We start from the raw sequence: 57,671 nt of genomic DNA, 5'->3' as shown, positions 1-57,671 counted from the left end.
AATCTAACGCAACTGCAACTTTCTTAGCAACGAGAAATACGAACAAAATACACTTTTTTTAGTAAGGACAAGACCATTTTTCTGTTTTAATCTAAACTGACAAACTCAAAAAACCAAAACACAACTGGGATACAGAAAGGATTACCCCAATGCCCATCTCCCCAAATAACATTCCGACTATTCTTATTGTTGACGATGAGCCGTTCAATCTGGAATTCCTTGAAATTGTCTTACGCCAGCAGGGTTACAACATTCTCACTGCAACCAACGGACGGTCCGGGCGGGAACTGGCAGAACAAGAGCAGCCCGACCTCATCCTGCTGGACATCATGATGCCGGGTGAAACCGGCTTTGAATGCGCAACAGTACTCAGGCTCTCGCCTGAAACAGCGGAAATACCCTTAATCTTCCTTAGCGCGCTGGATGATGAGGGCAACACAACCAAGGGTTACGATACAGGTGCTGTTGATTTTATTGTAAAGCCGTTTGTCTACAAAGACGTGATCAACCGCATCAGACTGCACCTGAAGCTCAATATCTGCGATAAATTTTTAAACAACAGGCAAATCAGGCCCGAAGTACCGCCACCTGCACAAATACCTTTTCCGGAAAAAGGCGCGCGGACCATATCCCATTCCCGCCCGACTCCCTGCGGCTCTGCCGTACATCAGGCAATAGTAATGGGAACAGAGGATGAAGGACACCTGCTTATAAACTGCCCCGAATCCTGCACAAATGAGATACAAAACCACATCCGTTCTGTTCTGGCGGCCAACAGCGGCCCACTGTTCAAACCGTCTGAAACCTTGCGCAACATCGGGCTGCAACTGAAGTCGCTAAACATGAGCAAAGAGGTCTTTTCCGCAAGCTATCTGCATATCAACCGCGAGCATGGAATCCTGACTGTGGTCAATGCCGGAGCCTTACCGCTTATTTTCATGAACAAGAACAGGACACATTTCCTGATTGAACGGCAAAGCGGCGACCTCGGAACCCTCGGGCTGGGCCTGCTGCCCTGCTCCAGCTATACGCTGGAACCGGGCGACCGCGTTTTCATGACCAGCCGGGGTATGCTTGACTCTTTCCTTATGGAAGGCGAAGGAATTCGTGAACTTCTGGAATCATGCCGCCGCCATGCCGGGGAAAATCTGGAAACAGCATGCCGCATGTCCATGGAAGATCTCCTGCGTTTCGGGGAAGCGGACGGAATTCTGGTGGGGGTTGAAGGATAAGAAAAACCCCGGCGCACAATGCACCGGGGGGGAGAGAGAACCGAGTTATCCGGTCCTTATTACTTAACTGAACCGACGGGGTATTTAGCACCTTTCCATGCGAAAATGCCACCGGGGTATCTCTTAACGTTGGTGTAGCCGAGTTTTTTGGCCCATGCAGCACCGTTGTGGCTGCGGGTACATTTTACAAATCCGCAGTAGATTACGATAAGCTTGTCTTTGTCAGGACCGAGCATTTCAATGAACTGCTCTTTGGTCTTGCCGTCGGTTTCCTTCACGTCCCACTCAACCATGTCGGGAATGGGGAAAAGAAACTGCTTTGCGCCGGGAACGTGCTCTTTCTTGTAGCTTGCTTCATACGGCATGGTATCGATAATGACCATATCCTCTTTCTTGTCCTGCAGAGCTTTCAGTTCAGGGGTAGTGATAATGTCATATCCACCACGCTGTACTTCTTTAAGCAGTTTAACTGCGCCTTTTTCTTTTTCAACTTCCTGCGCAAACTTGTCAGCGCCGAGACAGCCGGTCATAGCCAGCATCAGCGCACACAGAGCAGCGACCAGAGAAATATTCTTAAACATCTTCATTCCATCATCCTCCAAATTTCAAATTGAGTTCTACCGGGTAGCAAACATTGGAATTGGGACCGACCGGGCACGATACCCTTTCACCCGGCGCAGCAAATACAGATATCCACATCCGGCAAGGAGAAAAGCATCACGCAGCAAGGCTTCGCGCAGAGAGTGATAGGCCTCGCCTTCCGGGTCACCGGGCGCGAAACAACCGCAATCAACATCAAGCCCCATGTTGATGCCATGAGCCAGAACTGCCATAAAAACCAGCAACAGGATTGAATAAGACGAAAGAGAACCTTTTACGTCCCAGACCAAACCTGCGGCAATTAAAATCTCCGCCAGCGGCAGTACCAGTGCCGCGACGTAGTTTAATTGCGCGGGCAGCAGTCCATAGCCGCTGATGACCGTGGCAAAGCCCTGCACATCCAACAACTTTCCAGCGCCCGCATACACAAATACGGCAGCCAGAATGCATCGGATTATGAAATAGACTTGTTTGGACATCAATTTCTCAAGCATAGCAACACCCGTTTATAAAGTTTAATGGGTCAGGATTACATGCAATTTAATCACAAGATCAAATAGTTAAAGCCAATCGCAACACAATCATCTTATCTGCTTTTTCGATACCAACAATTAGCGGACAAAATACCCTTTGCAAAATCCAATACTTATAGCGTAGTGTTTTACGGATATTTCAAGTTTTAATAGGAAAAACATTTATGACCAATTCAAAAGACGACCAAAGTCAGCATGCAATGCATAATAAAAGCGTTCACGATCAACCGGATAAAGTAGTGGAACCAGAAGAAGCACTCCCGGAGATCAATAAAGAAGAACTCCCCCCATCCATACTGAACGCCCTTGATAAAGCGGGCTGGGAAACACTTACCCCGGTCCAATCCAAATCTCTCCCCTACCAGCTTTCAAACCGAGACCTCATGGTGCAGGCCAAGACAGGAAGCGGCAAAACAGGTGCCTTTGTCCTGCCCCTTCTGGAAAAGCTCGACCCAAATATCAACTACACTCAGGCATTAATCCTTGTACCCACCCGCGAACTTGCCCGACAGGTTGAGCGCGAAGCTGAAAGAATTTTCGAAGGTTCCGGCCTGCGAGTTCTATCTGTCTACGGCGGTGTCGGCTACGGTCACCAGCGCGAAGAGCTGGAAAAAGGAGCGCACATGGTTGTTGGTACACCGGGCAGGATTCTCGACCACCTGCTGAAGCGTACCTTCGATCTTGAAGACCTTGAAACCCTGATCTTCGACGAAGCAGACCGCATGCTTTCCATCGGATTCTATCCGGACATGCGTGAGGTCAAATCCTACCTGCCGCGCAGACCTATTTCCACCTACATGTTCTCGGCAACTTTCCCCGAGCATGTCATCCGCCTTTCCAAAGAATTCATGTACAAACCGCAGTTGCTCAGCCTGAGCAGCAAGCAGGTGCATGTTACCGAGATCGACCACGCATACTACGAAGTTCCCTCCATGGGTAAGGAACGCCAGCTCATGCGTATCCTTGAGACGGAAAACCCCACCTCAGCTATTATTTTCTGTAACACCAAGGCCAACGTTGAATTCGTGGCCGCCGTGCTCAACAACTTCGGCTTCAATGCCGCAGACCTGACCTCGGATCTTTCCCAGTCCAGGCGCGAACGGGTGCTGGCCCAGCTGCGCAGCGGTGAAATACGCTTCCTCGTTGCCACCGACATTGCCGCCCGCGGCATCGACGTTCCGGACCTCTCCCACGTGCTTATGTACGAACCTCCGGAAGACAAGGAATCCTACATCCACCGCGCCGGACGTACCGGACGTGCAGGTTCCTCCGGTGTGGCAATCTCTCTCGTTGACGTTATCCAGAAAATCGAACTGCAGCGCATCGCCACGGCCTACAACATCAACTTTGAAGTCCGTGAACTTCCTGATGACAAGCAGGTACTCGAAACCATCAATGAAAGACTGACCACTATTCTTGAAGGCCGTTTCCGCGCCAAAACCATCCTTGAAAGGGAACGCATCAGACGCTATAAAGATCTGGTCCGCCAACTGGCTGAGGATGACGAACAATGCATCCTCGTCGGCATGCTTCTGGACGAACTGTACCAGAAATCCCTGCACGCCCGAGCAGAGCAGCCCCCGGCTCCCAGACCAAGACCTCAGCAAAAACCCCGCCCCCGTAAAAACAATTATCGTGGCAAGCCGAAAGGCGGACGTCCTCAGAATAAGGGCCGCAGCGGGAATTCCAATAAAAACCGAAGATAGAAAAGTGGAGAATTAAAATGAAACTTCTTTCAACTCAAGTGGAAGGATACATTGAACGTTCATCCTGGATTCGCAAAATGTTCGAAACAGGCATAGAACTTAAGAAAAAATACGGTGAAGACGCTGTATGCGACTTTTCACTGGGCAACCCAGACGTTCCTGCCCCCGCTGCTGTAGGTGAAGGACTCAGAGAGCTGGCCGAGACAGCGGACAAGCCCTTCGCTTTCGGCTACATGCCCAACTTCGGCTACCCCTCCCTGCGCGAAAAGCTGGCCAAGACTGTTTCCGAGGAGCAGGGCGTAAAAGTTGCCGGTTCCGACCTGATAATCACCTGTGGTGCAGCCGGGGCAATCAACGCTCTCTACCGTGCAATCCTCGAACCTGGCGACCAGATCCTCTGCCCCGCTCCCTTCTTCGTAGAATACGGCTTCTACGCCCAGAACTCCGGCGGCGAACTGGTAACCGTACCTTCCAAACCGCTGACTTTTGAACTGGACCTCAACGCCATTGAAGCTGCGATCAATGAGAAGACCCGCGTGCTGCTCATCAACTCTCCCAACAACCCCACCGGGGCTGTCTACACCAAGGAAGAGCTTGAAGGACTGGCCGCAATTCTCAATAAAGCAAATGAAGGCCGCGAACGCCCCATCTTCCTCGTTGCTGACGAACCTTACAGGTTCCTCGCATTCGACGGTGTAGATGTGCCTTCCATCCTTCCGCTCTACCCCTACAGCATCGTGGTCAGCTCCTTTTCCAAGAACCTTTCCCTTGCCGGAGAGCGTATCGGCTACGCACTGCTCAACCCGGAAATGCCGGGCAAGGAACAGCTCCTCTCCGGACTGGTGCTCACCAACCGTATCCTCGGTTTTGTTAACGCACCCGCAGTAGGCCAGAAGCTGCTCGAAAAGGCCCTCGGCTCTCAGGTAGACAAAAACATCTACCTTGAACGCCGTAACGCAATGGATTCCGTACTCAAAGATGCCGGATATTCATATACCATGCCCAAAGGGGCCTTCTACTTCTTCCCTGAAGCTCCCGGTGGCGATGATGTAAAATTCTGCGCAGCACTGCAGGAAGAAAGAATCCTCGCCGTACCCGGCACAGGATTCGGGTTCCCCGGCTACTTCCGCCTCGCCTTCTGCGTCGGAACCGAAGTCATCGAACGCTCTCGCGAAGGCTTTAAAAAAGCTCTCGAGCCTTTTAAATAGAGGCTGCGCTCCTATAGTCTTCAACGACACCCTGCTTTTTAAAAGCAGGGTGTTTTTTTTGGCATTTGACTTTTTATAAGCAACATGTCACCAGTGGTGACATGAAGAACACAAAAGATCGGGAACAAACTGCAAACCGTATTATTGAAGCAGTGGGAGAAGTACTTGCCCGTGACGGGTCAAAAGGCTTGGGCATCAACAATATCGCCAAACAAGCCGGGGTGGATAAGGTATTGATCTACCGTTACTTCGGAAACCTGCCAGAACTGGTGAGAGCATTCGGAACAACGGGAAAATACTGGCCCTCTCCAGAGGAATTGATGGAAAGCACTGAGCAGTGGGAAGGGTTGGATGCTCATGAAGCATTGCATCAATTTTTCAAAAATTATGTACGAGCCATGCGTTCTCGCCCACTTACACTGGAAATTATGGCTTGGGAGCATGTTTCTACAACGGACGAAGTCAGCTGTCTTGAAGACATTCGAATCAGGACAGCCTTGGAATGCTTTGAACGCATGTCTCTTGAAACAAATGAAGAATGCGATCTGACAACAGTAGTCGTCATGATATTTTCCGCAATAAACTCCCTGCTGGTTAAATCCATGAAGCCGGGAAGTTATGGCGGTTTGAACTTATCCCAAGACATTACATGGCAACGCATCGATTCAGTAATCGCGGGAATGCTGCGGGGTGCTGTCCCCGTAAATCAATAAGGAGAGCTAGAGATGAAAACCCATGAACAGGCAGTTAGGGCATTAATGGGCGGGTCTTCATGCGCACAGGCCGTCCTTGAGGCTTTGGGCGAACAATATGGCATTGGTTCAGACTTAGCAAAAAAACTAACTGCCGGATTTGGAGGAGGATTTGCTTCCGGGCTTACCTGCGGAGCCGTTTCAGGAGGATGCATAGCACTGGGGCTGGCCCTAGGCTCCAGCGACACTTCAGACAGCTTCTCGCGAGACCGGACATATTGTGCCGTACAGGAATTACTTGCCCGCTTCGCGGAAAAAAACCATTCCCATCAATGCTCAGAGCTGCTGCGTCTAAATGGTCAGGAGATAAAAACACTCGAAGGTAAAAAGAAATTACGTGAAAGCCGGCTATGTCTCAAATTTGTTACTGACACCATCGAGTGCATTGAACAAATCATAAAAGAAGAAAAGGCCAGCTGAAACAAATTCAAACTGACCTTTGACTATCACGCAACGAGCAATAGTTTATTAAAACTTATATCTCAAATTGAAAAATGCGCCGAAAGCTGCTTCCTGATCTTCTGATCCGAACTTGTCTCCGCTCTTGTCGAAGAACTTGGTCTCACGTGAAAAAACGTATTCAGGCCCGATGGAGATTGAGCAATTTTTGGTTGCTTTGTAATCATAGTAGAGACCTGCTTTCATGCTGCTGGTTTCAACATATCCGGCACCGGACACTGCACTGTCATCTTTCAAACGGTAGGTTTTACCGTCAAAGTTGAACGCTGCACGCAGTGTGGAAGCTTCATCAAAGGAGTAGCCGACTTCAGTAGCGGGCATACCGACATTCATGAAATATCCGGAACCGTCTTCAGCGTAGTCAGTGAAGTTGATACCGAAGTACGGCATGGCAGAATAGCGGATGCTGTTGGCAAAGCCGCGTACACCGATGAGCGCCTTCCAATTTTCATTGAAAACATAACCGATGTGTCCACGTACAGCTCCACCAAAAGAGTCTTCCATTTCTTCTTCGAAAGCGGAAGTTCCGGTGATGCCTGCACCATAAAACCAGTCCTTATTAATCATGCCGTTCAGAGAATATCCCAAGCTCAGACGATGCAGGGCATTCCAGGGATCATCCTTTTTATTACCGAAGCTGAGCTGGTCAACGTTATCCCATGAGTAGTACTGCCCTTCATAGCTCAGAGAAAAATCACCGGCTCTTAAGCGGACCTGTCCCCCGGCAACGCTGGAAGAACCGTCACTGTCTTTGTAGTCAGCATCAGAAATATATTTTCCGGTAGCGCGTATGGACACGGGTTCGAACATTGAACGCTCTCCTGCAAAGGCAGTGCTAGCGAAACAGATCAACAACAAGGTCAGATATGTATAGGTAAACTTTTTAGACAAAGTCACACTCCTTATAGAGTTAGCAACACAATAAGACAAAAGACTCTTAGCAGATCATCCCCAGTCTTGGAAAGGGAATATAATATTTTTACGCACTCGTGGGTCAATAAATATTAAAAACCACTATATATTTATTAAATACTGCCAATAACAGCAAGCACTCTTTCTCCCGCTGCCGCAGTACTCGCGCAGCACACAAGCAGTACTGCAAGTATTGCGTTGGTAATTCGATTCATCATAAAACTGCTCCTCCCAATAAATTAATTTTAATTGATAAGCAGAAATAACGCAGACTGCGTGAACAAATTGTAATAGCTTTGTGAATTATCTGTGAACGACCCGCGTGGAACTGAAATCAATAGATACCAGAGTGCCACCCCCGGTGCGTCTGCTGATGGATAAAAGCCAACCGAAGCGGTCACACAGCCTTTGAACGATGGACAGCCCCAGCCCGAAACCACTGCTATTATCACCCTTTGTGTAAGGGATTGAAAGGCTTTCCATCATTTCTTCGGAAATCCCCACCCCGGTATCCCAGACCGTGACCACCGAATCCTTAAGACTGACACCGACAGTACCGTTTGCGGTAAAATTAAACGCATTATTAAGCAGATTGGTAAGGACTATGGAAAAAGCCCGTTCCGGCGCGTTGTTGCTATCGCCATCTTCCAACTCAAGCTGCAGGGTAATTTTTTTGCTCTCGGCAAGCGGCGATAGACTTTGCACCACTTTTTCCACGGCCATCTCAATACTGAACGGAGTTCCTGCAACCTGCCTGTTCTTCTCTCTTGCGATCCAAAGCAGGGTTTCAATGGTCTCTTCCATATCTGCCACGGAACGTTCAATACGGCTGAGCGGCTTATTCATTTCCGACTGGGCTGATTCAGGAGACAAACGGATAAGCTCCAGTGCACCTTTGATAACACTAAGGGGAGTGCGCAATTCATGGCTGGCATCTCTGGAAAATTCCTTCTCCCTTTTGATAAATAATCGTACTCTTTTAAATGAATTTTGAATGCTGGAAGCCAGCAGACCTATTTCATCTTTACGCTTTGATTCATCAAAAGTCCGCTCCAAATCATCCGGCCCGTAGGACTGAAGCTTTGCACTGAGAGAATCAAGAGGCCGGAATACAACCTTACCAACAACAACTACCAGCAACACCCCTAACAACGATGTTAACAGAAAGAACATGAACTGAATGCTTTTAAAGAGGATAGAGCTGTTTCCCTCGGTAATAACAAAAGAACTATCGAAAATGAGATATAATCTTCTGTTACCCTCAGGGTAAGTCTGCAATAATATATTGTGTGAATCCGGTCCCGGAATAGCTCCCGGTCCGCAGGTCTCATAACTACCGTCTTGCAGTGCAGAGAGAGTCTCCCTGAACACATCCGGAATTTGAGCAGGATCATTTACTGCTGTTAAATAACGCATGCTCGGCAGGCAGGCTTCTTGATCCTGCGCATAGCGATTGAAATAAGCTTCTGCCTCATAACGCAATATATTGTTTATAACATCATCTTCAGTGACCCGGGCCGCCCCTGATTGGGATAGCCAGTATAAAGCCAGCATGATCACCAGCGAAATGCTGTAAAACAAGATTGCTTTAAAGCGCAGGCTGTTAAGCTTCATCCTGAACCGCCAGCCTGAAACCCACGCCATGCACTGTTTTGATCATGGGATAAGGATAATTTTTGTCTATTTTAAGCCGGAGTTTATAAATATGACTGCGCAGGGAATCGCTGTCCGGCAAGTCTTCGCCCCAGATGGAAAACTCCATGTCCCGGCGGGAAAGCACATTGGGATATACTTTCATGAGTTCCTGCAAAATCTGAAAACAGACCCTGTTCAGTTCGATTTCATTGCCCGCCCTGTTAACTGACATAGTTCCGCTATTCAGCTCCAGATCCCCGACCCGGAGCTGTGGATTGGTCCGCCCGCGTCTGCGCAGGGTGACGGCATCTAGCCGGGCACTAAGTTCTTCCAGAGCAAAAGGTTTGACCAGATAATCATCTGCCCCGGCCTCGAAACCGGATAATTTATCCTGCAGAGTATCAAGAGCGGTCAGCAGCAGTATGGCCGGTTGGGAAATGGATTTCTCACGGATATGGGAGCAGACATTCAATCCATCCATACCGGGCATCATCACATCAAGAACAACCGCATCATAATTTTCCGAAACAGCCAGATGCAGCCCGACCAACCCGTCCGGGGCATAATCCACAACATGCCCCAGAGCCTCAAGGTAATCACATAAATTCTCCGCAAGGTCATGATGGTCTTCAACAACCAATACTTTTAACGGCGTCATTTCAATCTCCCGGTCCTGAAAATCAATCACGGATTATCTAACCCATACAGCCTTGATTCAAAAAAGACGAGTACACGTATGGCCGCTCATTAGCCGGAGAGGTGTGAAATATATGTGACTGCTGCGGACTACCCGGCCAGACCTTTCAAGCGCAACTCGCGGTCCACAAACTGGCTCAGCACGAGGGAGACAAGAGCCATCCCTGCCGCGCCCAGAAAGACGATACGGTAATCCTGCATCCAGGCAATACCACCCAGTGCGGGCACAAAGACAGCCGCAATGTGATTGATGGTGAAGCTGACCGCCATGCTAGGTGCAATATCCGGCTTATCCGCGATTTTCTGGAAGAAGGTCTTGATAGCCATGGTGAAGTTGAAAAAAATGTTATCCAGAACGTAGAGAGCCGCCGCCACTAAAGGGCTGTCAGTGTAGGCATAGGCGGTGAAAATGAAGAACAGGCTGACATACTCAAGGGTCAGCACCTTGCGTTCACCGAACTTGTTGACACACTTGGCGATGACCGGGTTCACGAAGTAGTTGATGACGTTGTTTACCACGAACAGGATGGCGATATGCTGCAAGGAAAAACCAAACTTCTTAACCAGCAGGAAAACCGCGAAAGCCACGAAAATCTGTCTGCGCGCCCCGGCAATGAATGTCAGTGCATAGAAAAGCCAGTACTTGGAGCGAAAAATCATCTTTTTATGCTGCGGCGGCAGATCAGGAGATGAAGGATCGCGGGTCAGGCAGTACATCCCGGCCAGCACTGCGAACATGCCCGCGCCAATGAAAATTTCCTTATAACCCATGAACCCCGAAATGGAGATAACCACGACTCCCACACAGATATTTGTTGCTGCCGCAAGGCTGCGCAAACGGCCCATGACCAACGGCGCTTCAGTGTAGCCGAAATATTGCAGGGTTAGGGACTGGTTCAGGGTTTCGTAATAATGGAAACCGAAAGACATGAGCAGGGTTGTAAAAGCAAGCCCGGCATATGAAGGCATGAACCCGGTCAGACAGATGCCGCCCCCCATGACAATTACCGACAGCGCAGCGAGTCGATGCTCCTTGATGAACATGAGCACGTAGATTACAAGCAGGGCAAGGAAGCCCGGAATTTCCCGGATGGAACCGATCATACCGAACTCACCGCCATCCAGACCGGCTACCTCCACGGCAAAGTTGTTGAGCAGAGTCCGCCAGCCCTGAAAACCGACAGTGGTGGCAATGGTCAGAACAAGCAGGAAGATATACATCTTACGGGAAGTGAAACTTTTTGTAGGCACGCCGTAGTCCTTAGGATTAATAACTTAAAATGGTGAGATTGTAATAAACGGGAACATAGACAGGGGATGCAAAAGTAATCCCCCATCAACCATAAAACAAGTCATATTTTCACAGGCATAAAATGGCAGACTTTCCTCCTCCGTACACAGTACGTGTCAGCCCGCGGGCAAAAAACATCATCATCAAACTCATCCCGGATAAAGGAATTGAGGTGGTTTTACCCAAAGGTGTGAACCGCAAAGATGTTCCCTATTTTCTTAAGAAGAGACAGGAATGGATTGAACGAAATATCCGCAAATTGAAGCTGAAAGGGCTATCGCTAACCCCGCCGGAGCTGGTCCTTCCTGATGAAATATGCTTTCCCGCCAGCGGAAAAACATATTTAATAAGCCGGGTCAAAAACCGCAAACCTTCTTTAAGCATGCGCCGCAATGTGGATAAATTGCTCATAAGCGGCAGCAAGTGGTCTCGAGAACAGGAACTTGAATTGCTCACCCGTTTCGTACGCAGCGAAGCCCGTGCTTTCCTTGTGCCGGAACTCAGAAAACTTTCAGCAGAACTGAACCTGCCCTTCAACAAGGTATTCATCCGTGCCCAGCGCAAACGCTGGGGCAGCTGCTCTGCCAAGGGCAATATCAATTTAAACATGAAGCTCATGTTCCTGCCCTATCGATTAGTCCGCTACGTACTCATCCATGAACTCTGCCACACTGTGCACCTCAACCATTCCGCAAAATACTGGCGGCTGGTCAAAATGGTAGAACCGGATGTGGAAAAGCGGGAAAAAGAGCTATCAGAGTCTGGAAGACTTGTTCCGGCATGGATCAATTTTTAATACTTATGCACTCCCTGTCCTTTACAAACGTCATTAAATGAATGAAGTTTGTATTTTAAAGAACATACAATTACACGGGCAACCATGTTTATATTTCTTATTAAGGATTCATAATGGAAATCAGCAGCAAGAAAGTCGGCGATGTATTGATTCTGGGTATTAAAGGCCGTCTGGACGCCCTCACCTCTACAGAGCTTGAAAATGAAATGTGCCAGCGCATTGAAGAAGGCGAGACCAAAATAGTATTTGATCTCGGAGATCTGGAGTACATTTCAAGTGCCGGACTACGCGCCATACTTTTTTGCGCCAAAAAACTTAAATCAATGGACGGAACTATTGCTTTTGCCAATATTACCGGAATGATCAGTGAAGTATTCGAAATTTCAGGTTTCGGTACCATGTTCAATATCTACAACTCCGCATTGACCGCAGCGGAAAAAATATCCTGACCCGCCATGTCCCGTTTTCTTACTACCCTGGCTTCTGCCTCGATTATCGCTATCAGTCTGGTTGCAGGTAATTCGCAAAACGCCGGTGCCGTATCAAAAAAAGAAGTCCGCGATATTATTAAAAATAATCCGCAACTTATCTTCGAAGCTCTGGAAGGGCATGAGGAGCAATTGTACGACCTCCTGCAGCTCGGCCTTGAAAAAAAGAAAAAGTCGCGGATCAGGAAAGGCAGACTCGAACAGCTGAAAAACCCGAAAGTTCCGGCACTGCACCCAGACCGCCCGGTTTGGGGCAATCCCACCGGAAAGATTCAAATAGTGGTTTTCTCTGATTTCCAAAGTGCCAGCTGCGCCAAAGCAGACAAAACTATCAGGAAACTTCTGCAAAATAATCCCGGAATCGGCTATCGCTACCGTCACAATCCGCTGGGACTGCACAAAATGTCCCTTCCAGCTGCCCGCTATTATGAAGCACTGGCCCTGCAGAGTCAGGACAAAGCCAAGAAGCTGAACAGGCTTATCCTGCAAAACAGAATAGCCATTAAAAAGTACGGCACTGCAAAGCTTGATGAACTTGCCAAGGCATGCGGCGCGGATATGGCCCAGCTTAAAAGGACTCTGAACTCTCCGCAGATCAAAGCGCGCATCAACGCAGACGTCAAAGAAGCGCGCAGATTCGGCTTTACCGCCTCCCCAGTATTTCTGGTTAATGGCGTGACCGTCACCGGAGCCGCACCGCTTGAAGAATTTGAAGAAGTCTTACAAATGATTCGCGAAAATTAATATTTTCCAACATTTTTTTGATCGTATTATTTTTTTAGCCCGAATAATGCTAAACGGCAGAATAATACTGGGCAGTAACACAATAGTAATATATCTTTTAAGACTCGCTGAAACTTCTAGCTGTTCTCAATATAAATAAATGTCACTAAACAACTCAGACATAAGACGGGTTTTCCTGCACACCGGCGATGCGTATATCGGCGTAAAACCGACCATTGTATCTACCGTACTCGGATCTTGTGTCGCTATATCCATGTTTTCTCCCCGCACCAGACAGGGTGCTATATGCCACGCTTTTTTACCTGCCCGTTCTGATATGAAAAATGTTAACGAGCCATCTTTGCAGATTTGCAGATATGTGGACACAGCCGTTACCCATTTGCTAAAGAGTATGAATCGTCTGGGGGTCAGAAAAAAAGAACTCGAAGTCAAACTCTTCGGAGGAGCAACCGGACTTACTTCTTCGCAGGTTAGGCCTTCCTGTGCACTGGGAATCGGCAACAAAAATGTTGATGCCGCCCTTAAGCATCTGAAAGAAGAAGGGCTTGAACCGCGCAGCATGGATGTAGGCGGCAATGTCGGCAGGAAACTCCTTTTCTGCACCTACACCGGAGATGTCTGGATCAAACGACTTGAGAAAAAAATGTTTTAATCTCCGCTAAGCGGGACCAACGCGACCATCATCATGAAGATAACCAACAAGCTTTCTTCCTTAGTACTTTTTCTCGTTCTTGCGTTTTTTTGTCTACCCGGATTGGCGACGGCAAACGGCACAATCTACCAATACTCAATCATCGACTCACTGCTTGCAGGAAACTATGACGGCGAGCTGAGCATCGCCAAACTGAAGAAACACGGCGATACCGGTCTAGGGACCTTCAACCGCCTTGACGGTGAAATGGTCTTCATTGACGGGGAAGTATACAAGATCACCGCCAAGGGAAATGCCGTCAGGATGAAGGATACCGAGAATACTCCTTTTGCCGCATCCGCATTTTTCAATACTGATAAAATTATCAAGCTTGATTCTGCGAAATCACTGGCAGGACTGAATAAAAAGCTTTCAGCGACCATAGGTTCCGCTAACCTTTTCTATGTAATCCGTATTGACGGCAAATTCAGCAAAATGAAAACCCGCAGTGTTCCGGCACAGACCAAACCTTATCCGCCGCTGGTAGATGTGGTTAAAGACCAGAGCATCTTCAGATTCAAGGATGTTGAAGGTTCTATGATCGGCATTAAAAGCCCTGCCTACGTCAAGGGAATCGGCGTGCCGGGATTCCACTGGCATTTCATTACCAAAGACCGCAAAGCCGGGGGACATGTCCTCGACTGCCTTTTCACCGATCTGGTCGCAAAAGTAGGTTCCTATAATAATTTTTTCCTACAATTACCGGAAACCAGAAGCTTTCTGGAAACCTCTTTCGATAAAGACAAAGAAAAAGAATTAAAAGCAGTGGAAAAAGATTCCAAGAAGAAGTAACATTGCCCCAAAACACCTGCATATTTCAGATTAGTAACAATTCAGATGGGAGAATATGACTATGGGTGATCGTATTGTGATTCAAGTGGATGAAGACCTGGAAGCCATCATGCCGCGCTATTTGGAAATCAGACATAAAGAACTTACAGAGCTTGAGGCAGCCGTTAACCAGAAAGATTTTGAAACAATACGCTTGCTGGGCCACCGTCTCAAAGGAACTGGGGCATCATACGGGCTTGAAGAGTTGACCAAACTCGGAACCATGATTGAAGACACGGCCATGGAAAAAGAAATGGGGGAAATCCCGGAACACACCTCACGAATAAGATATTTCCTTGATCATCTCGACATCAAATATGTCGAAATGGACGATTAAAAAGAAAGCCGGAAGTTTCAGAAACTTCCGGCTTTCTTTTTTAAATCAAAAACTTTCCGGTAACTGAATCCGGATTGGCGATAATTTCTTCGGGCGTTCCCTGCGCAACAATATGTCCACCTGACTCCCCGCCTCCGGGGCCAAGGTCAAAGACATAATCCGAAGCACGAATCACATCTGTATTGTGCTCAATGACAACAACCGTCGCACCCTTTTCCACCAGCTGCTGCAAGACCTTGATCAGCTTGCCGACCTCATGCATATGCAGTCCGGTGGTCGGCTCATCAAGAATATACAGGGTTCCGGGCAGGCTGCGCTTGCCAAGCTCACGGGATATCTTGATCCGCTGCGCTTCACCGCCGGAAAGGGTCGTCGCCGGCTGGCCCAGCTGCAGGTACTCCAGACCAACCTGCTCCAACACTTCCAGTCGGCGTTTAAGGGTCGGGTGATTCTCAAAGAAAGCCTTGGACTGGCGTACGGTCATATCCAGAACTTCCGCTATATTCTTTCCTTTGTAATCTACTTCCAGAGTCTGGCTGTTGTAACGTTTGCCCTTGCAGACGTCACAGGTCACATACACATCAGGCAGAAAGTGCATTTCCACCCTGATCTGTCCGTCACCGCGACAGGCTTCACAGCGTCCTCCACGCACGTTGAAACTGAACCGGCCCGGTTTATAACCGCGCTTCTTTGATTCTTTGGTAGCGCAAAATATTTTGCGGATTTCATCAAAAATCTTGGTGTAGGTGGCCGGGTTTGACCTCGGAGTTCTACCGATGGGAGACTGGTCGATGGAGATGACTTTTTCAATCTTTTCGATACCGTCAATACCGGAAATACGGCCTGGCTGGTCAACCTTCACCCCGCGCGATAAGGCAAGGTGCTTGTACATGGAATCCACCACCAACGAACTTTTGCCGGAACCGGAAACCCCGGTAAAACAGCAAAGCACACCCAGCGGTATATCCACATCCAGATTCTTAAGGTTGTTGGTTTTGACACCTTTCATCTTGATCCAGTCCTTGGGAATACGCCGTTCTTCGGGCTTATCAAGAGCAAGCTCACCGCGCAGATATTTCGCGGTCAGGGTCTGCGCTTTACCCAGCAGTTTTTTCACACTGCCCTGAAAAACAATCTCCCCGCCAAGCATCCCGGATCCGGGACCGATCTCAATTACATGGTCGGCGTTGCGGATGGTGGATTCATCATGCTCGACCACCAGCACGGTGTTGCCGCGAGATTGCAGAGAACGCAGAGTCTTGATCAACCGCTCGTTGTCTCGGGGGTGCAACCCGATGGAAGGCTCATCCAGCACGTAGGTAACACCCACCAGACCGGAACCGAGCTGGCCGGCAAGCCTGATACGCTGTGCTTCACCGCCGGAAAGAGTCGCCATATTACGTCCAAGGTTCAGGTAATCAAGGCCCACATTGACCATGAATCCCAAACGGTGAGTCAATTCCTTAAGCAGCGGTTCGGCGATGAGTAATTCATGGCCGGAAAACTCCAGATCTTCCAGCCAATCCAGTGCTCGCTGGATGGACATGGAACAAAAATCAAAAATCGAAACACCCTCAACCTTAACAGCAAGGGATTCCGGGCGCAGTCGCGCACCTTCACAGGCCGGACAAGGCTGCGACTGCCTGAAACGGGAAAGCTCATCACGCCAGATGCGTCCGAGATTGTGACCCACTTCAAGCAGATCGACCACACCTTCCCAGCCAAGGTCTTTATCACCGTAGAACAGCGCCTTGTGCGCGTCCCCGGAAAATTCACTGAGCGGGGTATCGACCTTGAAGCCGTACTTCTTACCCAGAGCACGGAACCCCTCTTCGTACCTTTCGAACATTTTCGGGGATTTCCAAGGAATAACCGCCCCTGTTTTCAGGGAAAGGCCCTTGTTGGGGGCCAGCAGTTCCGGCTCATAATATTCCACACTGCCGATACCGGAACAAAGTGTACAGGCTCCCTGCGGGCTGTTGAACGAAAACAGCTGCGGGGAAAGCTTGGGCATACTTATTTTGCAGGAGGGGCAGGTGGACATGGTCGAAAGGTACACATCATCGCCGCCGATGATGGAAACCACGATGGATTCATCTCCATAGCGCAGGGCCAGTTCCAGAGAATCACCCAGACGCTTTTTCATATCGCCCTTGATGACCAGACGGTCCACGACCAGATCGACATTGTGCTTCTTGTTCTTTTCAAGGTCCGGAACATCGTCGATACCATAGACCTGACCGTCCACCCGTACACGCACGAAACCTTCTTTTTTCAGTTTCTTGAACAGGTCCTTATGCGTACCCTTCTGGTGGTCCACCATGGGGGCCAGCAGCATGAATTTGGTCCCTTCACCAAAGGACATAATCCGTTCCAGAATCTGGTCTGAAGTCTGGGCCTGAATGGGTTCGCCGCATTCGGGACAGTGGAATTTGCCCAGTCTTGCAAAAAAGACACGCAGGAAATCATAAATCTCTGTGACTGTACCGACAGTTGAACGCGGGTTACGCGAGGTGGACTGCTGCTCCAGAGAAATTGCCGGAGACAGGCCCTCGATCTTATCGACCTTAGGTTTATCCAGCTGCGGCAGGAACTGACGCGCGTAAGCGGAAAGAGACTCCACGTATCTGCGCTGCCCTTCTGCATAGACAATATCAAAAGACAGGGTTGATTTACCGGACCCCGAAGGGCCGCAGACCACAACCAGCTGGTCGCGGGGGATATCAAGATTCAAATTTTTGAGGTTGTGCTGACGCGCACCTTCAATATGGATAAATTTTTTGTTCATAGTTGAGGCAGATTTGATGCGCTTCGCGCTTTGATGAAAAGATTTTGCCTCCGGCGGCTTAAACCCTTTGGAAAGGGTTTAAGAATCCCAAACTTTTTTAGTTGGGCTTCGCCGTTCTGGCTTTTGATTTGGAAAAAAACTAACGAAGTGAGAGAATAAGCATTCAGGATTTGTTGGCAAGCTTAATAAGAATAATTCTTGATTATTTTTTTATATCGGCTTCGAAAACAGAGTTTTCAACCATGGCACAAGTAGAAAAATTGTCCTCCGCATCTTCGAGACCGCACTCTTTAATATCAGTGATGAAAAGCTCCACCAGTTCGGGATCAAGGGAAGGTCCGGCCAGATTGCGCAAGATAGAAAAGGCTTTATCAAGGTCCATGGCCTGCTGATAAGTCCGGGTTGTGGTTATCGCGTCAAAGACGTCTGCAATGGAAAGGATACGTGATCCGATTGTGATTTCATCCCCTCTCAGCCCGTTGGGATATCCGGTCCCGTCCAGCCGCTCATGGTGCGAACGCACGTATTCCAAAGCTGGCCCGAGGAACTCCAGCCCGCGCAACATTTTGTATCCCCATTCCGGGTGCTGCTTGATTTCGGAGAGCATTTCCGCATCAACCCTGGTATCAACATTCTGGATCAAACGGTCGCTGAAACCGATCTTGCCGATATCGTGCAAAGTCCCGGCAACACGCATGGTCCAGATTTCATCATCAGAAAGCCCCCCCCTGCGTGCCAGCCGCTCGCAATAAAGACCCACCCGCTCCGCATGTCCACGGGTGTACGGATCACGCAGACTCAAGCCACGGGCCACGGCCTTAATGGTCGCCACGATATTGCATTTAAGATCATCATTGGCCTGTTCAAGAGCAAACTCACGGGCCTCGATACGGACCATCATCAACCCAACAGATTCAGCAAGTTCCCGCACATACGGATCATATTCATCAGTGGTCAGGGACATGATATCATTTGAATAATTGCCGCCGGAAATTTCCTGAATACAGGTCAGCAGTTCTGTGAGTCCTTTCATGAAGCTATCCGTATACTTAAGTAAAATGTTGTAAACTTTTTTGATCTTTAACTGGGAAGCAGTTTAATGAATCCTTCATTTAATTTCTACATTCTTAACAGCATTGTTTTAAGGAGAGTGGGTGGCGATTTTTGAGAAGGTATTTGAAGATTTTTGATTATATTTAGTAATTATTTTAGTTAATTTGAAACAAATTATTCTTATAGAGCAATTTCTAATGCTCTATTAGAATAATTCTATTGGGATAATTTTTAGTGCTCTAAGAGAGCAAAAACAAAGTCCCCCCTTCCGCACACAGCAGAAAGGAGGACTTTTCTAAATCCAAATATATAAACTCAGCAGCATTAAGCCCCGACATGCTCCTTGTAAGCCTGTACGGTATTGATCAGCAGCTGGGCGATGGTCATGGGACCTACTCCGCCGGGAACGGGGGTCATGGCGGAAGCTACGTCTTCCAGCGCTGCGTAATCGCAATCACCTACCAGACCTTCATCGGTGCGGTTGATTCCTACGTCAACGACAACGGCGCCGTCCTTGACCATTTCTTTCTTGATGAATTTGGGGATGCCGATGGCGGCGAAAACGAAATCCGCGGCTTTGACTTCCTCAGCGAGGTTGTCAGTGCGGGAATGGCAGACGGTTACGGTAGCGTTGGCGAAATCACCGTACTGCATGAGCATCATTGCCAGCGGTTTACCAACGATGTTGGAACGTCCTACCACTACAGCTTTCTTGCCGGAAGTGGGCAGATTGTAGCGCTCCAGCAGGGTGATTATACCCGCGGGGGTGCAGGACCGGAAACCGGGCAGGCCGAGCATGAGCTTGCCTACGTTCATGGGATGGAAACCGTCAACATCCTTACCGGGATCAATGAGTTCGAGACAACGCTGGCTGTCCAGACCTTTGGGCAGGGGCAGCTGCAAAAGGATACCGTCGATGGTGTCATCTGCATTCAGCTTCTGGATCAGTCCTTCAAGCTCTTCCTGTGAAACGGACGCATCGATACGGTGCGCGCTGGAAACAATACCCGCTTTTTCGCAGGCGATTTCCTTATTACGCACGTAGACCTGAGATGCCGGGTCTTCACCGACAAGAATAACGGCCAGACCGGGCGCGCGGCCGTGTTTTTCTTTAAGTCCGTCTATCTCTACTTTCAGCTCTTCACGAATAGTAAGGGCTGTTTCTTTACCATTCAAAATCTGCATTGAAATTTCTCCGCTGTTTATGGCCTGTGGGTGAAAAAATCCTTATTTTAATTTTCCCTCACTGGCAAGAAAACAAGACGGCAGTTTCGACTTAATTAAAGCCGAAACTGCCGTCTCTGGAAATATTAAATCCCTGACGATCTCACGGGGCAGCAATGAAACAACTTTCCGCACACTTGGATATCACCCAGAGCGCAAGCCCGGTAAAAGGTTCTGAAAGGGATGGGGGCAGAGGAAGGGAAAAACCTTATAAAGGTTTTCCCTTCCCCAACCGCCGGGGGCAATATATTACTCTTCGCCGAAGAAAGCTTCTTTCAGAGCGGGACCGTAGTAGATTCCATCATCTTCGAGATCTTCTTCAATGCGCAGCAGCTGGTTGTACTTGGCAAGACGGTCGGAACGGCACAGGGAGCCGGTCTTAATCTGGCCTGCGTTCAGACCTACTGCGAGGTCGGCGATGAAGTGGTCGCTGGTTTCACCGGAACGGTGGGATACGACGTTGGTGTAGCTTGCGGTTTTAGCAAGCTCCATGGTGTCGAGGGTTTCAGTAAGGGTTCCGATCTGGTTAAGCTTGATCAGGATGGAGTTACAAGCACCGCGCTCGATACCTTCAGCAAGGATATCGGGGTTGGTTACGAACAGGTCATCACCGACGAGCTGGATTTTTTCACCCAGATCTTCAGTCAGTTTTACCCAACCATCCCAATCGCCTTCTGCCAGACCATCTTCAATAGAGATCAGCGGGAAGCGTTCTACGAAATCAGCGTAGAAATCAATCATACCCTGAGCGTCGAATTCTTTGCCTTCGCCGGCCAGAACATACTTTCCGTCTTTGTAGAATTCGGAAGCAGCAGCATCAATAGCGAGAGCTACGTCAGCACCGGGGCGGTAGCCAGCTTTTTCGATAGCTTTCATGATGTATTCGAAAGCCTGAGCGTGGGACTCAAGGTTCGGAGCGAAGCCGCCTTCGTCACCAACTGCGGTGTTGTGGCCGTCAGCAGCCAGCAGACCTTTCAGGGTGTGGAAAATTTCAGAACCCATGCGCAGAGCTTCAGCGAAAGTCTCAGCGCCGATAGGCATGATCATGAATTCCTGAATATCGAGGTTGTTGGGTGCGTGCTCGCCACCGTTGATGATGTTCATCATGGGAACGGGCAGGAGCTTGCCGTTAACACCGCCGAGGTACTGGTAAAGGGGAATACCGAGCAGGTTTGCACCGGCGCGGGCAACAGCGAGGGATACGCCAAGCATTGCGTTTGCACCGAGACGGTCTTTGTTTTCGGTTCCGTCCAGTTCGATAAGAGTATTATCAATGGTAACCTGACGCAGGGCATCCTGACCGACGAGAGCTTCAGCAATCTCTTCACGAATGTTTGCCACGGCAACCTGAACGCCTTTACCCATGTAACGGTCTTTATCGCCGTCACGCAGTTCGAGGGCTTCACGGGTTCCGGTGGATGCGCCGGAGGGAACAGCGGCACGGCCGGTTGCTCCGGATTCAAGTACGACTTCTACTTCTACGGTGGGGTTACCTCTGGAGTCGAGAATTTCTCTCGCCCAGACTGCTACGATAGTGCTCATGACAAATCTCCTTAAAATAAATCAACACTTTCCGGTTACTTAAACTACCGGGCACGTTCCCGGCCAAAAAACCTACACTAAACTATTTTTCACTGCCAAACCAAGCCATGCGCAACCCGTCCAGAAGCAGGGTTGGTTCAACATGGTCAATGGCCCGGCAGACTTCAGCAATCTTGGAAGCAAAACCTCCGGTGGCGATGAGCTCGACCTCCCCGCCGAGAGTCTTGCCTAAACGCTCGCTCAAGCCTTCAACCATAGCCGCAAAACCGAAGATAAGCCCCTGATTAAGGCTGTCTGCGGTACTTTTGCCCGGCCTGATGGTATGAGACTCGATCTCTAAAGAAATATGCGGCAGCTTCGCAGTCCCGGACGCCAGCGCCTTGGTAGAGGACAGCACCCCGGGGCAGATCAGCCCGCCCATGTAATCATTACCCACAACACAATCAAATGTGGTGGCAGTGCCGAAATCAACAACAATAAGATTCTCGCTGTCGCTGATCTGGCGGCCCGCATAGGCTGTTACCAGTCTGTCCGCACCAACTTCCCAAGGCCTTTCATACTTATTGTTCAAAGCCAGAGGGATGGAGTCAGGTGCAAATCGCAGCTCACAGGGAAAAAAGCGTTCCACTGCCCGTTTCAGAATCGGATTCATGGGCGGAACAACCGAGGATACAGCCCCGCCGATGATATCTTCATTGGAAAAACCGGCCACACGACAGATTTCAAGGAGCTTCAGACCCCATGAATCAGCTGTGCCTCCGGGATCGGTGGGCAACGTGAATGATGGACCGATCTTATCACGGGTGGAAAAACCAATTTTTGTATTGGTATTACCCACATCAAAAAGTAAAATAGTTTCCGAACTCAAGGAGTACTCCGCTGCTTGCTGGATTCTTGCTCCGAATTTTAATACCATATTCCGCAAAAACTAAAAACAGGATTGCGCTACAATTACGGTACAACCCGGAATCTGTGTTCAAAGACCGTTCGAAAAACGAAAACCGCAATTGATTTTTCTTTCCGGACAGTCTTTTAAGACCTGTCTGGACCACCGCGTACTCCATTCTTGAAAAGGAATCAATATGGTTTTCTGATCGAAAGTGAACACAAAAATGTTCGAAATGCAACAATTTTGTAATAATTTGATAGTTTATTGACTTGAATTGAATTAAAAATTAAAAATAAATAATCATCAAAAAAATTTAATTCCACACGAAACCCTATGCGGAGCATGCCGTGCCAGACAAAAAACTTCTCTCCATTGCGGAGATTTCACGCCTGCTGGAAGTCCCCGAATCCACCCTCCACTACTGGAAAAATCGTTTCGCGCAATACCTGCCCAGCACAGGCCGCAACAGGCAGAAGAGGTTCAAATCCGAAGCAGTTGAAATTTTTAAAATTATCTCCACCATGCTTAAGCAAGGGCACACAGCAGAAGACGTAATGGCCGAGCTTTCCCGCAAATACCCGGTCAATGCCAGTATCGACACACAGGAAACTCAACCTTCCGCAACAGTACCGGTTCAGATGCAGCAGGCAAATCTTGAACCCGCCATCCAACTGGCCGCCGCCATGGGGACTGAGATCGCGAAATCTATTAATGAAGGTCTGAAAGGTATGCTTTCCTGCATGCCCAGCGGAGCCATATCTGAAGATATTAAAGCCTGCATGGATAAAGCCACTGCAGACCTCAGTACACAAAACGAGAATATCGAAAATTTAAAAAGCGAAAATGAACAGTTGAAAGACAAATTATCCATAATGGAAGCGGAGTTGGTCCGGTTACGCAAGGACCGCCGTGAAATGGAGAAGTTCCTCCTTGACAAGTTAAAAAACATCACTAAATAGAGCAAACTGCTGAAAAGCAGCTTACGAATCAAAATCCAATTTACCTTCCGACCGTCTTGCATGGCCGGAAGGAATTTTATGTTTACGGAGGAACACATGACTGCACAGACAGAAAAATTCGAATTCAAGGCTGAGGTAAACCAGCTGCTGGACATCCTGGTCCACTCACTCTACACCAACCGCGAAATTTTCCTGCGCGAACTGGTTTCCAACGCATCTGACGCTCTTGACAAAATGCGTTTCGCCATCAACAGCAACCCCGAGCTGGAAGATGAAGTGGAACCTGAAATCTTCATCGCTTATGACGAAACAAATAAAACCGTCACCGTAACTGATACCGGTATCGGCATGACCCGAGAAGAAGTGATGGCCAACATCGGCACCATCGCCCATTCCGGTTCCGCGCAGTTCGTCAAGCAGGCAGCTGAATCCAAAGAAAGCCTCGACTCCCTGATCGGCCGTTTCGGCGTAGGCTTCTACTCCATCTTCATGGTTTCCGACCATGTTGTTGTCCGCACCAAATCCTACCAGAAAGACGCCCCCGCAATCCAGTGGGTTTCCGATGGAAAGAATGCTTACGAACTCACCGAAATCGAAGCTGAGATGGATCACGGGACAACCATTGAGATCCACCTTAATGACGAGAACGTTGAGCGTTTCGGTTCCGACGACAAACTCATGGATATCGTCAAACGCCACTCCAACTTCGTATCTTTCCCGATCATGATCGGCGGCGAGCGAGTCAACACTGTATCCGCGCTCTGGCGTGAACCAAAGTTCCAGATCAAACAGGAACAATATGACGAATTCTATAAATTCCTGACCTACGACGCACAGCCTCCCATCGACACCCTGCACTTCTCTGTCGATGCTCCGGTACAGTTTAACTCCCTGCTCTTCATCCCGGAAAAGGACCTCGATATTTTCGGCATGGATCGCGACAACTGGGGACTCGATCTCTACGTTCGCCGTGTACTCATTGAAAAGCAGAACAAAAACCTGCTCCCCGAATATCTGAGCTTCATCAAGGGTGTAGTCGATACGGAAGACCTGCCCCTGAACATCTCCCGCGAGACCCTGCAGGACAACCTGCTCATCGGCAAAATCAGCGCAACCCTGACCAAGCAGGTTCTGGGACAGCTGGAAAAGCTTGCTAAAGACGACGCGGAAAAATACGCCAAATTCTGGAAAGCCCATGCCAAGATTTTCAAAGCCGGACACATGGACTTCGTTAACCGCGAAAAATACGCCAAACTGCTGCGCTTTGATTCTTCCAAAGCAGAAGACGATACACTGATATCCTTCGCCGATTACATCGAGCGTGCCAAAGAAGACCAGAAAGAAATCTACTACTCCTTTGTCGCCAGCCGTGAGGCCGCGAACCTCAACCCGCACCTCGAAATATTCCGCAACAAGGACATCGAAGTACTCTACCTCTACGAACCCATTGATGAATTCGTCATGGAATCCATCCGCGAACACGAAGGTTTCAACTTCGTAGCTGCTGAGTACGCCGACCTTGAAAAGCTGGATAAATTCGAATCCGCAACGAAAGAAGATGAGCCGGAACCTCTTTCCGAAGAACAGGAAAAAGACATGGACGGTCTTATCGCCAAAATGAAGGAAGTCCTCGGCGAACAGGTTGCAGAAGTAAAAGTATCTGAACGTCTTTCAAACTCTCCCTGCCGCCTAGTTAACCCCGACGGTGCTATGACTTCATCCATGGAAAAACTGATGAAGGCCATGAACAAAGACAACTCCATCCCCACAAAGACCATGGAAGTCAACGCCGACCATCCGCTGCTGCGCTCCATGCTGGAGATATACAAGGTCAACCCGGAAGATGAGTTTATCTCTCTTTCAGCCAACCAGCTTCTCGAGTCCGCTCTGCTGCTGGAAGGCTACCTCAACGATCCCCACGCTCTCGTGGGCCGCATACAGAGCCTGCTAACCAAAGCCGGCGGCTGGTATGCTGAACTGGAAAAGAAAGGCTAGCTGCATAAGGAAGTCTACAAATCAGCCCCGTAGAACTCAGGTTCTCCGGGGCTTTTCTATTTTTATTTAAAACACTGTTGATCCCTCCAGCAGCTTAATATATTATATAAATAGCCGCCAAAGGGATACACCTGACCAGTTCAGAACAGGGAGAATTAGATGAACCGAAAATACCTATCCGAAAACTTCGAACTGAAAAGTGCGCTGGGAAGATTCGCACAGGATTACGAATTGTTAGATGAAGCCATTGCCATTTTCAAAGAAGAAGCACCCAAGCATCTTGCCGAGATAAAAAAATGCCTCGAACTGGGGGAATTTCAAGAAGCTTCGACCCATGCACACACATTAAAAAGTGAATGCGCAGCAGTAGGAGCAAGTAAAGCCCAAGCAATAAGCTTAACCATGGAAAAAACAACCGCCAACAAGGATATTACACAAGCAAAAGAAATTCTGCCTGACCTTGAAAAAATCGTTGCTGATGCTGTTAAATTTTTACCTGAATCAACAGAATTTATGGTTAACCCAAATATGAAATTATTACACAGCTAAGAGCAGTGCATCTTTTCATTTTAACCGTCACGCGTTAGAGAGCATAAAACTTTTTCTAACCACGCACATTCATATTTATGAAAACAATCCTGATTGTCGATGACGACCCTAAGATGCTCAAACTACTTGAGCATTACCTCAGAAATGAAGAGGTAACTACCCTCACCGCTACAGACGGAGAGCAGGGCTTGGCTTTGTTTGGTGAAAATTCAATAGATCTTGTCATCATCGATATTTTTATGCCCAACATGGACGGTATACAAACCATCCTGGAAATCAAGCAGAAACAGAACGAAAGTAAAATTCTTGTGATCTCCGGCGGCGGGGAATTCACAGGACTTGAATATTTGAAGCAGGCCAAAGCTCTTGGCGCAAAAGAAGCGCTGGTCAAACCGTTCTCACAAAATGACTTTCTGACCACCGTGCGAACGATGCTGGGCTAAGTACTCCTACCTACGCGAGCAGGCCAGACTTACCCCCAGTCCCACAAAAGCAGTTCCCAGAACTTTATTGATATAGCTGCAAACAGCTGTGCCCTTTATTATTTCCTTCAGCTTTTCACCTCCGCAGGCATAAATCATCATACACCCGAAAGCGATTACGCTAAGCAGCCCCAAAAGCATGGCAAAGTGCTGTATGGAAGCCTGTCCGTTGTTGATAAACTGTGGAAACAAAGCGCTGAAAAACACAATCGCCTTGGGATTTCCTGCCGCAACCCAGAACCCTTGAGTGTACAGCTTACGGGTGGAAATCTTTTTCTTTACATCAGCGCGCTCTTCATCAAGGGTGAAATCACCGGACATAAACACCCCGATCCCAAGCCAGAAAAGATAAGCCGCCCCGGCATATTTAACCAGCAAGAAAGCAGTCTCAGAAGCAGCCAAGAGAGCTCCCAGCCCGGCAATTGAAACCACTGCCTGTAAAAATGATGCGGTACAATTACCTAAAGCGGTAGCAACAGCGCGCCTGGCCCCGTACTTGATTCCATGTGTCAAGGCCAGAATCATACTCGGCCCCGGGATAATGGATGCCAGAAAAACAGTCAGCACATAGACTCCCCAGAATTCAACAGACACTGCTATCACTCCTTTAAAAAAACAGGCCGTGCCCGAATAAATCGGACACGGCCTTTTAAGTCAATTTACATTCCGGCAATTAGCCTTCAAGCTCTGCCGCTGCTTTTTCAACGGAATCAATGAATCCCTGACGGGCTTCCCTGATCTTTCCGGCCAGACTTTCGTCATGCAGAGCCAGAATCTGCGCGGCCATCCACGCGGAGTTCTTTGCGCCTACTTTATCGAGGGCAACAGTTCCTACGGGGAATCCCGGAGGCATCTGCACAGTTGCCAGCAGAGCATCCATACCACCGAGGGCGGAACCGCAAATGGGTACACCCAGAACAGGGCGGATAGTCTTTGCTGCCACTGCCCCGGCAAGGTGCGCGGCAAGGCCAGCGGCACAGATAAAGATTTCACAACCGTTGTCTTCCAATTCTTTAACCAGTTTCGCAGTCCTTTCGGGGGTGCGGTGGGCAGAAGAAACAGTGAACACGTGGGGAATACCGAGCTTGGTCAGCAGATCGGAACAAGGCTGCATTGTATCCTTATCCGAAATGGACCCCATGAAAATAGCTACTTTTGCACTCATTTTTTAAGACCCTTGTCACCTATGTCGCGACGGAAGTAAGCTTTGTCGAAGCTGAGTTTTTCAACTGCTTCGTAAGCCTTTTTCTGGGCTGCTCCGAGATCCGCCCCCAGAGCGGTAACACCCAGCACACGTCCGCCGCTGGTTAATGTTTTACCCTCTTCATACTTTGTCCCGGCCTGAAAGACCTTGACGCCTTCAATCTTTTCAGCTTCCTCAAATCCGGTGATCTCAGCTCCTTTATCGTAGGAGCCGGGATATCCGCCGGCAGCCATGACCACGCAAAGGGTGGTTTCTTCTTTGAGCTTCACATCCACTTCGGGGAGGCGGTTCTCAACGCAGGCCAGCATTATTTCAACCAGATCGCAATCCAGACGCATCAGCAGCGGCTGGCATTCGGGGTCACCGAAACGAACATTGTATTCAAGGACGGAAGGACCGTCTTCAGTGTACATGAGTCCGGCATAAAGAATGCCGGTAAAAGGCTCGCCGCGATCGGCAAGCAGTTTAAGAATGGGCTTGATAACAAGTTCAGCAGTCTCAGCATATTTGTCACGGGGAAGAATAGGAGCGGGGCTGTATGCGCCCATGCCGCCGGTGTTGGGACCTGTGTCACCTTCACCCACGGCTTTATGGTCCTGCGCGGAAGGAAGCAGAGCGTAATCTTCTCCTGCGCAGAAAGCGAGGAAGGAAGCTTCTTCACCCTTGAGGGCTTCTTCTACTACTACCCTTTCGCCGGCAGTACCGAAAATTTTCTTAACCATCATATCGTCGAGGGCTTCAAGAGCCTCTTCAACAGTTCCGGCAACAACAACACCTTTACCTGCAGCAAGACCGTCAGCCTTGACTACAATGGGAGCGCCCTGCTCTTCTACGAACTTTTTAGCCAGTTCGTATTCATCGAAAACCTGGAAAGGAGCTGTGGGCACACCGGAATCGCGCATGGTGATCTTGGAAAAGGCTTTGCTGCCCTCAAGATTAGCGGCGTATGCACCGGGGCCAAAACAGGGGATACCTTCTTTGGCAAGGGCTTCTTTGATGCCCAGAACCAGAGGAAGCTCCGGTCCGGCTACCACGAGGTCAATTTTATTTTCTTTGGCAAAGTTGACCAGACCGGGCAGGTCGTCATCCTGGATATCTACGTTTGTTCCGTGCAGACGGGTTCCGCCGTTACCCGGGGCGATAAAAATCTCAGAAACCTTGGAACTCTGGCTTATTTTCCAAGCCAGAGCGTGTTCTCTTCCGCCTGAACCTACAACAAGTATTTTCATGAAATAATTCCTCTTCGGATTGAGCTGAAGTGACCTGTGGGTATAAACGCCTCCAAACTGTTAATTTGGCAGCAAGCATCACTTAGATAAATATTGCAGATTTGGCAAGAAAATGCGTACCCCTAAATATTTATCCGTTAACTTTCACATCAGCGGCAATAACTCCCAGAATCCTACCCTTGGAATCGAAGAAGGGACCGGAAACAGTAATACAATTCTCCCCGGTAGCGGAAGATTCATAAACATCAGACACATACATGGTCTGATCTTCCACGGCTCCACTGAACCATTCCCGGTTTGACCAATTCTTTCCGCAGGCTGAGCTGTCTTCGGCAAAACTCTGCCACTGGCCGCTGATGTTGCTGACAGTCTGTATTCCTTTGTGGTCGGTAATATAAAGGAGTTCGAGAAAACGGTTGTTTCTCAAAGCAGTATGCATGGCCCGTTCCTGCAATCCCCTGTCCAGAGAACGCACATCGGAAGATTTAGCCAGAGAATCAATCACTTCCTGCACCTTGCCATTACCCACCAGCTTAAACACACCAATCATATCATCAAGATCAGCAACGCGTCCACCAAGAACGGAAACTGCCTCCCCGGCGCCGGCCATTGCCTCCCCGGTTTCATTTGAAATAGAATGGACCTCAGTTACTGCTTCACGGACATTGCTGCTTGCTTCGGCCTGCTGGACGGCTTCCTCAGCAATCAAGCGCACACCTAGAGAACTCTTCTCGGCAAGCTTGACAATCTCTCCAAGAGCTTCGCCGGAACTGGAGGCCAGCCCGGAAGCATTTCCGGCCAAGTCGTTAATATGATTAACCCCGGCCACGGTCATCTCAACCTGTTCCTGAATCCTGCCGATCTCAGTTCCCACATCGCGGGTGGCTTCCATGGTTTTTTCTGCGAGATTGCGGACTTCGTCTGCAACAACGGCAAATCCGCGTCCGGCATCACCGGCCCTTGCGGCCTCAATAGCGGCGTTCAGGGCCAACAGGTTTGTCTGGTCGGCAATGTCGGAAATCACGGACATAATGCTGCCAATACCTTCAGCCTGTTTACCGAGTGTCTCCACCCTGCTGTTCAACTCATTGGTGTTGGACATGACTGTATTTATGGATTCGATGGTCTGATCCAGAACTTCCTCGCCGGACTTGGCCCGTTCGGCAGCAGCCCCGGCATCCACGGCTGCGGATTCGGCACGGTCCACAGAATGTTTGATGGAAACGTCGATCTGCTCCATGGAGGAGACCACAGACGAGAGAAACTCAAGCTGTTTTTCGGCCCCTTTACTGGCCCGGGCAGAAGATTCACCAAGCATAGTTGAGCTTGAACGAATGCCATCGGCAGCGTTTTCAAGGGTTCCGGCAGCGGAAAGCAATCCTTTACTCCGAGCCTGTTCACCCCGCGCCCGCGCATCTTCAGCCATTTTGTAGGCTTCCATCTGGCGAAAAATTTCCACTTTACACTGCTCGTCAGCCTGCTCAAGGCGAGTAGAAAGCTCATGTACGTAAGCCGTGAGCTTTTCTGCTACGGGCAGCATTTCAAAAACTGCTTTGAAATCACTTGATGAACCTGAACTAATTTCATCCATCCAGCTGTTAAGCATAGTGATATCAGCCATTGCTTTGGCCCGAATCATCATTCCCGCAACCAGCACGACCACAGCCGCTGCAGAGAAAAGGCCAAGCAGAGGCACTTGTCCGGCAAAAGTTTCAGGCATCAAGGCCAACAGAAGCAGTAGCCCAAGCAGAACCAGAATATTTACCAAAACATAAACACCAATCCTGCCAGACATAACCAACTCCTTTTTAATATAATGCTTATCCGGCAACTGCGCCGGGAGAGAATCAACCTTTCCCGCTTAAGGTAAACTCCAGTGCACCAACCAGTTCCCGCAGATGGATATTGTCTTCGATACGCCCACCCTCCGGTCCTTCCACATGAAAGACATCAAAAACGGACTGCCCGGTAGTAGAAATTCGAGCCATACGCAGATCAATATTCATCCGGGAGAAAAAAGCGGCCATATCGTAGAGGATACCGGAACGGTCCTGAGTGATGACCTCGATAAGAGTGCACAGTTCACTTGACTCATTGTCGATGCTGATGCGGGTGGGAACCCTGCTGGGGGCGGACCGCGCAAGCAAAGAGCTGCGCTTCTTATGCAGCCGGTAATCAAGGGCCAGCCGTCCGGTAAGTGCATACATAATGGAACGCTCCACCCTGCCCCAGATATCGGAAGGAGCACTTTCAGGCGGAGCCTCGACAATAAAAATGTTCACAGCCGTGCCGTCCGACCACGAAAAAACCTCAGCGGAGAGGATATTCACAGAATGCAGAGCCATTACTCCGCTCTGGGCGGCAAATAGAAAATCCTGGTCCCTGGCGGTAATGACCAGCTTAACCCGCTTTTCATCCTCAGTTTCAAAAGCCCGGACCAGACTTATACCACGCCCGCCCTTACCGGATGGTTTACGAACAAGATCCCTTTCATAAACCCTGTTGAACTCCAGCACCTGCTGCATATGCAGCACAACTTCATCCGGGTCCTCCACAATAAGGTATCTTTCAGGCATATAGGCTATAAGCGACTCCACAATACCGGGGTCTACCACCCCTTTTGCGCATTCACGCACCCGGCGCAAACTGTCGGTCAGCTGCGTCGCGGGGGCCAGATCAACATAAGCTTCGTCACAGAGCACCAGCTCCAATCCGGCATAAATTTCACGCAACAGGGATTCACTCCATGAGTTCCAGACCCTCGGTCCGGTAGCAATGGAGTCAGCCATGGACAGGATGAAAAGCATACGCAGCTTCCGCAGCGACCCGATCTTATCTGCAATCTTCTGCAAGGCTTCTACGGAACTGAGATCAATGGAACGCGAAGCACGAACCAGCAGCAGGTGTTCACGTACAAGAAAAATCACGTCATCTTTAAAACGTGTGGAAAAATCCGTCCGCCCTAGAATCTCCTCGGCAATTCTGGCCCCGCGTTCACTGTGATTGGGCTTTCCTTTGCCGATATCATGAAAAAAAGCACCCAGCAGCAAAGCATCAAAATCAGCAGCGGAAATACACTTACCGCCTTCGGAGAATTCATTGCGGAAAATATCGCAACATTTATGAACAGTAAGCAGTGAATGCCGCCCCGGAGGATACTGGTGGTAGCCGTCATACGGAACCAGCTCCGAAACCTTTGAAAACTCGGGCAGGAAGGATTTTAATACTCCGCTGTCGAGCATCTCAACCGAAGCACGCCAACCGAATTCGCCCTTGAAGATATCAATGACCATCTTCAAGGCCCGGGTAAGATTAATGTCATCGGAAGAACTGATCGACGAAACCGCCCGGCGGGCTTCACGGGTAAGCGGAACCCCGGTACGGGACTTTATGCCGAAAACCTCCAACCCGGCTTTAAGCCCGGCAATACCCCGGTGATCAATAAATGAACGGGAATCGGCATCAAATGATTCCCGAAACAGCCCATCCCCCATAGAACGGACCCGAATCATGGCCTGATGAATGGAGGCCAGCAACTCATTGCCACGCTTTGCAGGATCATATCCTTTAACCCCACAAAAGGATGCAGCGTCAGGCAGAATATCAAGGATAAGTTTATCCTGTTTGCGTTTACGCAAATAATGAACAGCACAGCGGGCCTGCATTAACAGGGCTTCGTCCTTGCAGAGATCAATGAGATCATTTTTGTTCAGGGGCGAGTAATCCCCCTTGATGTCCGCACACCAGCGGATGAACTGCACATCACGCAAGGTTCCCCAACCGTTTTTGAGATCAGGTTCAAGGACAACGGAGTCCATGCCCATCCCGGTTTTGGCCCGGTTATCCCAAAGGGTGCGGCAGAACTCTTCGCCCGCACCGGGCAGTACTTCGGACCGGAATTTCCCGACCAGTTCCCGGAAAGGCTCTTCAAGTCCGGCAATAAAGCGCAGATCAAGAAGTGAAGCCAGTACCTTAAAATCCGACTTTGCCAATTCAAGATTCTGCTCCACAGTGCGCACACCGTGACCGATATCAAACTTGAGGTCCCAGAGAGGATGAAAAAGAAAAGAGGCCAGATCTTCAAGATCTTCCTGTGCGGAAAGTCCGGTAAGAATCAGTACGTCTATGTCAGAAAACGGAGCGAGCTGCCCGCGTCCATAGCCGCCTACCGCCACGATGGAAAGATCGTCATAGGAGGAGAGAATGCCCTCGGCAACAGCCTCCATGATTCTGGATCTGAAATAGTCATCCACCAGAGAGCACATCTGCTGTGGGAAATCCCGCGGCATGCTCCTGGAGCATGCCGCGAGAAGTATTTCACGTCCCGCAAGTAAGCGGTCTATAGATGCCCCTGAGGACGATCCGGGGATTTTTTCAGAATTCATCTAGATGGCTTCCGGACCGGTCTCTCCGGTACGGATACGCACCACTTCTTCAACCGGAATAACGAAGATTTTGCCGTCACCGACTTTGCCGGTCTTGGCAGCTTCACTTACGGCCTCGATAACCTCGGGAACCCGTTCAGCATCAACCACAATTTCAATCTTGGTTTTGGCTATGAAATCAACCTGATACTCAGCACCACGGTAGACTTCCTTGTGTCCGCCCTGACGTCCGAAACCTTTAACATCAGTAACGGTCATGCCCTTGAGACCGAGAGCGGAAATGGCTTCCTTTACATCATCAACCTTAAAAGGCCGTACTATAACTTCTATTTTTCTCATTGGAGCTATCCTGCTTTAACTATTAGGTATTCCAAAGGGACTTAGTTCCCTTGGCCGCCGGGAGGCGAAATCAATTCATCAAAAGCGCGAAGCGCATCAACTCAAATCTACAACTGGTATCCGGCTTCGCTGTGCTCGGAAACGTCCAGTCCTGCAACTTCGTCTTCTTCAGAAGGACGCAGGCCGTAGAACTTGTCGATCAGTTTAAAAAGAATCCAGCTTACAGCAAAACAGTAAACCCAAGTGGCGATGCAGGACTCAATCTGAATCCAGAGCTGGGAAGCGTTGCCGTAGAACAGACCTTCCGCGCCGATGCTGGCGAACAGACCGGTAACGATAGCACCGTAAGTACCGCCGAGACCGTGGATACCGACAACATCGAGGGAATCATCATAACCGAATTTTGATTTCATGAGCACACCGCCGTAACAGACCATGCCGCCGCCGAAACCGATAACGATGGAAGCCATAGGGGTTACAAAACCGGCAGCCGGGGTAATTGCAACCAGTCCGGCAACAGCGCCGGAAGCAGCTCCGAGGGTTGTGGGTTTGCCACCGTGCATGGTTTCAACCAGCAACCAGCCGAGAACAGCGGCAGCCGCAGCAAGATGGGTGGTGACAAAAGCATTGGCTGCAAGACCGTCAGCAGCAAGAGCACTACCGGCATTGAAGCCGAACCAACCGAACCAGAGCATCCCTGCACCCAGCAGGGTCATGGGCAGATTGTGGGGAATAAACGGTTCCTTACCGTATCCTTTGCGTTTACCCATTATCAGACAACCGGCAAGTGCCGCAGCAGCGGAACTCATGTGAACAACCGCACCGCCCGCGAAATCGAGAGCACCGTGATCGCCCATCCAGCCGCCACCCCAGACCCAGTGGCACATAGGAGCGTAAACAAGGACAACCCAGAAAGAAGAAAAAATAAGCAATGCACCGAATTTCATACGCTCGGCAAAGGCTCCGGTGATCAACGCGGGAGTGATAACCGCGAACATGCACTGGAAGACCATAAAAAGAAGGTGCGGAAGATTGTCAGCAGGACTATTGGCTGTGTCCATGCCTACGCCGTTAAGGGCGAAGAAATCCATTCCGCCGATGACTCCGCCGATGTCAGTACCGAAGGACAGTGAATAACCGACCACCGCCCAAATAATGGAAACCAGACCGAGCATGATAAAACTCTGCATGATGGTCGCGAGAACGTTTTTGCTGCGAACCATACCGCCGTAGAACAAAGCCAGCCCCGGAGTCATGAACATGACCAGTGCTGCACAAATCAATATAAATGAAGTATCCGCCGAATTCATTTTGAATCAACCCCGTTGTTTGAAGATTACTATTTTTTACAATTTCGTCTCTAAAATCGTTTTTAATGTTCGTTTTTTTACAATTTTAGAAAAACCGACCTTCAAAAATGCATTTTCAATACATACGAAGCACACTCTATGCCAAAACAGGAATTTTATTACTCGTAAAAGAGATAAAAATACACCTAAAAAACATATTTGCAAATTTTACATGAATTTACACTCAATACAAACGCCACTTAAACAAAAAAATCATTTCAAACTGACAGCAATCCCCGTTCAATTAGACAGAACAATATTACTTGGGAAAAATTATTTGCCCACCAGAAACACCCCAACCCCATAATTGAGACAAAAAAAGACCCGCACCTTATTAATAAGGTACGGGTCTTCTTCATGGCGAAATTCCCGCCAACAGGGCGGGACTCAAAAAATATCTAGAGGCTAAAGACTCCCATCAGGGTAGCCATCAGAGCTATCGGAGTACGGAGCTTCATTGAAAAAGAGGCAGCCACCGGCATTTCAGCAGAGAGCTTACAGCGAAGTTCCTTATAGGCCTGATCCATCTCACGAACACAATCCAACCGCGCCTGCCTGGCCTGTTTTGCCTCTGAACGTAAAAGAGCCATATCTTCGCGATGCATGGATACTAAAGTCTTTACACTGTTCATCAGGCCATCTCCATATATTTCGAAACTGAATCCGTTCTGCTCTAAAAAAGGTTATGGACCGGAAAGCCCGGAGGGGTCGGGGAGGTGGAATGGGCTCTCCGGTCCATACTTGACTAACAAGCTAATCTCTTATTAGCACCATCCGTGCCAAAAAACAGACCACCCCGCTCAACCCGCCAATAGCAAGGCACACCATCCAAAACCGCCAATTATAAACTGACACAACTTCGACCAAACATATTGACTGAGTATAATTTTAACGATATTTCATAAAAATCACTAGATTTAAAAATCAAAGAATTAAATACTAGGGGCATAACCATGACCATATCTATTAATGACTACAAAGCCCTGTCGCAAGAGTTAGACCCGGATAAGCTGCAGACTCAGATATTAGCCTTGCTGTTAAAATTGCAGAATGTGGAACGCGGCTCCCTCTGGATCAAGCGCGACGACATGTATGAATGCGTCGAAGCCCTTGGAGATAAAAGCGAAAACGTCAAGGGTATCAAAATATCCCCGCAGGAACAGAGCATTGTGGGCTGGGTCATCAAACACGGCAAGATGACCATCGCCGAAGCCGGGGACTCGCGCCATTACAGTTCTCTGGAACAAAATTTCAAAGTAAAAAGCAAACTTATACTCTGCTTCCCCCTGCACCTGAAAGGACAGGAAGTCTATGGCGCAGTGCAGGTAATCGACACCAGTACCTCCGGGGAACAGCTCAACCTTGACCCCGCCTACCTGACCATGCTGCAGGACATGGTGGATATCGGTTCAATTTCCCTACGCAATTCCCTTGAATTTCAAAAACAACGGATTGAATTTGCAAAACTGAGCCGCACCCTGAGCAGTATACGCAACAATAAAACCATTGTCGGCAAAAGCCAATCTGTAAATAAAGCCCTGAAGCTGGTTGAAAACTACGGAGCCACCAACTATCCGGTACTGCTTTATGGCGAATCCGGGACCGGTAAAGAACTGTTTGCCGAGGAAATCCACGCTCAAAGCTCGCGCACTCAGAAACCTTTCCTGACCCAGAACTGTAGTGCCATCCCCGAAAACCTGCTTGAAAGTGAATTGTTCGGTTATGAGAAAGGAGCATTCACCGGAGCCACAACCAACAAATCAGGCCTGTTTGAAGCTGCCGACGGGGGAACGGTTTTTCTTGATGAAATTGGCGACATGGACATCAATCTGCAGGCCAAGCTGTTACGTGTACTGCAGGAGAACGAAATCAAACCACTGGGGGGCACGCAGACTAAAAAGATTGATATCCGCATCATTTCAGCCACCAACCGCAATCTTGAAGAAGACGTACGTTCCGGCCGTTTCAGGGAAGACCTTTATTACAGGCTGAATGTCCTCCCCCTAAAGCTGCCCGCCCTCCGCGAACGCAAGGAAGACATCAACCTGCTGACCACTCATTTCCTGAACCGCGAAGCCGCATACAGCCACATGCTGCCCAAGAAAATGTCCCCGGAAGCCATGTCCATCATGGAAGATTACAATTGGCCGGGCAACATTCGCGAATTGGAAAACATGGTCAAACAATTTCAGGCCATGGTCCCAGGAGACACTGTCACCGAACGGGACCTGCCGCGCCACATCATCCACCCGGGAGCAAAGCCGGAAACAAAACCGCCGCAGGAAGCAGCGCCCGTCGAACACGAGCAGCCCAGCGCCCCGCAAGGCGACCTGACCTCCATGACCTGGAAGGAACTGGAGTATTCATATGTAATGAAGCTGCTCGAAAAATACCGCTGGAATATCAGCCGCGCCGCCCGTGCCGCAGAAATCAACCGCTCAACATTTGACTCGCGCATGAAAAAACTGGGGATCAGTAAGCGGGGCTAGAAACCACTCGCCTGAAGTATTAAACCGCTGACGGTAAAACCTCTGGACTCATACATCGGCCCGGTGCTAGAAAAATGAATGAATCATAATCCGATAGATAGGCTTTTCTTAATAAAGCAGGACCGGATTGCTCCATTTTATTTCACACCACATCCCGCATGAGCGGGTGAACAGTTCAAGGATTTACCAGATGCTCCTTCTCGGAATTGATGTCGGCGGAACACACACTGATGCCGTAGCCATAGGTCCAGACGGTCTGGAGACGCAGGTCAAAGTTATCACCGAACACGACAACCTGCTTTCCTCCATCAAGAACAGCCTCGGGGAAATTGTCCGCAACACGGACCCGGGCCGCATAAAACAGCTCAACCTCTCCACCACCCTGTCCACCAACTCCATTGTGGAAGGTAATTACGAAGATGTAGGAGTCATTGTTTCCGCCGGACCGGGCCTTGATCCTCATTCGTTCATGACCTGCAAAGACTTCCACGTCATACCCGGTTCATTGGACCACCGTGGATCGGAAAGCAAAAGGCTGGACCCGCTATCCCTTGAGGAAGCCATCGTTTCCTGCCGCAAAGCAGGAATCAAAGTCTACGCCGCAGTTACCAAATTTTCTCCCCGAAACCCGGCACATGAAAAGGAAATTGAACTTGCTGTGGGCGACAACGCCGATTTCATCACCCTCGGCCACCAGCTCACCGGACGACTGAACTTTCCCCGCCGCATATCCACCGCTTTCTACAACTGTGCAGTCTGGCGGGTCTTTAACAAATTTGCCGACGCCATAGCCGACACTCTGAACGAGATGGGCTTGGGCCATATCAAAGTTAACATCCTCAAAGCTGACGGCGGAACCATGCCGCTAGACATCTCCCGCAAGGTTCCGGTGCAATCCATCTTTTCCGGCCCGGCGGCCAGCGTCATGGGCATCATCGCCCTGTGCAACATTACCCATGATTCCATTATCTATGATATTGGCGGGACCACTACCGACATAGCCATTTTCGCCGGGGGCAGCCCGCTTATCGAGCAGGAAGGAATTCACATCGGTTCACACCCAACCCTTGTACGGGCGCTGAAAGTCCATTCCATCGGCATCGGCGGAGACTCTGCCATTTCAATCCTCGACACCGTAGTCCGGGTCGGCCCCAATCGGTTCGGTCCTTCGATCGCTTTCGGAGGGGAAACACCAACCCTCACTGACGCCTTGATCTGGAAAGGCTCCTGCGATTGCGGAAATATTGAACGCTCCAAAAACGGATTCAACGCTTTTGCCGCCAAGTACGGTCTGGATGCTGAAGAACTCGCTGATCAGGCCATCGGTTATGCTGTAGACAAAATTCACGACTCTACCCGGGACCTGGTGGAAGAAATAAACCAGCAGCCAGTCTACACCATCCACGAACTGCTGGAGAACAGGAAAATCATCCCCCGTAAAATTTACATCATGGGCGGCCCGGCACAGGCCATGAAAATGGACGTGTTCCGTAAATTCCGTCTTTCCACGGAAGTTCCGCAGAACTACGACGTTGCCAATGCCATCGGCGCAGCCCTGACCCGTACCACCACTGAGCTTGAGCTTTTCGCAGATACTGAACGCGGACAGATGTTCATCCCTTCACTGGGACACCGCGAGAACGTCCCCCGCAACTACAATATCGAGGATGCGGAAAAAGACGCAATGAACCACCTGCTGGCCCATCTTGGAGAAATGCATGTAGCCTCTGACGGGGCCAATGCCCAGATTACCAGTTCGTCATCATTTAATATGGTCAATGGCTCCAGCACAGTTGGACGCAACATCAGGGTCAAGTGCCAGATCAAACCCGGCGTGAACCGGATATATTCATAAACGGAGAGAACAATGCTCAAGGCTGAAAACAGTCTGGGAATAATATTTTTCCCCGCCTTTGACTGGGCCATCTCGCCCACCCACCCGGAACGGGAAGAAAGGCTGCTCTACACACAGGACCAGCTGCGCGAAGAAGGTCTTTTCGACATCGAAGGCATCCGCGAATACAAGCCTGAAGTTGCTTCCAGTGAAGATATTGAACGGGTCCACTTCTGCTTTCCCGAAGCCGAGGCGGTTGCCACACGCTCACACTGCATCTCCGCCGGGGGGGCCATCAAGGCTGCCCAGCTTGTAATGGAAGGGGAACGCAAACGGGCCTTTGCCCTCGTGCGTCCACCAGGCCACCATGCCATGAAAACAGTACAGGGTTCCCGCGGCTTCTGCGCCATCAACATCGAAGCCATCATGTGCGAGTATATCCGTGAGCACTACGGTCCCAAGCGCATTGCCATTGTGGATACCGACTGCCACCACGGAGACGGCACACAGGATGTGTACTGGCACGATCCCGACACCCTGTTCATCTCCCTGCATCAGGACGGGCGCACCCTTTATCCGGGAACAGGATTCCCCAAAGAGTCGGGCGGTCCCAAGGCACTCGGAAAAACGATAAATATCCCCCTGCCGCCCGGAACTGCAGATGCCGGATTCATGAAGGTCATGAAAGAGGCGGTCATGCCTATTCTTGATGATTTCAAGCCGGACCTGATCATTAACTCCGCCGGACAGGACAACCATTTCACCGACCCGATAACCAACATGAATTTCTCGGCTCAGGGTTACGCCGCACTGAACTCCATGCTCAAACCCGATATTGCCGTACTGGAAGGCGGTTACGCTATTCAAGGCGCACTGCCCTATGTAAACCTCGGAATTAGTCTGGCCATGGCCGGAATTGATTATTCCCATGTGCGCGAACCGGGCTTCAACCCGAAAACGCTCAAGGAATCAGACGAGGTTATGAATTACATCGGGACCATCTGCGAAGGGGTGAAAGAAATCTATTTCAATCCGCCCACGGAAAGCAGCGAAGGCGTCATCAGCGGCAATTGGTCTGTGCGGCATCGTAATATTTTCTACGATACCGAAGGTTTCACAGAATCCCAGACCGAGTCCCTCCTGCTCTGCAATCACTGCCGAGGTCTGCTGAAGGTGGAAACACAGCGCGAAGGCGGACCTATGGGCTTCGGCCTTGAGATTCCTGCTGCAGCCTGCGACAGCTGCCGTAATCAGGGATACTCACTGCTGGAAGAAGCTCAGGTCAAGAGCCGCTATCGCTACATCCAGCTTATCAACCGTCGCGAGAAAGACTACCTGCGCTACGGATTTTGACAAAAAAAACGAAAACTCCTCAGGTTGAGGGGATAGGTGCGCGCTTTGCGCTTTTATTAACTCTGGTTGCCTCCGGCGGACCTACCGGGAGGTCTAACGACGGTCCCTCCGGGGGCCAGAGAAACTTTTAGCGGGCTTCGTCGGAAATTTGTAAATCCGTTCTTGAAAATAAAAAAGCGGACAATCTTTGGAAGATTGTCCGCTTTAATTTTAGATTTAGTTTTTAAACTATTTGTTTTGCTGCATGCCTTCAATGATGCTGGAAAGATCCCCGGCAAGCTGAGCCAGTTTATCGATGGCCTCGGAAGATTCCACCATGGCCTGCTCGGTCTCATTGGAGATGCGGTTGACCTCTTCGGTCGAACGGTTGATCTGTTCGCTGGCTGCGGCCTGCTGCTCTGAAGCAGTGGCGATGGATCTGATCCGGTCAGCTGTTTCTTCAGACATATTCACAATTCTGGTCAACGCTTCACCGGATTCCCCGGCAAGGGCGGTACTGCGGGTCACGGATTCAACAGCACTTTCAGTTGCCCGAACGTTAGTCTTCGCGCCCTGCTGAATATCGCCTACAGCCTTGTGAACCTCGGAAGTTGCCTGCACTGTTTTTTCCGCCAGCTTACGCACTTCGTCAGCAACAACCGCAAAACCTCGTCCGGCTTCACCGGCACGGGCGGCCTCAATGGCTGCGTTTAATGCCAGCAGGTTGGTCTGATCAGCAATATCTTCAATAACCCCCAACACATTACCAATAGCTTCAGCCTTCAGATCAAGATCTTCCATGGAACTCTTCAAAGAAGCGGCCTGACTCGAAACTTCATCAATTGCACTGACTACACCGGATACAGTATTTTCACCCTGCTCCGCTTCGACCTTGGCCTTATCAGCATCAGTAGCTGCTTCCTGTGCATGGCGGGCAACCTCGAGCACAGTGGCATTCATTTCTTCCATAGCGGTGGCAGCCTGTCCGGCTTCTTCACTTTGGATTCTCGCACCATTACGCGCTTCGCTGACAAGACCGCGCAACTGCTCAGCCGCACTGCTAAGTTCATAAACAACAGAATTAGCCTGCTCCGCAGCATTGGCGATCATCTCATTCTGCTTGATAATGTGGGCTTCACGCTGCTTCAGTTCGGTTGTAACAACATACAAACAGCAACCGCCGATCACATTACCCACTACATCATGCAAAGGGAAAAGGTTAGCCAGGACGTTAATATCGCTGTCGTCTATATGCTTGAAAATAACTTCCCGGTTCATAGCCCGGGTGTCATCATCCATACAGTAACCGATGAGGGACTTGCGGTCGTCATGATAAAAAATCTGTGAAATCATGCGTCCGTAATAGGACTCGGGGTCTTCAGTGGAGCCGATCATCTCCAGACATTCTTTGTTCAGAAAAGTTATATGCTCCTTCAAATCAACGATGCAACAACCGAGCGGCAAACCTTCGAGAATGCTTTGGCTGAAGCCCAAACGCTCTTTGTATAGATCGCTCAGTTCGTTGATAGAAGAACGCAAACCATCCAGCCCCGGGCTGGTGCATTTATCTGCTTCTGAATAATCGCCTTTGATGACAAGGTCGGCAAAAGTGGAGATACATTCCACAGGTCGGACGACCTGTGATTTAAGGACGGAAAAAAGACCAATCCCCAGCAAAGACAGCAGCGCAATCAAGCCAAACGCCAATCCGCTCATTGCCCACGATTCATTGCTGTAGACTGTTAAAATTACACCGCACAGAACTGCTGCGGCAACAAATACCCCAAAATAAATTCCTGCAACAACACGCAGGAACTTTCCATTACCGTTAGTCATTTCGGCTCTCCCAGCAAAGCTTATGGATATTCTTCCCAAATATCCAGAATACACCATCAACACCAAAAATCTTAGCCGGACTGCCACACAAAAAGCAATCGATAATCCATTATTTCGTGGATTTTTGGCGCTGATCAATAGTGCTTTTGGATAATATTTCAAGCCTTCCAAAGCCGGATCTTCATAACCTCGCAAAATCGCTTCTAAACCCTTTATAAGAGCTTGTCTACCAATTTACCTTCATGAAAACAGCAAAGGGGGCTAACACGAATGTGCCAGCCCCCTTAACATACCTGTAACAAAGGATTTTATTGAATCATATTATAATCGAAAAACTCAGTAAAGCAAAATATCTGCCAGAGTCCCGGCAAAGAGCATGACCGAGATCACACCGTTCAGAGTAAAGAAAGCCACATTCACTTTACTCATGTCATCAGCGGAAATAACCTGATGCTCAAAGATCAGCAATCCACCTACAAAAGCCAGAGTGAAAAAATAAATCTCACCCAATCCGGCAGCCAGCCCTGCAAGGGCAAAGAAAATAACCGTGTTTACATGGCTGAAAGTAGAGATAGTCAAAGCTTTCTCAATGCCTAGGTTTGCCGGAATGGAATTGAGGCCCCGCTTGCGGTCAAACTTGCGATCCTGTGTGGCATAAAGGATATCGAAACCCGCCACCCAGAAAGTAACCCCGAAGAAAAACAAAATTGCGGGCAGAGTAAAATTGGGATCAATGCTCAACCATCCGGCAACCGGAGCCAGACCGAGTACGGAACCAAGTACAAAGTGGCAAAGCATAGTGAACCGCTTAGTCAGGGAATAGAAAGCTGACCATGCCAGTGCAAAGTAGGAAAGATTGTAGCAAAGTTCGTTCATTCCTTTACATGCAAGTACGAAAACCACTGCACAAACCACGATAAAACAGAAGGTAAACAAAATTCCCAGCTCCCCGGTAACCAGAGGGCGGGTACGGGTGCGCGGATTTTCACTATCGATGTTAATGTCAAAAAGCCTGTTCACTGCCATGGCAAAAGAGCGAACCGCAACCATTGCTACTGTGAGTAGAGCAAAAGACTTAATATCAGCCGATCCTTCAGTAGCAAGGAAATATCCCATAAAAGCGAACGGCAATGCAAAAATTGAGTGCTCAATCTTGATCATCCGGCAGACAAGAACAATATTTGCCCACAACATCTTCAAGTACTTGCAAAGAATATCCTTCAAAACCCCACTCCTTGATGTTTACTAAAATTTTTCAACCAGCACAGCACCGATAATAATCAACAATGCCCCTGCAATACGCGCAGTAGAAGCCTCCCGCACGGCATACCCTATGAGTCCGTAGTGGTCCAGCAGAATGGATGCAACCATCTGCCCCGCCACCATCCAGCACATCATCGTTCCCGCCCCGAGAACAGGAGCCACGACCACTGCTGCTGCCACAAAAAACGCCCCCATCAAACCGCCTGTCCACATCCACCACGGTCCCTTAACCACTGAAGCTGCTGCGGGCAGCGGAACCTTTGTGAAATATGCATAGGCCAACAGGCTGAGTGTCCCGACAGCAAAAGAGACAATCGCTGCAAGCACAGGATCACCCACGAAGCCTTTCAGCCTCAGGTTGACTCCTGCTTGAGTAGGGGCCAACGCCCCGAAGACAAAAGACATGGATATAAAAAACAGACGCATAAGCAACCCCTTACCTTAATTACTCGGACACGATACATTGCAAGAGCTACAAACACAACAAAGCCCGCTGAAACATTGTTCCAGCGGGCTAATTCGATCATTATCAGGCATCTTTATTTGATGGTAACCAGACCGTAATTCTTTTTACCTTTGCGGATAAGCATGCATTCGCCGCCGATGAAATCTGCTTCACCGGGAACGTAATCAAATTCTGAAACACGCTCGTTATTGATGTACAGACCGCCGCCTGTGATATCCTTACGGGCCTGACCCTTGGACTTAACCATGCCAAGGTCAAGAAGAATCTGGGGCAGATCGGGCAGATCGCCTTTTGCGTATTCGACACCGGGAGCAGCTTCCATAGCACCGCGCAGGGTTGTGGCATCAACGGATTTGAGATCACCCTTGCCGAACAGAGCTGCGGTTGCAGCCTGAACTTTTTCCAGCTCTTCCCTGCCGTGGATCATGATAGTGGTTTCCTCGGCCAGACGCTTGTGAGCAGCACGCATATGCGGTGCTTCTTCATGCTCTTTTGCGATCTCAGCAATCTCTTCCTCTGTGAGGAAAGTAAAGTACTTGAGAAAATTAATCACATCACGGTCATCGGTATTGATCCAGAACTGGTAAAAAGTGTAGGGAGAAGTCAATTCAGGGTTCAAGAACACTGCGTTACCTTCACTCTTACCGAACTTCTGGCCGGAGGCGGTTGTGATCAGCGGAAAGGTTACAGCAAAGCCTTCACCCTGTGCCTTACGGCGGATCAGTTCGCAACCTGCGGTAATGTTACCCCATTGGTCTCCGCCACCAATCTGGAGCTGGCAGCCTTTCTCTTTGTAAAGATGGTAGTAATCGTAGCCCTGCAGCAGCATGTAGCTGAATTCGGTGTAGGAAATACCTACATCATCACGTCCGAAACGGCCCTTTACGGATTCTTTGGCCATCATCCAGTTGATGGTAAAATGCTTACCCACGTCGCGGAGCATTTCAAGGTAGGAAATGTTCTTGGTCCAGTCGTAGTTGTTGACAACCTCAGCTTTCTCGCCGGTATTTCGTTCGCAGAAAGCTTCAATCTGAGCCTTGATGTTTGCAGCCTGGGATTCGATTTTCTCGATGCTGGAGAATTCCCTTTCCTTGTCCTTACCGCTGGGGTCACCAATACGGCCGGTTGCGCCGCCGAGCAGAAAGAGGGGATTGTGACCCGCACGCTTCATACGCACGAGGCAAAGCAGAGGAACAAGGTTACCGATATGCAGGCTGTCGGCAGTGGGGTCGAAGCCGCAATACATGTACTGACCCGGAGTATCCAGATACTCGCGTACCTTCTCTTCGTCAGAAACCTGATTGATCAGCCCTCGCCACTTTAGTTCGTCGTAAATGTTCATTTGGTTAAACCTCTTTAAGATGTATTTATTTGCCTGCATTAGGCATGCCTTCGGCGGGCTTCCGGCGGGGGGCTTTAGATCGATTTTGATGTGATTTCGCCTCCGGCGGCTTAAACCCTTTTTATTGCACCCCTTCCTGGGGCGGTGCTTTTAGGCACCGGGCAAATCCGCTTTCTTGCAGATTTGTGTAAAAAGGACTTAAGAATCCCAAAACCTTTTACTAAACTTCGCTGGAATAGCTCTACGATAGGCAATATTTTTATGAAATTTTCTTATACTGTCATGCGGCCTGAATTATATGTCTCAATTGAGACAGTTTGGCCTGAATCTTCATCTATTTCAAGCAGTACGCCCTGAAGTTCTACCGGACCGGATGCTACTTTCCATTTCTGGGGCAGTCCGGTCACAAATCTTTTAATAACCGGATTCGGGCTTAAGCCCAGACATGACTCGACCGGTCCGCACATCCCCGCGTCGGTAATGTATCCGGTCCCGTTTTCAAAAATACGGGCATCATTGGTCTGCACGTGGGTATGGGTTCCCAGAACCGCACTGACCCTACCATCCAGATAACGCCCGAGGCTCTGCTTCTCAGAAGTGGCCTCGGCATGAAAATCCACCAGCCGGATTTTGATTCCCGGGTCGATCTCTTCCAGAATTTTATCCGCGCACTTAAAGGGACACTCAACCGGGTCCATGAAAACGCGGCCCTGAAGATTGATAACCGCCACAGGCACTTGATCATGGACCATAAAAGAAGTCCAGCCCCTTCCGCGTGTTCCTTCCGGTAGGTTGGCAGGGCGGACAATACGCTCGCTGGTTTTCAGAAATGCATAAATATTACTGAACTTCCAGATATGGTTACCGGAAGTCAGCAGATCTATGCCGTACTCCAGAAGCTGCTGCGCATTCTTGATTGAAAGCCCCACACCCTGCGAGCCGTTTTCCCCGTTGGCAATAACAAGATCAAGATCAAGTTCTTCGCGAAGAACCTTAACCTTGGCAGCAATTGCCTTACGACCGGGACGTCCGAATATGTCACCAAGAAAAAGTATACGCATGGGATTTTTTTTAGCTAAGATGGCATGGAAAAGCTAGGCCCGATTAGGAACAAAAACACAAACCTCTAATCGGGATTCCAAAGACCTGTAGCCGTCAGGCGAAAAGCTTTGCTTCCTGTCTACGGAGACTGAGAGCAGAGCGACTTGTTCCTTTGGTCACGCTAACGGCATCATTCGTTAATCAAAAGCACGATAACGAATCTATATCAAAGATAAAGAAAAGGCCCGGTGAACCGGGCCTTTTAGAAGTCATTTATTTAGCATAGCCCACCGAGCGCCGTTCGCGGATAACGGTCACGCGAATCTGGCCGGGATAGGTCATATTGTTTTCAATCTTGGTAGCGATGTCTTTACAGAGCATATGGGTGTTGTCATCAGATACTTTTTCAGCATCAACCATAACTCTGATCTCACGGCCAGCCTGAATAGCGTATGCTTTTGAGACACCGTCGAAACCGGTAGCAACGTTTTCAAGCTCTTCAAGACGCTTAACATAGTTTTCCAACAATTCCTTACGCGCACCGGGCCGAGCACCTGACAGGGAGTCCGCAGCCTGAACGAGAGTTGCGAGTACGGATTTAGGCGGAACATCCTCATGGTGAGCCTGAATAGCATGGATGATCTCTTTGGATTCACCGTGCTTCTTGGCGAGATCAGCACCGATAACTGCGTGAGGGCCTTCGATTTCGTGGTCAACAGCCTTACCGATATCGTGCAGCAGACCGGCGCGCTTGGCGATCTTCTCGTCCATGCCCAGCTCAGCAGCCATAATTCCACAAAGGAACGCAACTTCAAGAGAGTGCTGGAGCACGTTCTGGGAGAAGCTTGTACGGTACTGCAGCTGACCGATGAGTTTGACGATTTCGGGATGGATGCCGTGTACGCCGACATCAAAGGTTGCCTGTTCACCTATTTCACGCAACTTAACGTCCATTTCCTGCTCGACCTTGTTGACGATGTCTTCAATGCGTGCGGGATGGATACGTCCGTCATGAATCAAACGTTCAAGAGCCTGCTTGGCCACTTCGCGGCGCAGCGGGCTGTAAGCGGAGAGAACAACTGTTTCCGGAGTATCATCGATGATCAGGTCAACACCGGTAGCAGCTTCGAGAGCACGGATGTTGCGGCCTTCACGACCGATAATGCGGCCCTTCATGTCCTCGGAGGGCAAGGTCACAGCGGTTACGGTCTGTTCGTTGACGTAGTCACCGGAGTAACGCTGAATAGCGAGAGCAAGAATCTTACGAGCCTTGCGGGAACCGTCTTCCTTGGCCTCCATTTCAATGGAACGTACCATTTTGGCAGCCTCGTGACGGGTACGGCTTTCGATTTCAGTCAACAGTTTTTCACGGGCTTCCTCAACAGTCAGACCGGAAACTTCCTGCAGCTTGCGTTCGTGTTCGTCTTTTCTCTTTTCGAGATCTTCACGAAGAGTTTCGAGCTTCTTCTCTTTCTTGATCATGCGCTTTTCAAGAGTCACAACCTCGGACTCTTTGCTGGCGACTTTTTCAAGCTTGTTTTCAAGACGCTCTTCTTTCTCCTGGAGGCGCTCTTCCTGGCGTTTCAGACCGCGCTCCATTTCTTTATACTCATTTTCCTGCTCTTTTTTCAGAGCATATACTTCATCCTGCCCTTGAAGCTTGATCTCTTTTTTCATAGCTTCAGCTTCTTTGCGGGCTTCCTGAACAATACGGTCAGCCAATCCTTGGGAATCAGCCAAACGCTTGGAATTCACATATCGGTGCAAGGCGTATCCGCCTGCGGCACCAAGGGCTATTCCAAATAAGATTAGAAAAATATCCCCAAACATGCCTTTCTCCTTTGTATGTTGACAGGCCGTGGACGGCCTGATTCGTCATTACCGATTTGTTAAATCGGAAAAGATTATAACAATCTGCAATGGAAGGTAAGGCAGAGAATAAAAGCAGGCTGGGTGAGATAAGCTTTAAGCGGTCTGGCAGAAAATATAATAAATCAAAATTCTTAATTCATACCAAGTTCGAAATCCCTTAAAAAAGGGACCCCGGAGATGCCGTGTTGCCGTATACGTTAGAACCTAGTCTAACAGGTGGGCGCTGCCCCCGGAATTTCAGGCTTCCCGGTCGAACCGGGCCTGCACACCACTCCGGTGATGCTTGCTCCCTTACTTTTTATATTGGTTCAAAAGCCATAGGGCAATCACGCACTCCCCAGGGAAATTTCTTATATCTTAAAAAGTTGTGCAATGCACAGCTTATCACTTCTCTAACAGCGCGTTAATCTTCTCTTCCATCATTTCGAGCTTGCGGCTGTGTTCAAGGTAGTCATCGGCCAGACTCAAAGCCAGACAGGTAAGCAGCTTTTCTCTGCTCACATCTGTCCCGCCCCGTGTTAGACCCTCGAATCTTTCTTCGAGGACGCCTTTAGCGGCTTCAATTCTTTCTTTATCCGCATCAGTCTTAAATGAAATTTCAAGACCGAGAACGGGTATTGTATAACGGGGCATATTAATCCGGTGACCGTAATCCTCTTAATTTTATATAAACCCGGCCCCCTGATTTCAGAAGGCCGGAGCTAAAAAACCTTAATCGAGGGTACCTTCAACTTTATTCAGGAGAACCTCAATGCGACCGTGGACTTCGTCCTTGCGCTGTTTCTCCTGTTCAAGCTCCTCAAGAAGAAAAGCATTTTCTTCTTCGAGTTGCTTAATTTTTTGCAGCATTTTATCGAAACGTTCTTCCAAATGAGCGATTATTTCCATAGTCCTAACCTAATACCTTATCTTTACAAAATCAAGACTTCTTAAAAGTCCGGGAAATGTTGACCTGCTTGCCTCTGGCAACACCGAGGTCTCCATCCTTCACATTCTTAGTAATTGTTGATCCAGCACCGATCAAAGCACCTTTGCCAATTGTCACCGGAGCGACCAGAGCAGTATTACTGCCGATAAAAGCACCTTCGCCAATTACGGTCTTGTGCTTGTTGACCCCATCATAGTTACAGGTAATCGTACCCGCACCGATATTGGTTCCGGCTCCGATTTCGCTGTCTCCAAGATAGGTCAGGTGGCTGGCCTTTGCGCCTTTCCCGAGCACTGCCTTTTTCACTTCAACAAAATTGCCGACCTTGGACCCTTCTTCGAGAACTGCACCAGGACGCAAACGACCATAAGGCCCGACCATGCACTCAGGGCCAACCTGAGCCTCCTCGAGATGGCTGTAGGCTTTAATCAAAGCTCCGCCGGAAACAAAACTATCCACAATACGACAGTGAGATTCAACAACGGCACCACGTTCAATTTTAGAACGGCCATAAATCTCACAAGGCCCAAAAATTTCTGCACCCGGTTCAATTTCAACACCGGGTCCAACAACAACAGACTCCCAGTTGTGCAGAGTCACACCGCTTTTCAGTAGCCGTTCTGAAGTGCGCAAACGTAGCGCATTCTCTGCCTGCGCAAGCTCAAAGGGGCTGTTGATGCCCATAAGATCAATAGAATTTCCAGCATTGACTGCGGTCACGTTCATGCCACATTCAACAGCAAGGTCAACAAGATCAGTAATATAATACTCACCGCTATTATTATTGTTATTCAATTTACTAAGTAGTGAATCCACAACAGTAATTTTCAAACAATATATTCCTGCATTGACCTCTCCGCTTACCGGACCATAAACGCCTTCGTCATAATCCTTGGCTTCAACAATGGCAGTAACATGACCGTCCTTATCACGGATAACCCTGCCAAAAGAAGCAGGATCATCGGGGGTGATGCTCATGAAAGAAAGGTCGGAACCCTCTTCCTTCACTGCATCTAGGAAATCACTGATAACCTGTTCCTGAATAAGTGGAGTATCGCCATTGACAACAAGGCAGTATTCCACTCCAGCATCCATAATGCGACCCCAGCCCATCTGCAGAGCGTGCCCTGTGCCGAGCTGTTCTTCCTGAAGCACAAAGCGGTCTTTCATCGCAGGAAAAGCCTTCTCAACCTGACCGGACTCGAAGCCGACGATGGTAAAGACATCCTCACCGAGCGCGGGCTTGAGCGCTTTATATACATAGTAGAGCATGGACTCGCCCAACAAAGTCTTCAAGACTTTCGGGCTGTCCGAATGCATACGCGTCCCCTTCCCTCCGGCGAGAACAAGAGCACAAGCAAATGACTTATTCATATAAACTACTCTCCAATATTGATTACTCGGGACTTGATATCAGGTTGCCGCACTTGCGTAAATATAGAATTGCTGCCGGATGCATCACAAATAAAAAGGAGCAGACTGAAGAATCAGTCTGCTCCCTGATAGCCATGGGGCTTTTGGGGCTGAAACTAAGCTCTAGTGAGTGGTAGTCCCGGCCTTCTGGGCCGCATCTTTGCAGCTTAAGCGAGAGAGTGCTCTCTGAAGAGCAGCCTGCGCGCGAGCGGATTCGATACGATCCTGTGCTTTAGCCAAACGAGCCTTCGCTTTTTCCTGAGCTTTCTGAGCCCGAGCGATGTCGATCTCAACGGCCTTTTCAGCAACTTCGGCGAGAATGGTCACTTTGTTGTTTCCTACTTCGGCAAAGCCGCCGGAAACAAAGATGTAGTGAGTGCGGTTACCATCTTTAAAGTAGAGGTTACCTACGCCGAGAGCCGAAAGAAAGGGTATGTGATTGGCCATAATACCAAACTCACCCTCAATTCCCGGTGCGCCGACATAGTCGACTTCCTGGGAAAGGACCTTGCGATCAGGAGTAACGATTTCCAAAAGGAGCTTACTAGCCATAATCGCGTCCTATGCTATTTGTTTTTCTCTTTTTCAATGGCTTCTTCGATTGCGCCAACCATGTAGAAAGAGTTTTCAGCCATGTCATCGTATTCGCCGTCGAGGATGCCTCTGAAAGCCTTAACAGTGTCTTCCAGCTTTACGTATACGCCGGGGGTACCGGTGAATACTTCAGCAACGTGGAAGGGCTGGGAGAGGAAACGCTGGATGCGGCGTGCACGTGCAACAGTCTGCTTATCTTCGTCGGACAGTTCATCCATACCGAGAATGGCGATGATATCCTGAAGGTCTTTATATTTCTGCAGAACCATCTGAACTTCACGAGCAGTCGCGTAGTGCTCAGCACCCAGAACGTCCGGAGCGAGAATACGGGAAGTGGAGTCAAGAGGGTCAACCGCAGGGTAAATACCAAGCTCTGCAATCTGACGGGAAAGAACGAGAGTACCGTCAAGGTGAGAGAAGGTGGTAGCAGGTGCGGGGTCAGTCAAGTCATCCGCAGGAACGTAAACAGCCTGAACAGAGGTAATGGAACCTTTGTTTGTGGAGGTAATACGTTCCTGGAGTCCACCAAGGTCAGTACCGAGAGTCGGCTGGTAACCAACTGCGGAAGGCATACGACCGAGAAGTGCGGATACCTCGGAACCTGCCTGGGTGAAACGGAAGATGTTATCAATAAAGAGAAGAACGTCTTCACCTTCAACATCACGGAAGTACTCAGCGATGGTCAGAGCGGTCAGTGCAACACGAGCACGTGCTCCCGGAGGTTCGTTCATCTGGCCGTATACGAGAGCGGACTTCTCGAGAACGCCCGCGTCTTTCATTTCGTGATAGAGGTCGTTACCTTCACGGGTACGCTCACCAACACCTGCGAAGCAAGATTTACCACCGTGCTGTTTCGCAATGTTGTTGATCATTTCCATCAGAATAACGGTTTTACCAACACCTGCGCCGCCGAAGAGGCCCATCTTACCACCCTTGGGGAAGGGTACGAGAAGGTCAACAACTTTGATACCGGTTTCCAGCAGTTCAACTTTGGTGGACTGCTCGGTGAATTCCGGAGCTGCGCGGTGAATAGACATAGATTCTTTAGCATCGATGGGGCCCAATTCATCAACAGGACGGCCAACAACGTTAAGGATACGACCGAGAACACCATTACCGACAGGTACGGAGATGGATTCACCGGTTGCCACTACTTCCATGCCGCGGACGAGACCTTCGGTAGCGTCCATAGCGATGGTACGAACAACGTTATCACCGAGGTGCTGTGCAACCTCACACACCAGGTCAGGTGCGTCGGTGTTGTTCGGGTTATCAATCTCGACCGCAGTCAGAATGTTGGGCAATTGCCCTTCAGGAAATTCGACGTCAACAACCGCGCCGATAACCTGAACAATTTTACCTGTAACTTTACTCATCAGAGTAACCCCCTATATTATCCTTTCAGCGCTTCTGCGCCGCCGACAATGTCCATAAGATCCGCGGTAATAGCGGCCTGCCTGGTTTTGTTATAAAGCAAGGTCAGAGTTTCGGTCATATCATCGCATGCTCTGGATGCGTTATCCATTGCAGCCATACGTGCAGCGTGTTCACTGCAGGATGTGTCGAGCAGACCGCGATAAACCTGAACTTTTACAAAACGGGGCAGAAGCTCCGCGAGAAGGCCTTCAACGGAAGGTTCGTAAATGTATTCGCTAGATGCGCCGGACTCAGCTTCTTCGCCTGCTGCCTCGGAAGACATGGGCAGGATCTGAAGGGTTTCCGGGGGCTGGCTAGCAACGCTTACGAATTTACCGAAGACGAGGAAAACCTCATCAAGCTCTTCAGCGAGGTAGGCGTCGATAACTTTGTTACCAATGGATGCAGCCAAGTTAAAGTCGAAGGAGCCCATGTCATCATTGTAAGCTTCAATGATTTCGTACTCAGTCTTCTTAACGGCAGCAGCGCCTTTTTTACCTACGCAGTAAAACTTGACAGCTTTACCTTCAGCCTTTTTTGCTGCAGCCAGCTTAAGGGCTGCATTTATCATATTAGTATTAAAACTACCGCAAAGTCCGCGATCAGAAGTAGTGAGGACGATACCTACACTTTTGATCTCTTCATGGACTTCAAGCAGCGGGTGTACTGAGGAGTCAGCACCTGCCGCCAGATCGCCGAGCATTTCATAGAATTTGTCAGCGTAGGGGCGGAAGCGCTCAATTCTATCCTGAGCACCACGCAGTTTAGCCGACGCAACCATGTTCATGGCTTTGGTAATCTGCTTAGTCTTTTTAATACTGACGATTTGGTTTTGGACATCCTTAAGAGAAGCCATCAGTACCTCCCAGGATTAAGCTGTGAAACCTTTATTGAACTCTTCCAGAGCGGCCTTCAGCTTGCCTTCGATATCGTCGTCAATAGCGCCTTTAGTCTTGATGCCTTCGATAATTTCAGGTTTCGCGTTAGCGATAAATTCCTGAAGTTCATCTTCATATTTACGTACAGCAGTAACAGGAACTTCATCCATGTAGCCGCGAGTACCGGCGTACAGGGAAATGACCTGCTGCATTACGTTCATAGGCTTGTACTGAGGCTGCTTAAGAAGCTCAACCATGCGGGCACCGCGGTTCAGCTTCTGCTGTGTGGCCTTATCGAGGTCGGAACCGAAAGCTGCGAATGCTGCCAGTTCACGATACTGTGCGAGGTCAAGACGCAGAGTACCTGCAACCTGTTTCATAGCTTTAATCTGAGCAGCACCACCAACTCGGGATACGGACAGACCTACGTTAACAGCAGGACGGATACCGGAGTTGAAGAGGTTAGGCTCAAGGTAAACCTGACCATCGGTAATGGAGATAACGTTGGTCGGAATGTATGCGGAAACGTCACCGGCCTGGGTTTCAATGATGGGCAGTGCGGTCAAAGAACCGGCACCGAGGTCATCATTAACCTTGCAGGAACGCTCAAGGAGCCTTGAGTGCAGGTAGAAAACGTCACCGGGGTATGCTTCACGTCCCGGAGGGCGACGAAGCAGGAGAGACATCTGTCTGTATGCAACAGCCTGTTTGGAAAGGTCATCGTAAGCGATGAGGGCGTGCTTACCACCGTCACGGTAGTACTCAGCCATGGTTGCACCGGTGTATGCAGAAATAAACTGCAGAGGTGCAGGCTCAGAAGCTGTTGCAGAAATGATTGTGGTGTATTCCATTGCACCGTGCTTACGCAGAATGTCAGCAACAAGAGCAACTGCTGCTTTCTTCTGACCGATAGCTACGTAGAAGCAGTGGATACCGGAATCTTTCTGAGCGAGGATAGCATCAACGCAGATAGCGGTCTTACCAACCTGACGGTCACCAATAACCAACTCACGCTGACCACGTCCGATAGGAGTCATCGCATCAATCGCTTTCAGACCGGTGTACATGGGTTCATGTACGGACTTACGTGCGATGATACCGGGAGCTTTAAGCTCAACGGGACGTTCTTCTTCTGCTTCAATGGGTCCGAGACCATCAATGGGCTGACCGAGAGGGTTAACAACACGACCCATAACAGCCGGTCCAACAGGTACGGAGAAGAGCTTGCCGGTACGTTTTACCGGGTCACCTTCTTTAATACCGGTATCGTCACCGAGGAGTGCAACACCGACGTTATCTTCTTCGAGGTTGAGAACCATGCCCATCAGGCCGCCGGGGAACTCGAGGAGCTCCATAGCCATTGCGTTCTCAACACCATGAACACGAGCAATACCGTCACCAACATAGAGAACGGTACCGGTTTCGCTCATCTCGACCTTAGACTCATAATTCTGAATCTGATCTTCAATGATTTTGCTGATTTCTTCCGCTTTAATTTGCATGGCCCTACACACCCCTTTTAATCTGTTCTTTCATCATTTGCAGCTGTGCGCGAATGCTTGCATCAAGAACTTTATCGCCAACCTTGAGAACAACACCTCCGAGGATGTCTTTATCCATAGCAAAATCAAGTTCGAGTTTGCTTTTAAGTTGTTTCTCAAGACGTGCTTTAATTTCTTTCTGACGCTTAACGGTCAACTTGATTGCAGTCACCAGTTTGCCACGGACGACACCCTGAACGTTGTCGAGCATTCCTGCGTAGTCGCTTGCGATCTCAGGAATAACCGGCAGACGTCCTTTGTCGGCCAAAAGGCTGCAAAAGTTTTTAACCACAGGTCCTGCCGAGGTCTTCTCAAGCAGTTTGTCAAGCACGGCTTTCTTTTCATCCGCACTGAAAACAGGATTCTGGAAGAGCCTCAGGGCCTCCGGGGAATCTTCCAGTATCTGTGACAACTCGGTCAGTGCCAAACCATACGCCGCAAGGTCTTCTTCTCCCTGCTTCTGGCCAACGGAGAACAGCGCCTTGGCGTATCTGCGTGAGACTATGTTCCCTGTCATTAGAGCACCACCTTTGTTAAGTATTCATCCACCAGAGTCTCGTGCTGAGCTTTGGTAAGTTTGCTCTTAACGATTTTTTCAGCAGCTTCGATAACTTTGTCAGCCATCTCAGCACGCATTTCGTCAAGTGCAACGTTTACTTCCTGCTCTGCGGAGACTTTGGCCTGAGCTTCAATCTGCTCGGCAGTCTGCTCGGCTTTCTGGATGATCGCCGCCTTCATGGCCTCGCCCTGTGATCTGGCCTCGGAAAGGATCGAGTCCTTTTCCTGTTCCAGATTAGCAATACTTGATTCGACGTCACGGAGCTTTTTCTCTGCAGCTTCTTTGCGGGACTGCAAATCGCTGAGCTCCTGTTTGATACCTGCCTGACGTCCCTTAAAAAGACCGGCGATTTTTTCGCCTGCGAATTTGTAAAGGATCCCAATAACAAGGATCAAGTTAAGTACACGCCAACCGAAGTTTGCCCAGGGAATCTCGTGCGCCCCTTCACCACCACTTGCATAGGCTGCGCCTGCTGCAAGCAGTACGGAAAGAGCGGTTGTTGCCATGATCATGTTTTTCCGCTTCAAGGCTAAACCCCCCTTCGATATTGATTAGGCCTAGCCAAGAACCTTGGCTGTAACCTTCTGAGCAAAAGCTTCAACTTCGCCACCAAGAACTTTCATTGCTGCACCCTTGTCGGTTGCAACTTCCGCGCGAGCTTCCTTCATAGTTGCTGCTGCAACTTTTCCGGCTTCGGCGAGTAATGTCTGTTCCTGAGCGGCGCCCTGATCTTTGAAGTCGTTCCGGATTTCCATTCCCTCTTTGCGGGCAGAGTCCAGAGCAGCTTCGTAATCCTTAACCTTAACTTTCGCCTGGTCGTTGAAATTTTCCACCTTGGAGAGCTGATCACTCATAAGCTCTGAGCGTCTCCTGATGATTTCACGAATAGGACGGAACATGAGAAGGTTGAGAACAAGAAGGGTGATGATGAAGTTCGCTAACTGGATAAAAAAGCTAATATCTAAATCAATCATGCCTGCTCCCGAAAAGGTTGTGAATTTTTGTCCAAAGTCAGTTGCGGTGTAGCTAAATTTAGAGCTTGTGTCAAAGGGTTTCTGAAAATGAATCGGTTACTTTTAGCCGATTAACCCCCATGAACACTGGCTTGTTATTTTTTTAACTAATTTCTTCTGTTTCTGTCTCAACTGCTGGAGAGGAGGTCGAACTCATGGTAACACGTCCTTCCAGAACGGCTCCTTCCTCCACTACCAGAGTGGGGGTGACCAGATTACCCTGCAGATTTGCAGTCTTGTGCAGAACGGCTTTTTCAGAAGCGTATACTTCGCCTGTAACGCGCCCACTGAGCACAAGCTGACCAACACGCAGCACACCTTCCACCTTGGCTTCACGGCCAACGACGAGAGTCCCTTCGGATTCAACCTCGCCATTGAAATTACCGTCGATTCGCACAGCTCCCTGAAAATTGAGCTTGCCCTGATAATCGGTTCCGCTGCCTAAGAAAGCATTTATTTCATCTCTTGCCATTTTAATCTCCTTTTCCCCGGAGCCGGTTTTGAAAAACATGCGGCTTACCCCTGTTTAAATACATAACGCCTCATGGAGACATTTAAAACCAGCCCCACGAGACACAGATTAACTACGGTTCCACTGCCACCATAGCTGATAAAAGGTAAAGGTATGCCTACTACCGGCATTAGCCCAAGGACCATACCCATATTGATAAGGATTTGCCAGAAGAAATAAAAGAATACGCCTGCCGCAAGATAGCTGCCGAACAGGTCTTTTGCCTCTCTGGCGGTAACCACCATTTGATACAAAAATACGCAGAAAAGGCTGAGTAGAGCCATAGCTCCAGCAAAGCCCCATTCCTCACCGAAAACCGCAATTGCGAAGTCAGTATGCTTCTCAGGAAGGAAACGCAGCTGAGACTGCGTCCCGCCGAGAAAACCCTTACCCCAGACACGTCCTGAACCGATTGCAATTTCAGACTGAATAATGTGATATCCCG

57 protein-coding genes and 1 other RNA gene (1 of these 58 running past the window's edge) are annotated in these 57,671 nt (G+C 49.3%); 20 read left to right on the top strand and 38 right to left on the bottom strand.

Going from position 1 to position 57,671, the window contains the following annotated elements; genetic code table 11:
* Positions 1-149 precede the first annotated feature (149 nt).
* Positions 150-1,232 (top strand): response regulator, encoded by a 1,083-nt coding sequence (locus ACNI29_RS09770; RefSeq protein ID WP_419782021.1) that lies wholly within the window; start codon positions 150-152, stop codon positions 1,230-1,232.
* A gap of 59 nt (positions 1,233-1,291) precedes the next feature.
* Here the strand turns inward: ACNI29_RS09770 and ACNI29_RS09765 are convergent, their stop codons facing one another.
* Positions 1,292-1,819, bottom strand: coding sequence for a rhodanese-like domain-containing protein (locus ACNI29_RS09765; RefSeq protein WP_419782020.1), 528 nt, complete (start codon positions 1,817-1,819; stop codon positions 1,292-1,294).
* A gap of 30 nt (positions 1,820-1,849) precedes the next feature.
* Entirely contained in the window at positions 1,850-2,326 is a 477-nt protein-coding gene (locus tag ACNI29_RS09760; protein WP_419782019.1) for a MauE/DoxX family redox-associated membrane protein, read from the bottom strand.
* Between the two features lie 203 nt (positions 2,327-2,529).
* Here ACNI29_RS09760 and ACNI29_RS09755 point away from each other — a divergent pair, with 203 nt between their 5' ends.
* The 4 genes from ACNI29_RS09755 (at position 2,530) to ACNI29_RS09740 (ending at position 6,451) form a co-directional block, all read left to right on the top strand.
* Entirely contained in the window at positions 2,530-4,071 is a 1,542-nt protein-coding gene (locus tag ACNI29_RS09755; RefSeq protein WP_419782018.1) for a DEAD/DEAH box helicase, read from the top strand.
* A gap of 17 nt (positions 4,072-4,088) precedes the next feature.
* Positions 4,089-5,279 (top strand): pyridoxal phosphate-dependent aminotransferase, encoded by a 1,191-nt coding sequence (locus tag ACNI29_RS09750; protein WP_419782017.1) that lies wholly within the window; start codon positions 4,089-4,091, stop codon positions 5,277-5,279.
* 101 nt (positions 5,280-5,380) lie between these two features.
* A complete protein-coding gene (locus tag ACNI29_RS09745; RefSeq protein WP_419782016.1) occupies positions 5,381-5,992 on the top strand; it encodes a TetR/AcrR family transcriptional regulator in 612 nt (203 codons plus the stop codon).
* A 12-nt stretch (positions 5,993-6,004) separates the two neighbouring features.
* On the top strand, positions 6,005-6,451 hold the full coding sequence (locus tag ACNI29_RS09740; RefSeq protein WP_419782015.1) for a C-GCAxxG-C-C family protein: 447 nt from the start codon (positions 6,005-6,007) through the stop codon (positions 6,449-6,451).
* Positions 6,452-6,499: 48 nt separating this feature from the next.
* On the opposite strand, the gene ACNI29_RS09735 is transcribed toward ACNI29_RS09740, so the two are convergent.
* The 4 genes from ACNI29_RS09735 to ACNI29_RS09720 form a co-directional block, all read right to left on the bottom strand.
* Entirely contained in the window at positions 6,500-7,300 is an 801-nt protein-coding gene (locus tag ACNI29_RS09735) for a DUF6268 family outer membrane beta-barrel protein (RefSeq protein WP_419782014.1), read from the bottom strand.
* A 405-nt stretch (positions 7,301-7,705) separates the two neighbouring features.
* Complete coding sequence (locus ACNI29_RS09730; protein ID WP_419782013.1) at positions 7,706-9,046, bottom strand: sensor histidine kinase; 1,341 nt, start codon at positions 9,044-9,046, stop codon at positions 7,706-7,708.
* Positions 9,006-9,695 (bottom strand): response regulator transcription factor, encoded by a 690-nt coding sequence (locus ACNI29_RS09725; RefSeq protein WP_419782012.1) that lies wholly within the window; start codon positions 9,693-9,695, stop codon positions 9,006-9,008. The genes ACNI29_RS09730 and ACNI29_RS09725 overlap by 41 nt, the downstream gene beginning before the upstream one ends.
* A gap of 128 nt (positions 9,696-9,823) precedes the next feature.
* Complete coding sequence (locus tag ACNI29_RS09720; protein ID WP_419782011.1) at positions 9,824-10,984, bottom strand: MFS transporter; 1,161 nt, start codon at positions 10,982-10,984, stop codon at positions 9,824-9,826.
* A gap of 122 nt (positions 10,985-11,106) precedes the next feature.
* Here ACNI29_RS09720 and ACNI29_RS09715 point away from each other — a divergent pair, with 122 nt between their 5' ends.
* From ACNI29_RS09715 to ACNI29_RS09690, 6 genes are all read left to right on the top strand, one after another.
* Positions 11,107-11,820: a M48 family metallopeptidase gene (locus ACNI29_RS09715; RefSeq protein WP_419782010.1), complete on the top strand. Its 714-nt coding sequence runs from the start codon at positions 11,107-11,109 to the stop codon at positions 11,818-11,820.
* A 113-nt stretch (positions 11,821-11,933) separates the two neighbouring features.
* Positions 11,934-12,269 (top strand): STAS domain-containing protein, encoded by a 336-nt coding sequence (locus ACNI29_RS09710; protein WP_419782009.1) that lies wholly within the window; start codon positions 11,934-11,936, stop codon positions 12,267-12,269.
* Positions 12,270-12,275: 6 nt separating this feature from the next.
* Positions 12,276-13,052, top strand: coding sequence for a DsbA family protein (locus ACNI29_RS09705; protein ID WP_419782008.1), 777 nt, complete (start codon positions 12,276-12,278; stop codon positions 13,050-13,052).
* A gap of 139 nt (positions 13,053-13,191) precedes the next feature.
* Complete coding sequence (locus tag ACNI29_RS09700; protein WP_419782007.1) at positions 13,192-13,704, top strand: chemotaxis protein CheD; 513 nt, start codon at positions 13,192-13,194, stop codon at positions 13,702-13,704.
* 33 nt (positions 13,705-13,737) lie between these two features.
* On the top strand, positions 13,738-14,535 hold the full coding sequence (gene budA, locus ACNI29_RS09695; protein WP_419782006.1) for an acetolactate decarboxylase: 798 nt from the start codon (positions 13,738-13,740) through the stop codon (positions 14,533-14,535).
* 61 nt (positions 14,536-14,596) lie between these two features.
* Positions 14,597-14,911 carry an Hpt domain-containing protein gene (locus ACNI29_RS09690; RefSeq protein ID WP_419782005.1) on the top strand — a complete coding sequence of 105 codons (315 nt, stop codon included), beginning with the start codon at positions 14,597-14,599 and terminating at the stop codon, positions 14,909-14,911.
* Between the two features lie 40 nt (positions 14,912-14,951).
* Here ACNI29_RS09690 and uvrA read toward each other — a convergent pair whose 3' ends face one another.
* The 5 genes from uvrA to ACNI29_RS09665 form a co-directional block, all read right to left on the bottom strand.
* Positions 14,952-17,699, bottom strand: coding sequence for an excinuclease ABC subunit UvrA (gene uvrA, locus ACNI29_RS09685; RefSeq protein WP_419782004.1), 2,748 nt, complete (start codon positions 17,697-17,699; stop codon positions 14,952-14,954).
* A gap of 202 nt (positions 17,700-17,901) precedes the next feature.
* Positions 17,902-18,732, bottom strand: a complete 831-nt coding sequence (locus ACNI29_RS09680; RefSeq protein WP_419782003.1) for an HD-GYP domain-containing protein — start codon at positions 18,730-18,732, stop codon at positions 17,902-17,904.
* Between the two features lie 344 nt (positions 18,733-19,076).
* Positions 19,077-19,937, bottom strand: a complete 861-nt coding sequence (folD, locus tag ACNI29_RS09675; protein WP_419782002.1) for a bifunctional methylenetetrahydrofolate dehydrogenase/methenyltetrahydrofolate cyclohydrolase FolD — start codon at positions 19,935-19,937, stop codon at positions 19,077-19,079.
* Positions 19,938-20,225: 288 nt separating this feature from the next.
* Entirely contained in the window at positions 20,226-21,518 is a 1,293-nt protein-coding gene (gene eno, locus ACNI29_RS09670; protein ID WP_419782001.1) for a phosphopyruvate hydratase, read from the bottom strand.
* An 82-nt stretch (positions 21,519-21,600) separates the two neighbouring features.
* Positions 21,601-22,386 (bottom strand): type III pantothenate kinase, encoded by a 786-nt coding sequence (locus ACNI29_RS09665; protein WP_419782000.1) that lies wholly within the window; start codon positions 22,384-22,386, stop codon positions 21,601-21,603.
* 368 nt (positions 22,387-22,754) lie between these two features.
* Here ACNI29_RS09665 and ACNI29_RS09660 point away from each other — a divergent pair, with 368 nt between their 5' ends.
* The 4 genes from ACNI29_RS09660 to ACNI29_RS09645 all read left to right on the top strand — a co-directional run bounded on the left by ACNI29_RS09660 (position 22,755) and on the right by ACNI29_RS09645 (position 26,353).
* Positions 22,755-23,366 carry a MerR family transcriptional regulator gene (locus ACNI29_RS09660; protein WP_419781999.1) on the top strand — a complete coding sequence of 204 codons (612 nt, stop codon included), beginning with the start codon at positions 22,755-22,757 and terminating at the stop codon, positions 23,364-23,366.
* 96 nt (positions 23,367-23,462) lie between these two features.
* Complete coding sequence (gene htpG / locus ACNI29_RS09655; RefSeq protein WP_419781998.1) at positions 23,463-25,361, top strand: molecular chaperone HtpG; 1,899 nt, start codon at positions 23,463-23,465, stop codon at positions 25,359-25,361.
* Positions 25,362-25,520: 159 nt separating this feature from the next.
* Positions 25,521-25,910 (top strand): Hpt domain-containing protein, encoded by a 390-nt coding sequence (locus ACNI29_RS09650; RefSeq protein WP_419781997.1) that lies wholly within the window; start codon positions 25,521-25,523, stop codon positions 25,908-25,910.
* A gap of 77 nt (positions 25,911-25,987) precedes the next feature.
* Positions 25,988-26,353 carry a response regulator transcription factor gene (locus ACNI29_RS09645; RefSeq protein WP_419781996.1) on the top strand — a complete coding sequence of 122 codons (366 nt, stop codon included), beginning with the start codon at positions 25,988-25,990 and terminating at the stop codon, positions 26,351-26,353.
* Positions 26,354-26,359: 6 nt separating this feature from the next.
* Here ACNI29_RS09645 and ACNI29_RS09640 read toward each other — a convergent pair whose 3' ends face one another.
* The 8 genes from ACNI29_RS09640 to ACNI29_RS09605 form a co-directional block, all read right to left on the bottom strand.
* Positions 26,360-26,986, bottom strand: a complete 627-nt coding sequence (locus ACNI29_RS09640; RefSeq protein WP_419781995.1) for a LysE family translocator — start codon at positions 26,984-26,986, stop codon at positions 26,360-26,362.
* A gap of 79 nt (positions 26,987-27,065) precedes the next feature.
* On the bottom strand, positions 27,066-27,557 hold the full coding sequence (purE, locus tag ACNI29_RS09635; RefSeq protein WP_419781994.1) for a 5-(carboxyamino)imidazole ribonucleotide mutase: 492 nt from the start codon (positions 27,555-27,557) through the stop codon (positions 27,066-27,068).
* Positions 27,554-28,825 carry a phosphoribosylamine--glycine ligase gene (gene purD, locus ACNI29_RS09630; RefSeq protein WP_419781993.1) on the bottom strand — a complete coding sequence of 424 codons (1,272 nt, stop codon included), beginning with the start codon at positions 28,823-28,825 and terminating at the stop codon, positions 27,554-27,556. Before purD ends, purE begins: the two co-directional genes overlap by 4 nt.
* A 130-nt stretch (positions 28,826-28,955) precedes the next feature.
* Complete coding sequence (locus tag ACNI29_RS09625; RefSeq protein WP_419781992.1) at positions 28,956-30,620, bottom strand: methyl-accepting chemotaxis protein; 1,665 nt, start codon at positions 30,618-30,620, stop codon at positions 28,956-28,958.
* Between the two features lie 52 nt (positions 30,621-30,672).
* Entirely contained in the window at positions 30,673-33,210 is a 2,538-nt protein-coding gene (locus tag ACNI29_RS09620) for a [protein-PII] uridylyltransferase family protein (RefSeq protein ID WP_419781991.1), read from the bottom strand.
* Positions 33,211-33,549: a P-II family nitrogen regulator gene (locus ACNI29_RS09615; protein WP_419781990.1), complete on the bottom strand. Its 339-nt coding sequence runs from the start codon at positions 33,547-33,549 to the stop codon at positions 33,211-33,213.
* A gap of 107 nt (positions 33,550-33,656) precedes the next feature.
* Complete coding sequence (locus ACNI29_RS09610) at positions 33,657-34,859, bottom strand: ammonium transporter (RefSeq protein WP_419781989.1); 1,203 nt, start codon at positions 34,857-34,859, stop codon at positions 33,657-33,659.
* 437 nt (positions 34,860-35,296) lie between these two features.
* On the bottom strand, positions 35,297-35,530 hold the full coding sequence (locus ACNI29_RS09605) for a hypothetical protein (protein ID WP_419781988.1): 234 nt from the start codon (positions 35,528-35,530) through the stop codon (positions 35,297-35,299).
* Positions 35,531-35,851: 321 nt separating this feature from the next.
* On the opposite strand from ACNI29_RS09605, the gene ACNI29_RS09600 reads away from it, so the two are divergent.
* The 3 genes from ACNI29_RS09600 to ACNI29_RS09590 all read left to right on the top strand — a co-directional run bounded on the left by ACNI29_RS09600 (position 35,852) and on the right by ACNI29_RS09590 (position 40,574).
* Positions 35,852-37,387, top strand: a complete 1,536-nt coding sequence (locus ACNI29_RS09600; protein ID WP_419781987.1) for a sigma-54-dependent Fis family transcriptional regulator — start codon at positions 35,852-35,854, stop codon at positions 37,385-37,387.
* A 190-nt stretch (positions 37,388-37,577) separates the two neighbouring features.
* Positions 37,578-39,242, top strand: coding sequence for a hydantoinase/oxoprolinase family protein (locus tag ACNI29_RS09595; RefSeq protein WP_419781986.1), 1,665 nt, complete (start codon positions 37,578-37,580; stop codon positions 39,240-39,242).
* 12 nt (positions 39,243-39,254) lie between these two features.
* A complete protein-coding gene (locus ACNI29_RS09590; protein ID WP_419781985.1) occupies positions 39,255-40,574 on the top strand; it encodes a histone deacetylase family protein in 1,320 nt (439 codons plus the stop codon).
* A gap of 228 nt (positions 40,575-40,802) precedes the next feature.
* On the opposite strand, the gene ACNI29_RS09585 is transcribed toward ACNI29_RS09590, so the two are convergent.
* Positions 40,803-42,389, bottom strand: a complete 1,587-nt coding sequence (locus ACNI29_RS09585) for a methyl-accepting chemotaxis protein (protein WP_419781984.1) — start codon at positions 42,387-42,389, stop codon at positions 40,803-40,805.
* A gap of 22 nt (positions 42,390-42,411) precedes the next feature.
* Here ACNI29_RS09585 and ACNI29_RS09580 point away from each other — a divergent pair, with 22 nt between their 5' ends.
* A complete protein-coding gene (locus ACNI29_RS09580) occupies positions 42,412-42,543 on the top strand; it encodes a hypothetical protein (protein WP_419781983.1) in 132 nt (43 codons plus the stop codon).
* Positions 42,544-42,725: 182 nt separating this feature from the next.
* On the opposite strand, the gene ACNI29_RS09575 is transcribed toward ACNI29_RS09580, so the two are convergent.
* From ACNI29_RS09575 to glmU, 9 genes are all read right to left on the bottom strand, one after another.
* The gene (locus ACNI29_RS09575; protein WP_419781982.1) at positions 42,726-43,613 is read right to left on the bottom strand and encodes a 4-hydroxybenzoate octaprenyltransferase; all 888 of its coding nucleotides are present in this window, start codon (positions 43,611-43,613) and stop codon (positions 42,726-42,728) included.
* Between the two features lie 21 nt (positions 43,614-43,634).
* Positions 43,635-44,078 carry a DMT family transporter gene (locus ACNI29_RS09570; protein ID WP_419781981.1) on the bottom strand — a complete coding sequence of 148 codons (444 nt, stop codon included), beginning with the start codon at positions 44,076-44,078 and terminating at the stop codon, positions 43,635-43,637.
* A gap of 113 nt (positions 44,079-44,191) precedes the next feature.
* Complete coding sequence (gene tyrS, locus ACNI29_RS09565; RefSeq protein ID WP_419781980.1) at positions 44,192-45,460, bottom strand: tyrosine--tRNA ligase; 1,269 nt, start codon at positions 45,458-45,460, stop codon at positions 44,192-44,194.
* A 272-nt stretch (positions 45,461-45,732) separates the two neighbouring features.
* Positions 45,733-46,521: a TIGR00282 family metallophosphoesterase gene (locus ACNI29_RS09560; RefSeq protein WP_419781979.1), complete on the bottom strand. Its 789-nt coding sequence runs from the start codon at positions 46,519-46,521 to the stop codon at positions 45,733-45,735.
* A 253-nt stretch (positions 46,522-46,774) separates the two neighbouring features.
* Positions 46,775-48,331, bottom strand: a complete 1,557-nt coding sequence (gene rny / locus ACNI29_RS09555) for a ribonuclease Y (RefSeq protein ID WP_419781978.1) — start codon at positions 48,329-48,331, stop codon at positions 46,775-46,777.
* Positions 48,332-48,537: 206 nt separating this feature from the next.
* A non-coding RNA gene (ssrS, locus tag ACNI29_RS09550) (6S RNA) lies at positions 48,538-48,720 on the bottom strand.
* A gap of 37 nt (positions 48,721-48,757) precedes the next feature.
* Positions 48,758-49,006, bottom strand: a complete 249-nt coding sequence (locus ACNI29_RS09545) for a cell division protein ZapA (protein WP_419781977.1) — start codon at positions 49,004-49,006, stop codon at positions 48,758-48,760.
* Between the two features lie 78 nt (positions 49,007-49,084).
* Positions 49,085-49,261, bottom strand: coding sequence for a hypothetical protein (locus ACNI29_RS09540; protein WP_419781976.1), 177 nt, complete (start codon positions 49,259-49,261; stop codon positions 49,085-49,087).
* 31 nt (positions 49,262-49,292) lie between these two features.
* Positions 49,293-50,675, bottom strand: coding sequence for a bifunctional UDP-N-acetylglucosamine diphosphorylase/glucosamine-1-phosphate N-acetyltransferase GlmU (gene glmU, locus ACNI29_RS09535; protein WP_419781975.1), 1,383 nt, complete (start codon positions 50,673-50,675; stop codon positions 49,293-49,295).
* On the opposite strand from glmU, the gene ACNI29_RS09530 reads away from it, so the two are divergent.
* Positions 50,663-50,851 carry a hypothetical protein gene (locus tag ACNI29_RS09530; protein WP_419781974.1) on the top strand — a complete coding sequence of 63 codons (189 nt, stop codon included), beginning with the start codon at positions 50,663-50,665 and terminating at the stop codon, positions 50,849-50,851. The genes glmU and ACNI29_RS09530 overlap by 13 nt on opposite strands.
* On the opposite strand, the gene ACNI29_RS09525 is transcribed toward ACNI29_RS09530, so the two are convergent.
* From ACNI29_RS09525 to rodA, 9 genes are all read right to left on the bottom strand, one after another.
* Entirely contained in the window at positions 50,838-51,266 is a 429-nt protein-coding gene (locus ACNI29_RS09525) for a F0F1 ATP synthase subunit epsilon (RefSeq protein ID WP_419781973.1), read from the bottom strand. The genes ACNI29_RS09530 and ACNI29_RS09525 overlap by 14 nt on opposite strands.
* Positions 51,267-51,280: 14 nt before the next feature.
* Positions 51,281-52,684: a F0F1 ATP synthase subunit beta gene (gene atpD / locus ACNI29_RS09520; protein ID WP_419781972.1), complete on the bottom strand. Its 1,404-nt coding sequence runs from the start codon at positions 52,682-52,684 to the stop codon at positions 51,281-51,283.
* A 17-nt stretch (positions 52,685-52,701) separates the two neighbouring features.
* Positions 52,702-53,580 (bottom strand): F0F1 ATP synthase subunit gamma, encoded by an 879-nt coding sequence (locus ACNI29_RS09515; RefSeq protein ID WP_419781971.1) that lies wholly within the window; start codon positions 53,578-53,580, stop codon positions 52,702-52,704.
* 15 nt (positions 53,581-53,595) lie between these two features.
* Positions 53,596-55,104 (bottom strand): F0F1 ATP synthase subunit alpha, encoded by a 1,509-nt coding sequence (gene atpA / locus ACNI29_RS09510; RefSeq protein ID WP_419781970.1) that lies wholly within the window; start codon positions 55,102-55,104, stop codon positions 53,596-53,598.
* Positions 55,105-55,108: 4 nt separating this feature from the next.
* Positions 55,109-55,660 (bottom strand): F0F1 ATP synthase subunit delta, encoded by a 552-nt coding sequence (locus tag ACNI29_RS09505; protein ID WP_419781969.1) that lies wholly within the window; start codon positions 55,658-55,660, stop codon positions 55,109-55,111.
* Positions 55,660-56,229: a F0F1 ATP synthase subunit B gene (gene atpF, locus ACNI29_RS09500; RefSeq protein ID WP_419781968.1), complete on the bottom strand. Its 570-nt coding sequence runs from the start codon at positions 56,227-56,229 to the stop codon at positions 55,660-55,662. The genes ACNI29_RS09505 and atpF overlap by 1 nt, the downstream gene beginning before the upstream one ends.
* A gap of 30 nt (positions 56,230-56,259) precedes the next feature.
* Positions 56,260-56,676, bottom strand: coding sequence for a F0F1 ATP synthase subunit B (locus tag ACNI29_RS09495; protein ID WP_419781967.1), 417 nt, complete (start codon positions 56,674-56,676; stop codon positions 56,260-56,262).
* A gap of 142 nt (positions 56,677-56,818) precedes the next feature.
* Entirely contained in the window at positions 56,819-57,187 is a 369-nt protein-coding gene (locus tag ACNI29_RS09490; RefSeq protein ID WP_419781966.1) for a bactofilin family protein, read from the bottom strand.
* A 44-nt stretch (positions 57,188-57,231) separates the two neighbouring features.
* On the bottom strand, positions 57,232-57,671 hold the 3' end of the coding sequence (rodA, locus tag ACNI29_RS09485) for a rod shape-determining protein RodA (RefSeq protein WP_419781965.1). It continues 676 nt past the right edge of the window; the window shows 440 of its 1,116 coding nt (coding positions 677-1,116); its start codon lies off the right edge, out of view — the gene reads right to left on this strand; its stop codon occupies positions 57,232-57,234.

The sequence above is a fragment of the Maridesulfovibrio spiralis (SeqCode) genome, from assembly GCF_048571135.1.
GTDB classification, from domain to species: domain Bacteria; phylum Desulfobacterota; class Desulfovibrionia; order Desulfovibrionales; family Desulfovibrionaceae; genus Maridesulfovibrio; species Maridesulfovibrio spiralis.
This window is presented reverse-complemented; position numbering and strand designations above follow the sequence as displayed.

Excerpts from the sequence above, each read along its gene's own strand:
- ACNI29_RS09770 (WP_419782021.1), top strand. The coding sequence starts at position 150 with ATGCCCATCTCCCCAAATAACATTCCGACTATTCTTATTGTTGACGAT.
- ACNI29_RS09765 (WP_419782020.1), bottom strand. The coding sequence starts at position 1,819 with ATGAAGATGTTTAAGAATATTTCTCTGGTCGCTGCTCTGTGTGCGCTG.
- ACNI29_RS09760 (WP_419782019.1), bottom strand. The coding sequence starts at position 2,326 with ATGCTTGAGAAATTGATGTCCAAACAAGTCTATTTCATAATCCGATGC.
- ACNI29_RS09755 (WP_419782018.1), top strand. The coding sequence starts at position 2,530 with ATGACCAATTCAAAAGACGACCAAAGTCAGCATGCAATGCATAATAAA.
- ACNI29_RS09750 (WP_419782017.1), top strand. The coding sequence starts at position 4,089 with ATGAAACTTCTTTCAACTCAAGTGGAAGGATACATTGAACGTTCATCC.
- ACNI29_RS09745 (WP_419782016.1), top strand. The coding sequence starts at position 5,381 with ATGAAGAACACAAAAGATCGGGAACAAACTGCAAACCGTATTATTGAA.
- ACNI29_RS09740 (WP_419782015.1), top strand. The coding sequence starts at position 6,005 with ATGAAAACCCATGAACAGGCAGTTAGGGCATTAATGGGCGGGTCTTCA.
- ACNI29_RS09735 (WP_419782014.1), bottom strand. The coding sequence starts at position 7,300 with ATGTTCGAACCCGTGTCCATACGCGCTACCGGAAAATATATTTCTGAT.
- ACNI29_RS09730 (WP_419782013.1), bottom strand. The coding sequence starts at position 9,046 with ATGGCGTGGGTTTCAGGCTGGCGGTTCAGGATGAAGCTTAACAGCCTG.
- ACNI29_RS09725 (WP_419782012.1), bottom strand. The coding sequence starts at position 9,695 with ATGACGCCGTTAAAAGTATTGGTTGTTGAAGACCATCATGACCTTGCG.
- ACNI29_RS09715 (WP_419782010.1), top strand. The coding sequence starts at position 11,107 with ATGGCAGACTTTCCTCCTCCGTACACAGTACGTGTCAGCCCGCGGGCA.
- ACNI29_RS09710 (WP_419782009.1), top strand. The coding sequence starts at position 11,934 with ATGGAAATCAGCAGCAAGAAAGTCGGCGATGTATTGATTCTGGGTATT.
- ACNI29_RS09705 (WP_419782008.1), top strand. The coding sequence starts at position 12,276 with ATGTCCCGTTTTCTTACTACCCTGGCTTCTGCCTCGATTATCGCTATC.
- ACNI29_RS09700 (WP_419782007.1), top strand. The coding sequence starts at position 13,192 with ATGTCACTAAACAACTCAGACATAAGACGGGTTTTCCTGCACACCGGC.
- budA (WP_419782006.1), top strand. The coding sequence starts at position 13,738 with ATGAAGATAACCAACAAGCTTTCTTCCTTAGTACTTTTTCTCGTTCTT.
- ACNI29_RS09690 (WP_419782005.1), top strand. The coding sequence starts at position 14,597 with ATGGGTGATCGTATTGTGATTCAAGTGGATGAAGACCTGGAAGCCATC.
- uvrA (WP_419782004.1), bottom strand. The coding sequence starts at position 17,699 with ATGAACAAAAAATTTATCCATATTGAAGGTGCGCGTCAGCACAACCTC.
- ACNI29_RS09680 (WP_419782003.1), bottom strand. The coding sequence starts at position 18,732 with ATGAAAGGACTCACAGAACTGCTGACCTGTATTCAGGAAATTTCCGGC.
- folD (WP_419782002.1), bottom strand. The coding sequence starts at position 19,937 with ATGCAGATTTTGAATGGTAAAGAAACAGCCCTTACTATTCGTGAAGAG.
- eno (WP_419782001.1), bottom strand. The coding sequence starts at position 21,518 with ATGAGCACTATCGTAGCAGTCTGGGCGAGAGAAATTCTCGACTCCAGA.
- htpG (WP_419781998.1), top strand. The coding sequence starts at position 23,463 with ATGACTGCACAGACAGAAAAATTCGAATTCAAGGCTGAGGTAAACCAG.
- ACNI29_RS09650 (WP_419781997.1), top strand. The coding sequence starts at position 25,521 with ATGAACCGAAAATACCTATCCGAAAACTTCGAACTGAAAAGTGCGCTG.
- ACNI29_RS09645 (WP_419781996.1), top strand. The coding sequence starts at position 25,988 with ATGAAAACAATCCTGATTGTCGATGACGACCCTAAGATGCTCAAACTA.
- purE (WP_419781994.1), bottom strand. The coding sequence starts at position 27,557 with ATGAGTGCAAAAGTAGCTATTTTCATGGGGTCCATTTCGGATAAGGAT.
- purD (WP_419781993.1), bottom strand. The coding sequence starts at position 28,825 with ATGAAAATACTTGTTGTAGGTTCAGGCGGAAGAGAACACGCTCTGGCT.
- ACNI29_RS09625 (WP_419781992.1), bottom strand. The coding sequence starts at position 30,620 with ATGTCTGGCAGGATTGGTGTTTATGTTTTGGTAAATATTCTGGTTCTG.
- ACNI29_RS09620 (WP_419781991.1), bottom strand. The coding sequence starts at position 33,210 with ATGAATTCTGAAAAAATCCCCGGATCGTCCTCAGGGGCATCTATAGAC.
- ACNI29_RS09615 (WP_419781990.1), bottom strand. The coding sequence starts at position 33,549 with ATGAGAAAAATAGAAGTTATAGTACGGCCTTTTAAGGTTGATGATGTA.
- ACNI29_RS09610 (WP_419781989.1), bottom strand. The coding sequence starts at position 34,859 with ATGAATTCGGCGGATACTTCATTTATATTGATTTGTGCAGCACTGGTC.
- ACNI29_RS09605 (WP_419781988.1), bottom strand. The coding sequence starts at position 35,530 with ATGAACAGTGTAAAGACTTTAGTATCCATGCATCGCGAAGATATGGCT.
- ACNI29_RS09600 (WP_419781987.1), top strand. The coding sequence starts at position 35,852 with ATGACCATATCTATTAATGACTACAAAGCCCTGTCGCAAGAGTTAGAC.
- ACNI29_RS09595 (WP_419781986.1), top strand. The coding sequence starts at position 37,578 with ATGCTCCTTCTCGGAATTGATGTCGGCGGAACACACACTGATGCCGTA.
- ACNI29_RS09590 (WP_419781985.1), top strand. The coding sequence starts at position 39,255 with ATGCTCAAGGCTGAAAACAGTCTGGGAATAATATTTTTCCCCGCCTTT.
- ACNI29_RS09585 (WP_419781984.1), bottom strand. The coding sequence starts at position 42,389 with ATGACTAACGGTAATGGAAAGTTCCTGCGTGTTGTTGCAGGAATTTAT.
- ACNI29_RS09580 (WP_419781983.1), top strand. The coding sequence starts at position 42,412 with ATGGATATTCTTCCCAAATATCCAGAATACACCATCAACACCAAAAAT.
- ACNI29_RS09570 (WP_419781981.1), bottom strand. The coding sequence starts at position 44,078 with ATGCGTCTGTTTTTTATATCCATGTCTTTTGTCTTCGGGGCGTTGGCC.
- tyrS (WP_419781980.1), bottom strand. The coding sequence starts at position 45,460 with ATGAACATTTACGACGAACTAAAGTGGCGAGGGCTGATCAATCAGGTT.
- ACNI29_RS09560 (WP_419781979.1), bottom strand. The coding sequence starts at position 46,521 with ATGCGTATACTTTTTCTTGGTGACATATTCGGACGTCCCGGTCGTAAG.
- rny (WP_419781978.1), bottom strand. The coding sequence starts at position 48,331 with ATGTTTGGGGATATTTTTCTAATCTTATTTGGAATAGCCCTTGGTGCC.
- ACNI29_RS09545 (WP_419781977.1), bottom strand. The coding sequence starts at position 49,006 with ATGCCCCGTTATACAATACCCGTTCTCGGTCTTGAAATTTCATTTAAG.
- ACNI29_RS09540 (WP_419781976.1), bottom strand. The coding sequence starts at position 49,261 with ATGGAAATAATCGCTCATTTGGAAGAACGTTTCGATAAAATGCTGCAA.
- ACNI29_RS09530 (WP_419781974.1), top strand. The coding sequence starts at position 50,663 with ATGACTTATTCATATAAACTACTCTCCAATATTGATTACTCGGGACTT.
- glmU (WP_419781975.1), bottom strand. The coding sequence starts at position 50,675 with ATGAATAAGTCATTTGCTTGTGCTCTTGTTCTCGCCGGAGGGAAGGGG.
- ACNI29_RS09525 (WP_419781973.1), bottom strand. The coding sequence starts at position 51,266 with ATGGCTAGTAAGCTCCTTTTGGAAATCGTTACTCCTGATCGCAAGGTC.
- atpD (WP_419781972.1), bottom strand. The coding sequence starts at position 52,684 with ATGAGTAAAGTTACAGGTAAAATTGTTCAGGTTATCGGCGCGGTTGTT.
- ACNI29_RS09515 (WP_419781971.1), bottom strand. The coding sequence starts at position 53,580 with ATGGCTTCTCTTAAGGATGTCCAAAACCAAATCGTCAGTATTAAAAAG.
- atpA (WP_419781970.1), bottom strand. The coding sequence starts at position 55,104 with ATGCAAATTAAAGCGGAAGAAATCAGCAAAATCATTGAAGATCAGATT.
- ACNI29_RS09505 (WP_419781969.1), bottom strand. The coding sequence starts at position 55,660 with ATGACAGGGAACATAGTCTCACGCAGATACGCCAAGGCGCTGTTCTCC.
- ACNI29_RS09495 (WP_419781967.1), bottom strand. The coding sequence starts at position 56,676 with ATGATTGATTTAGATATTAGCTTTTTTATCCAGTTAGCGAACTTCATC.
- ACNI29_RS09490 (WP_419781966.1), bottom strand. The coding sequence starts at position 57,187 with ATGGCAAGAGATGAAATAAATGCTTTCTTAGGCAGCGGAACCGATTAT.